The sequence below is a fragment of the Caenibacillus caldisaponilyticus genome (genome assembly GCF_002003465.1).
Classification (GTDB): domain Bacteria; phylum Bacillota; class Bacilli; order Bacillales; family Sporolactobacillaceae; genus Caenibacillus; species Caenibacillus caldisaponilyticus.
Window position 1 is genome coordinate 1 of the sequence record NZ_BDDQ01000016.1, and the last position, 57,671, is coordinate 57,671.

Here is a 57,671-nt window from a genome sequence, read left to right on the forward strand (position 1 = left end):
ATCCTCGACGTCCCAAATTCCAGTCCAACCATTCCGGCCAAAACGCCGGTGGAAGTCCGAAAAACGCTGGATGGCAGACTGTTTGTCTGGTACAAAGGTAAGCCCTACCCCTTGATGGAAGCAACCCGGAACAAAGCGGCAAAAACTCCTGAAAAGAAAAAGGAGAGCTCAGAAAAGAAATCGTACAAGCCAGGACCTGATCATCCTTGGCGCAAATATAGGCCCACGAATTCAAAGGAACTGAAACCGGCTTGAATGAACTGAGGTCAAAGTAAATATATCAGTGACATATTCACTGACGCGTTAGTATGACATTTTCACTGACGCTTGACACGGTTTTCGCGGTGAAAAAAATCGTACAAAATCCGCCACCGTGCCGCGACAATAAAAAGCCCCCTGCCTTCACAAGACGCACGCGCAGGCAGGGGGCGACGATCAACATTCACTTCGGGGAGCGGCTTACGCCCGGATCTCCCCGGTCCATTTTATCATGCCGCCTTCCATATTGATCACTTTAAATCCTTTTTCCGCCATGAATTGAGAAGCCAACAAACTGCGGCGGCCGCTTCGACAGACCATCACATATGTTTTCTCCGGGTCCAGTTCTTCATACCGTTCCGGGAGATCCCCCAGACGGATGTGTGTTGCCCCGGGTATCATGCCCGTGGCCACTTCTTCATCCTCACGAACGTCGATGACGACAAGCTCGGGATCGTTTTGTGCCAAACGCGCTTCCAACGCCTGCGGTTCAATCGACTGTATGTCTTCCTCCATGCTACACATCCTTCCGGTAACCTTGTCATCTTCATTTTGGACAGGGGAGCGAAAAAAGTCAATGGGAGAGGATGGCATGCACGATCCATAGCCGCGGGAAGCATTGAAAGCCGTCCCATCTATTTATATACAACTGAAAAAAGGCATCGCCCACGCCCTTCTCTTCCATTTCAACCCCATGAAAAAAAGGGGGGAAACCCCCCTTTTTTCGTTGACGTCAATTGGCGACGATGTTGACCAGTTTGCCCGGAACCGTGATCACCTTACGGACCGTCTTGCCCGCGAGCCACTCTTTGATGACTTCGTCGTCCAACGCGGCCTTTTCCATCGCCTCTTTCGACGCATCGGCGGGCAGCGTCACTTTTGAACGGACTTTGCCATTCACTTGGATGACGACTTCCACCTCATCTTCCACCAACTTGTCCGGATCATAGGTCGGCCAAGTCGCCAGGCTGACCGGCGGTTCATTGCCCATGATTTCCCACAATTCTTCGGCGATGTGCGGCGCGACCGGCGACAACAGTTTCACGAAACCTTCGGCGAACGATTTCGGGATTTCTTTTTGTTTATAGGCTTCGTTGATGAACACCATCATTTGCGAAATCGCCGTATTGAAACGGACGTTTTCGTAGTCTTCGGTCACCTTTTTCACGGTCTGATGGTACGTTTTTTCAAAGCCCGGATCGACCGCGGCTTCCGGTTTGATCTTCGCGTCGAGTTTTCCGTCCTCACCGACGTACAGGCGCCAAATCCGGTCGAGGAAGCGGCGGGCGCCGTCCAATCCGTCGGTCGACCAAGGAGCCGAGGCTTCCAGCGGGCCCATGAACATTTCGTAAACGCGGAGCGTGTCGGCGCCGTGCGATTCGACGATGTCGTCGGGATTGACGACGTTCCCCTTCGACTTGCTCATTTTTTCATTGTTTTCGCCGAGGATCATGCCGGGGTTATACAAGCGTTGGAACGGCTCATCCGTCGGCACCACGCCGAGATCATACAACACTTTATGCCAGAAGCGGGCATACAACAGATGCAGGACGGCGTGTTCGGCCCCGCCGATGTAAACGTCGACGGGCAGCCATTTTTTCAATTTTTCCGGATCGGCCAACCGCTCTTTGTTGTGCGGATCGATGTAGCGCAAGTAATACCAGCAACTGCCCGCCCATTGCGGCATCGTGTTCGTTTCGCGCCGCGCTTTCATGCCCGTCTCGGGATCGACGGTGTTCACCCATTCTTCATTGTTGGCGAGCGGCGACTCTCCGGTGCCGGACGGCTTGATTTCATCCATTTCCGGCAGTTCCAAGGGCAGTTGGTCTTCGGGAATCGGCTTGATCGTGCCGTCTTCCAGGTGCAGGATCGGAATCGGCTCGCCCCAGTAACGTTGGCGGCTGAACAGCCAATCGCGCAGGCGGTAGGTAACCTTGCGCCGGCCGACGCCGTTTTCTTCCAACCATTCAATCATCCGGTTGATCGCTTCTTCTTTGTTCAAGCCGTTCAGGAAATCCGAGTTGACGTGTTCGCCGTCGCCCGTATAGGCTTCACGGTCGACGTCTCCTCCCTTGACGACCACGCGGATCGGCAGGTCGAATTTCTTCGCGAATTCCCAGTCGCGCTCGTCATGCGCCGGAACCGCCATGATCGCACCCGATCCGTAAGTCGCCAAAACGTAATCGGCGATCCAGATCGGCAGCTTTTCGCCGTTGACCGGATTAATCGCATACGCCCCCGTAAACACGCCCGTTTTTTCTTTGGAGAGTTCCGTGCGTTCCAGATCGCTTTTGCTTTCGATCGAGCGGCGATAAGCTTCGACGGCTTCGCGGCGGTCCGGGGTCGTAATTTGATCGACGAGGGCATGTTCCGGAGCGAGGACGAGGTACGTCGCGCCGAAAAGCGTATCCGGCCGCGTCGAAAAGACCGTGATGGTTTCATCATGCCCGTCGATGCGGAACGTGATCTCCGCGCCTTCCGATTTGCCGATCCAATTGCGCTGCATTTCTTTAATGTTTTCCGGCCAATCGAGTTTGTCGAGATCTTTCAGCAAGCGTTCGGCGTATTCGGTGATTTTCAGCATCCATTGGCGCATCGGCTTGCGGATGACCGGATGCCCCCACTCGCTTTTCCCGTCAATGACTTCTTCATTGGCCAAAACGGTGCCCAAGTCAGGACACCAGTTGACCGGCACTTCCGCCATATAGGCGAGGCCTTTTTTAAACAACTGAATGAAAATCCATTGCGTCCATTTGTAGTATTCCGGATCGGTCGTATTGATCTCCCGGTCCCAATCATATGAAAAGCCGAGCGATTTTAACTGTCTGCGGAAATTGTCGATGTTTTTGTTCGTGAAAACGCGCGGGTCATTGCCCGTCTTCATCGCATATCTTTCCGCGGGCAAACCGAACGCGTCCCACCCCATCGGATGAAGGACTTCATATCCTTGCATGCGCTTCATGCGCGCTAAAATGTCGGTGGCCGTATAGCCTTCCGGATGGCCGACGTGCAGGCCCGCCCCCGACGGGTACGGGAACATGTCTAATACGTAGTATTTCGGTTTGTCGGATTCGGTGTCGGTTTTAAAGGTTTTGTTTTCTTCCCAGTAGCGCTGCCATTTTTTTTCGATCTCCCGGTGGTTGTACGTCATGCCAATCCCTCCTGTACTTCACGCGACATAATGGATGTTCACCAAATAGTAAAACCTCCCGCCCTTAACCCGATCGTTAGGGACGAGAGGTTGATTCATCTACACATTCCCGCGGTACCACCCTGATTGACGCCAGAAAGGCGCCCGCTCATTGCTACCGGTAACGCGGTACGCGTCGTTCGCTATTGAGACATCCGTCCGTTCACGAACGCAACTCGGAGGGGAGTTCGGGCCGTTCCTTTCGTTGACTCGCACCGACCGTCAACTCTCTTCAGAAATTCCCGGCCTTACTAATCCTCGTCATCGCTTTTGATGATTTTAATTTGTATTGTATGCAACGGAACCGGCGATGTCAAGGCTTCCTACGCGTTTTTTCAAGTCCCGCGGGCCTCATCCCCGCGGTCGGTCTTGCGCGCAGGCACGCTTTGAAAATAGAAATTATGTCGCCCGGTGTTCGCCGATTTCCTTCCCGGCTTTCGCCCGTCGCGGTCGAGCCGCCGGCCCGCCTGCAGCGGACGGTCGTAGAAGACCGCCGTAACAGCCGCGCCCACATAAACGAAGAGCAAAATGAGGATCAGCGCATGCATGTTCAGCACATCGACCAAGATGCCGCCGACGAGCGGCCCGATCATGCGCCCCGCCGCTCCCGCGCTGTTGACGACCCCTTGATAAAACCCGGCTTTGCCCTCCGGCGCCAACCGGCTGGCGATCGTCGGCACCGCCGGCCACACGAGCATCTCCCCGAAAGTGAGGACGACCATAGCCAGCGCAAAACCGGCAAACGTACGGGCGAAAAACAATATGAAAAACGACAGCGCAAAAATCGCGATGCCCGTGAGCATCTGCGCCTTCAAAGACGGCATTTTTTGCGTTACCCACGAAACGATCGGCTGGCCGAGGACGATCAAGAGGCCGTTGATCGTCCATAACAGGCTGTACCGAGCGATCGGGATGTGCAGCGTTTGCGTATAAGCGGCGATCGTTGAAGACCATTGGACGTAAGCGAGCCAACAAAGCACCAACCCGATGCATAAGATGCCGAGCGCGATCAGCGGTTCTTTTTGCCGCGCCGGTGCCGCCGCTTTCGCCGAACGGGGAGGCCAAAGAGCCCCCACCCGCTTTTTTGGTTCAATGTTCCGGTACGCCACGCCGGCGAACACGGTGTAACACAAAAACAATAAAGCGTTGGCCGCAAAGGTGTATGTATAGGAAACGCCGGCGACGAAACCGCCGAAAGACGTGCCGAGCGCGACGCCCAAGTTTTGCGCGACGTAAACCGCGTTAAAAGGCCTGCGCCCGCCTTCCGGCCACACGGAACCCGCCAGCGCGTAAATCGGCGGGAAGATCATCCCAGTGCCGAACCCGATGAAAACGAGAAGAATCGAATAGGAAAGGGTGCCATGAAAAAAGACGAGCAAGCCGCCCGCCGCGGTCGTGAAAAAAAGGCCGCCCAGCACCGAGCGATAGCCGCCGATTTTATCGTACAACATTCCGCCGACCATGTTTCCGGCCATACCCGCCGCGGAATTCAACATGAGGATCGAACCGGCAAAGGTTAACGAATGGCCGAGCACATCATGGATATAAATGGTATTCAACGGCCACAAAAAGGACGATCCCGTCGTATTGATGACCACTCCAATGAGCAAAAACCATAAGCTTTTCGGCATCGCCCGTTCCCCCTCACCGCTTCCATCCCGGGTGTGGACCGTTGCACCATTTTCCGCGGAATTCTGATTTGGACAACAAACAGTTTAACCCCTTTGATCGCGTTTGACAATACAGAAAAGAGGGGCGCGGGAGGCCGGGGCGAACGACGGAGAACAAAACGCAGCTCTCCGCGCTTTACGTCGCCGCCTCTTGCGCCCGGGACGGCGGGGAAGCCATGCGGTGGTACAACACGCCGTTCAATAGAAAGAACCAACCGGCCGCCCCCGAGCCGCGGATCAATTGGCGGGCGAGGCGGCGGACGCGGCGGTTGCCCAGCACTTTTTGGTCGCCGAGATAGAGTCCGATCAACCCTTGCGTGATCATGCGATGAAAACGGGCATTCGGAAGGCCGGCGATGCTCGCGTTCGCCTGTCTCACAAAATAACGGAAGCGATCGACGAATGCTTTTTCGTCCTCATAGTAGAAACAAAAATTGAGATCGCCGCCGCGCTTGTCCTCTTCTTGATCGATAAAATAGTCGAGAAGGATGTGCAAACCTTGCACCCACGGGAAATATCCGTCTTTTATCTTGCGGACGAGCCGAGACATATCGCGGTTCACCGCGGCGTAGGCTACAATGCAAAAGACGCCGAGCGTCGATCCGCAGCAAGCGGAAAATTCGTACCATGCCAATGCCGGAAGGCGATCCCGCCACTGCTCAAACCATTTCTTTAGGCGGGGAACGCGCTCTTCCGGGACGACATGCTTATGTATCTGCAACGCGGTATAATAGTCGGCCAGTTCGTAAAGGACGGGTTGGATGTCGCGAAGCGCGGGGAGCGTCGCGAGAAAGCGCTGGCAAGCGGCGACCAGCGTGGCGAGATAGCCGCCATCGTTCCGCTCTTTGCGAAAACGGTAATAATCGCCGACGGCGCCGGGCGTTAAAGCGTCCGTCATGGCTTCGTGCAAGGCGCGGAAGTCGTCGGGATCGAGCGACGTGCTCCGGTCGCATAAATTATCGAGATAATCGCTGATCGTCTGATACGCGACAATAAACGCGACGACTTCTTCCCGGCGCGGTCCGGAAAGCAGACTGTAAATCGCGCCGCCATAACAATGGAAAGCCTTGGTCGAGAGGCTGGCGAGCGCTTGTTTTTTCAATTCCGGATCGGGAATGGCCAGCGCTCTTTGTTCCCAGTACGACAATTGCCGTTTGACGGCCGGGAGCACGTCGCGGCGAATCCGCCGCATGAGCGTCCAAGGTTTCGTCGGAATGTCCATGCAATCCCACCTTCCTTTTCTTTCGCTCGCCCCATCGCCCCAGGGCGGCGCAATCCTTTCGCCTTTTGAAACCGCCATTCCTTCAGGGAAGCCTGTGTTTTGCCCCGGATATCCGCCCCTGCCCAGCTTCATCGGCCGCTCTGCGGATCATCAACCGCTCGTCAGCATTTTTCCCGAAACGCTGCCGATTCTTTCCTGGAAGCCACGGCTGCAAAACTTATGGAAGTTTCGGCCGCCGATTAAAAATATGGGGCGATCGCCGCGATCATGTATTGAAAAACCGCTTCGCGTTCCGGTTCGTTAAATACTTCGTGAAATAAGCCGGGCCATTCCTTGTAATGTTTTCGGCCGATGCCGAGCATCTGATACCAATGGTACACCGCGCGCTTATCGACAATCCGATCCCGGCCGGCCTGCAGGATGAAGAGCGGTACATCGGGAAAGCGATCCGCTTTGGCGAACGCGTCGCCCATCGCCCGCTCCAGCTCGAAATACCAACGGATCGAAACCTTTTTGACGATGTACGGATCTTTGGCATCCTTTTCCAAAATGGTCTTGTTGCGCGTCGCATGCCGATTGTCGGCCGATCTTTTGATGGGAATGCGAAGTTTCGGAGCCCACGTATTCAAGGGGCGGGCGGCGCTTTTCAACCATCCCGGCGGCGGAATATACAAGCCTAGGCACGGCGAGGAAAGCACGACGGCGCGCGGCGTGATCGCTTTCTCCTGAAGCGTGCGGATGACCGCCAAACCGCCGAGGCTATGGCCGATCAATAATAACGGACGGTCGAACGCGCCGGCGGCGGCGATCCAATTGGAAATTTCGTGAATATATTCCTCAAAATGATCGATGTGGCCGCGGCGGTGCGGATTTTTGCCGTGACCCGGCAAATCGCCGATCACCACGTGAAAACCGGCCGAAAGCAAACGGCGGCTCAGCCATTCGTAACGCCCGTGATGTTCACTGGCTCCGTGGACAACGACCGCGCATCCCAAGGGTTTTTTAACTTTGGTCCGGTACACCCGCATCGCGATATCCCCTTTATGCCTTTCTCTCATCATATGAAAAACGGCGCAAAATCTCCAACGGCGCAAAAAATTTTGCCTCGATCGCTCGTTTTTCAGCGAGAAGCGCGGCGTTTCCAAAGCCCGGCTCCGGGATTATAAAAAAAATGCCTGCCACCGGACGTGGCAGGCGAGTATCGGTTTATTTCAACGCCTCTTCGCGCAGTATGCTTGCTTTGTCGGTTTTTTCCCACGGCAAATCGATGTCCGTGCGGCCGAAATGCCCGTACGCAGCGGTCTGTTTGTAGATCGGGCGCCGCAAATCGAGCATTTTAATAATGCCCGCAGGACGCAAGTCGAAATGGCGGCGGACAAGCTCGACCAACACGTCTTCGGAAACACGGCCGGTGCCGAAAGTATCGATCGAGATCGACACGGGCCGGGCGACGCCGATCGCATAGGCCAATTGGACTTCGCATTTATCGGCCAGGCCGCTGGCGACGATGTTTTTCGCCACATAACGGGCGGCGTAGGCTGCCGAACGGTCGACTTTTGTCGGATCTTTGCCGGAGAAGGCGCCGCCTCCATGGCGCGCGTAACCGCCATAGGTATCGACGATGATCTTCCGGCCGGTCAAACCGGCATCGCCTTGCGGACCGCCGATGACAAAGCGGCCGGTCGGATTGATGAAATATTTCGTCCGGTCGTCGATGAGTTCTTCGGGAACGACGGGACGAATGACTTGTTCTTTCACGTCGCGCTCGATTTGCGCTTGTTCGATTTCAGGATGATGTTGCGTCGAAACGACAATCGTGTCGATGCGGACCGGTTTGCCGTTTTCATCGTATTCGACCGTCACTTGCGTCTTGCCGTCCGGGCGCAAATACGAAAGCGTCCCGTCTTTCCTCACTTCCGCAAGGCGGCGGGCCAACCGGTGGGCGAGCGAAATCGGCAGCGGCATGAGTTCCGGCGTTTCATTGACGGCAAACCCGAACATCAGTCCTTGGTCGCCCGCGCCGATCGCCTCGATTTCATCATCGGACATGGTGCCTTCTCGGGCTTCGAGCGCCCGATCGACCCCGCGCGCGATGTCCGGGGATTGCTCATCGATCGACGTTAAAACGGCGCACGTGTCGGCGTCAAAACCGTATTTCGCCCGGTCATAGCCGATCGCGCGTACGGTATCGCGAACGATCGTCGGGATGTCGACGTACGTGCTCGTCGTCAACTCGCCCGTAACCAATACCAATCCCGTGTTGACGGCCGTTTCGATCGCCACGCGTGCGTTGGGATCGTGCGCCAACACTTCATCCAGGATGGCATCGGAGATTTGATCGCATATTTTATCAGGATGCCCTTCCGTCACAGATTCCGACGTAAAAAGGCGTCTCGAAAATTTTTTCTCCATCTCAGTCCTCCTCACTGTCGAATGAATCGGCCGCGTCCGACGTCCATGATTTGCGTCTCCTGCAATAGCCGAATCCGCATAATATCTTTAACATTTAAGGTATATCACGGTTTGATAGAAAAAGCAAAAAAATTTTTATGGTAAAGCGCGGGGGTAAACGCCGCTTCCGGAACACCCTTTCTTTTTACTATATATAATGCCGTTGGCGACTAAAAGGTTTTTCATCTTTCTAACGGGCATGGTCCCCCATTCGCCGGGCAAACTATAATCGGCCTCCAATTTTTATACGTCGGAAAGGCGGCCCCTGTTCCCAATTTGGAACCGCGGGCCCAAAGCGCCTCCATATTTCAATGGTTGGCCTTAAAACACGCCTAATATGCGTGCCGTTTTCATATTTAGTATGGACTATTTATCAATATGTGTTATACTAATTAGTGGATACAACGCGAAGTTCCTTGGCGGCATGCCGGCCGCGCCGCCAACCGCCCGAAAAAATTTATTTATTAAAAAGGATGGATGGTTACGGAATGAATACGATCTCCATAGCTTCCGGCATTGATTTGCTGCAAATGGACGGCACTTGCGTCAATCCGTCCGCGACGTGGTTGATCGAGAAAGCGGTCATAAACGGAGAAGGGGTGTTGACCGAAACCGGCGCTTTAGCCGTCACAACGGGAAAATATACCGGACGATCGCCGAAAGACAAATTTATCGTGGAAGAACCCGACACGGCCGGGCGCATCGATTGGACGAACAATCAGCCGATTTCCGAGAAAACGTTTGACAAGTTGCTCGCCAAAGTCGTCCGCTATTTAAACGGGCTGAAAGAAAAATACATTTTTAAGGGCTTCGTCGGAGCGGATCCGAAGACGCGCCTCTCGGTTCAAGTCATTAACGAATTTGCATGGCACAATCTATTTGCCCGGCAACTGTTCATCCGTCCGACGGAAGAAGAGCTCGCCCGGTTCGTGCCCGAGTTCACCATTCTTTCCGCCCCCGGCTTTAAAGCCGATCCTTCTGTAGATGGCACGCGGTCGGAAGCTTTTATCATCATTTCGTTTAAGAAAAAAATCGTGCTCATCGGCGGAACGTCTTACGCCGGCGAGATTAAAAAATCGATGTTTACCGTGATGAACGGCCTGTTGCCGGAAAAAGGCGTCCTATCCATGCATTGTTCGGCCAACGTCGGGGAAGAAGGCGACGTCGCTCTGTTCTTCGGCTTGTCCGGAACCGGAAAGACGACCTTGTCCAATGATCCCTGCCGCCGGCTGATCGGCGACGACGAACACGGATGGTCCGATTCCGGGGTTTTCAACATCGAAGGCGGCTGCTATGCGAAGACGATCCGCCTTTCCCGTGAAAAAGAACCGCAAATCTGGAATGCCATTCGCTTCGGCGCCGTCTTAGAGAACGTCATCGTCGACCCGCAAACGCGCCGAGCCGACTATGACGACGCGTCCTTGACCGAAAACACCCGCGCGGCTTATCCGATTGATCACATCCCGAACATCATCCAAGGGGGAATCGCCGGCCACCCGAAAACGATCATCTTTCTTACGGCGGACGCGTTCGGCGTGCTGCCCCCGATCAGCAAACTCACGAGAGAACAGGCCATGTACCACTTTTTGTCGGGCTACACGAGCAAACTCGCCGGCACCGAACGGGGCGTAACGGCTCCGCAAGCCACGTTTTCCACGTGTTTCGGCGCGCCGTTTTTGCCGCTCTTTCCCACCGTGTACGCGAAAATGCTCGGGGAAAAAATCACCGCCCACGACGTTGACGTCTACCTCGTCAATACCGGCTGGACGGGCGGACCTTACGGAGAAGGCGAACGAATTCCGCTGCCCTACACGCGCGCCATGGTCCAAGCCGCGCTTCAAGGCGAGCTGCGCGATGCGTTTACCGTCACCGATCCCATCTTCGGTTTTCGGCTTCCGACGCACTGCCCCGGCGTGCCAGATCGCATTCTGCAGCCGAAAAGAACTTGGAAAGATCCGGAAGCCTACGAACAAAAAGCGATGGAACTCGCTAAAAAATTTAAGGAGAACTTCAAAAAATTCGCTGAAGTATCGGAGGAGATTAAAGCGGCTGGACCGCGGATCGATTGAGGGGATTACGGCCGTCATCGTTCGGCGGGGCGGCCGTTTTTTTATGCTTTAAAAAAGAAAATGCTTTTTAATATAAGCCATGCAGTTTGTGAGCACTTCGTCTTTCATCATAAAGGAAAAGCGCTGGTTTTCCTTGATGTCCTCAGGAATCTCATCTATAAAAACGGGACCGTTCGTTTCCATATAGTTTTCTTTCAACTGAACGGCATCGACTTTCGCAAAATACACGTTTTTAATGATGGTTCCGCTCTTGCCTTCCACTTTGTACTGCCCGATGTACTTGAGCTCGGCGACGCGCCCGCCCGTTTCTTCGAACACTTCCCGAACCGCCGCTTCTTCAGGCGTTTCCCCGCGCTCCACTTTACCGCCGGGAAATTCCCAGCCGCGATGCGGATGTTTGGTCAGGAGCCATTGTTCGTGGAAGCGGCAAATCACCCAGACATGCTTCGGACGGTGGGAAAACGGGTGGTATTGGAACGAAAAAGTGACTCGGTTCCGGTAATAATCCGAAAACGTCTCTTTATATTTCATTATGACTCAATCATCCCGTTTCTTCATATTCCGTTCAAACGTCAATTTTTACAAAAACATTTTATCCGAGCCGTCCCTTTTTTGTCCAATGAAGGAAACACACATCACCGCAGAAAATCATGCATCCGGACGTTTTCCCGTTTGTTTGCCTTCATTCCGCATATCAGTCGGCCGTTCTTCACCATCGGGCGTCAGCGGCGAAAAAGCGCAGCGTGCGTTCCAGCTGTCGGCCGAAGCGGTCGGGCACGCTGACAGCGGCCGCCGTCAGCGCACTCCGTCCATGCGGCTGACTTCGCCCTTCATTGCATTCAGATGTCTCTTCCATTCTTCTTCCAACTCGGTTAAGGTCAACGATTGTAGCTCACGTTCTTTGACGCGATCCCCCAGTACCGCAAGCAGCGTATGAATGATCTGCTTTTTTCGGGATTCGACGGCGTTTCTCAATAAATTCACATGGTTCAATCCTCTTTCACTCCAAACCTTTTTCCTCCAGTGTGCCCCTTTTACGCGCCGATTAATCGGCGATTTGGCAAAGGGCGGGCTTCCGTCATCCAGGTAAAAAGAGAACAACCCTTCATCCGGCATGTATATGTCGTGCCGAGCAAAAGGTGCGGGCAGAGCAAAAACGCTTCGGATAAAGACCGGGCAGACCGGACAATCTATGTTTAAGTCGCACACATTCTCACACTCGAGGGATGGAGCATGGAAAAGAAACGCTATTATATCACCGTGGGGTCCGGAGAGATTTTGCCGGAGAAAACGTTGTCCGAATGGGAGTTTGAAATCGACGCCACCGAAGCCGAAGTGCACGAATTGGAAAAGTTGTTCAGGGAAACGGATGAGGAATCATGGGAGAATTATTGGCGGGCGCACATCCCTTTTATGGAATACGACGAAAAAGTCAATGAAGGGGTCGACGATCAGTTAAGGCGCGTCTATGCGATGATTTACCGATTGGGCACCGAGGAAACGAAAGCCCATATCCGGTCCATGAACATTCTTTAAAAGCATCGTATCGCCCGTGGAACGCGTTGAACTTCAAGGCGGCCGATCCGCGGCGATCGGAAAAAGTCTTTTACGCCGAGGCGGAAAACGCCGGACGTGAACGGGCCGGTGAGCGTTCCGAGCGCATTATATCGATCGAAACGATGTATAAAATCGCCATCGGACGGTTAAACTGATCATACCCTAACCCCAACACTTTCATCCATTCCTGCCGTCGTCGGCAGGAACTTTTTTGTTCCCGCTTCCGAAAAGAAACATCCTCCCCGCCGCCGTCCCTTAAAGGCAAACCCGGCTGGCCATTGAAAGCCGTCCGATAAACACGACATTTCTCTTCTGACCGCGGCGAAACTTCGAAAACAGCGAGCAACACGCGCTTCCTCTACGTTTCTGTCACCGAGACGACATCGCTCCCTTCACCATGCCGCAGCGCACCATCCAAACGTTTGTTTTGGCAAACCGACGAAAACGGACGTACAATACGGGTGAAAGCCGTGGAAACCGCCTTTAAAGGAGAGAAAGGCATGAAGGCCATCGGAACCGTGATCAACAAATCGGGAAAGGCGATCGCCATCTTTCAAGTCAAGCCTGACGTGGTGGGCGATCCGAAGAAAGCGAAAACCTATCGGGAACGCTTGCGGCGAAACTTTCGCACCGTCCCCATCGTTTTGATCAGTTTAAAGGACGGCCGGCTTGTTTTTGAAGGCGACGAGAAAGACATTCAGCTCATTAAAGACGACGATATGGCGCGTTATTATTGGAGAGGGTATCAAATATAATCCGCGCCGGACGCGGCCGAGGAAAACGTTCCGTTTTTGCGCCCATCGAGTCGGACCATCGTCTCACACCTTTTCAACCTGGCCGTCCGCCCACCATTGTTCCGCCAACGCTTGCAGCCCTTCGCCGTTCAAATTACCGAGCATATCAATAAAATCGGGATCGTTTAAAAGGGTGCGGATGTCCTCGATGCCGTTGTGGTCGCCAATGATCGAGCCGAACCCTTGATTTTGTTTTTTATGGCTTTCAAACTGTGTCGGATAATTGTTGCCCATATTCAAACAAGACGCATCGCTGATCGATCCGATCCGGAGTTCGCCGATGAGAAACACCGGCGACAACAGGTTGGCCGGAAATCCGTTTTCTCTCGCCACAACCGTCCCCCCAATGTTTCCAAAAACGTCGATTCCCTCCACGCACAAGTCGAGCGGACGCAGCGCACCGCTTGATCGATGACCGGCCCGCGCGCGTGTTCCAGACGCGCCGGAAGGAACATTCAATCGAAGAAGAACAAAAAACACCGGTGCAGATTCCCCAAAAATGTTGCACTGCCCGGCAACGCGTGCATAATCTATCGCAAAGAGGAAATGACGCACATTAAAGTTCAAAGCCGTCGCATTGAACACATTTCCGCAGCGGCCGTCTAACCTGCGCGCGCCGCTTCACGTGCGGCAGCCGCCGGTTCCATGCGGTAAAACGGCCGATTAAAACATGTGTATGTCTCCTATGAAACGGTTATGACCCATCGGATAAAGGAGCACTTGGGATGAATCCGTTTATCGATCCCGATGAACTGAAAACTTATATGGAAAAATGGCGCCAACCCTTCTTGGAAAATTTTCCGTTTGGCGGGGACGCGATTCACAAACAAGTGATGGAAACGCTCCAATATTTTTTGCCCGGTTTTTTAACCGGCCAAACCGCTCAGCGACAAGCCCGATCGCGTCCCGAACCTCAAGTCTTTGAAACCCACGATTTCGTCATCGTCCGCATTCCCTTGGCGCAGGACGACGACGGCAAACCGCGTTTATCCGTAGACGCCTATCATTTATACGTCAGCCGACTGCCCGGGCAAAAAGATGCGCTGACGATCCAGCTGCCGTCGCCGGTCAAACCGAAATCGGCCAAAGCGGAATTCCGGAACGGGATTTTGGAAGTCCGTCTGGTCAAGCACGGCTACGACCCGACGGCCGAGATCAACATCGACGAAAAACGGTAGACGGGGGATCGCCCTCCGTGCCGCATGATGCTTGTTTATTTCAAATATCCGGCTCTCGTCAAGATCATTCGCCCCATCGGATTGAGATTTGCGATCGGATCATTGAGCGAAAAATACTTGAGTTCGAGCCCTTCGTCGTCATTGATCCTCGGCGTGCCGGCGATCCCCGCCGCTTCATACACGGCGACGACATTGTACACTTCATCCCCATGGGGATATTTATAATAAAACGCCTCGCCGGATAACACCGTCACAAATTGAAAGGAGCTCGCCGCGAGGCCCGCTTCCTCATACAATTCCCTCGCGGCGGCTTCCTCGAGCGACTCCCCTAATTCCAAAGCGCCGCCGATCGTCCCCCAATCGCCGCTATCCGTTCGTTTTTGCAGCAAGACTTGGTCTTTTTCGTTCTTAACGATGACGGCGACGCCGACCATGATGATCGGCCGCGTCCCGATGAGTTTTCGCAGTTCTTGTATGTATCCCATGGATCAGCTCTCCATTCGTGAATTGAATTGAGCGCGCGGCGTCCGGCAGGAAACGCCAAGCCGCCTTCCCGAACACTTGTAGCGGTCGAAGCGATCGGTCTATAATTGAAAAAGCAAAACTTTTTATCATTTGGGAGTTGTGATCATGGACATCCAAACTATGACGGCGGCGGAACTACTCGAGCGCTATCGGAACCGATCGCTTTCGCCGGTCGAAGTGACGGACGAGCTTTTTAAATACATCCGGGAATGGAACCCGATCCTGAATGCCTTCGTCACGTTGAACGAAGAAGAAGCGCGCGAGCAGGCCAAACGCGCCGAGGCCCGTTACCGACGCGGGGAAAACCCGTTGCCATTGGAAGGCGTGCCCGTCGCGATCAAAGATTTGACAAATACGAAAGGCTTGCGCACCACTTACGGGACGCCGCTTTATAAAGACCACATCCCGGACCGTGACGCCACGGTCGTCCAGCGTCTGAAGGCCGCCGGGGCCATCATTATGGGCAAAACGAATACGCCGGAATTCGGATACAAAGCGACGACGGATAACCCGTTGTTCGGCGCGACGCGCAATCCGTGGAATCCCGAGACGAACGCCGGAGGTTCCAGCGGCGGTTCGGCGGCGGCCGTCTCCGCCGGTTTCGTGCCGCTCGCCGAAGGCAGCGACGGCGGCGGTTCGATCCGCATACCGGCCGCCCTTTGCGGCGTGTTCGGCTTTAAGCCTTCATACGGACGCATCCCGTACGATAACCATCTCAACGGCATTTTCGGGACGCATGAACCGTTTTTGCATTACGGGACGCTGACGCGTTCCGTCCGCGACGCCGCGCTCATGTTTGACGTGATGAAAGGAGAGGCGGCGACCGACCCGTTTTCCCTTCCCGATTCCGGATGGTCGGCGTTTAAGGCCCTGGACGTCGAAATCGACCGATCGCTGAAAATCGGCTGGACGCTCGATTTCGGAATGTACGAAATCGACCACGAGGTCGCGCGCGTTTTTCAAGACGCCATCGACGCCTTGGCCGACGACGGTTGGGACATCCAAGTCGTCGAAGTGCGCTTCGGCAAAACACTCCGGGAATACATTGAGTTCTTCGAGCGTCTGTGGACGGTCGGCTTGGCGGCAGGCTGCAAAGAGGAAGCCGACGCGCACCCGGAAGCCTTTTCAAAAAGCTTTTTGGAAATGGTCGAACGCGGCACCCGGCTGACGGCGGTCGAATTCAAACGGCTTGAAGAAGACCGGGCCGCCCTTTGGCACATCATGCAAGGCATTTTTTCCGAATACGACATTTTCATTTCGCCGACCGTTGCGGTTCCCGCTTTCCATTGGTCATGGGAAGGCCCGCCGGCCATCAACGGCAAACCGATCAAAGCCGATTCGGATTGGGTCATGACGCAAATCTACAACCTGACGGGGCATCCCGCGATTTCGATTCCCATCGGGCTCACGAAAGACGGCCTGCCCGTCGGCCTTCAAGCCGCAAGCGGCAGGCTCCAGGATGAAAAACTGCTCCGCTTTGCCTACATGTATGAACAACGCTTTGCAACGCTCGCCGGCCGCGTGGCGAATCGGATGATGACTCCATAAGCGTGTCAACGCCCAGCCAAAGGCATCTTGGACAGTCTGCCGACGCGCTGCGCCAGACGCCAGTGGGCAATCTGAACCGTGAAATCCGCTCGAACGGATGGATTCCCGTCGCGAGGCGATTTAGAAAAAGCTTTCCAGCGGCCGACCGCTCTGGAAAGCTTTTTCTTATGCTGCCCAACCCAAAGACGGGAGGGTGCGTCTTGCCGCGAACTGTTCTTGCGCCAGCAAAAAGAAAGTGGACGGCTCGACGCGGCGTTTCCGAGGCCTGCCGGGAAAGGATCACCGCCCCATCCAGGCGAGAGCCGGAAAGGAATCGCACATCCGAGCCGCTTGCAGACTATAAAACCGTGACTTGCAAAGTGCCGATGCCTTCAATCGTGGCAGCGACATCATCCCCCGGATGGAGCGGGCCGACACCGGCAGGCGTTCCCGTCAGGATGACGTCCCCGGGTTCGAGCGTCATCACTTCGGTGACGGCGGCGATGATTTTTTCGACGGAGTGCACCATATCGCTTGTATGGCCGTCTTGCTTCGTCACGCCGTTCTGCGTCAGTTTGATGGAAAGGTTGCGGGGATTGACGTCCGTCGCGACGAACGGTCCGATCGGCTTGTAGGTCGGATAGGATTTCGCACGCGTGTACTGGCCGTCGCGGGCTTGCAAATCGCGATCGGACACATCGATGGCGACCGTGTAGCCGAAGACGACATCCAAGGCCTCGGCTTCCGTAACCCGATGGGCTTTTTTGCCGATGACAACCGCCAATTCCGCTTCATAGTCGATGCGGTGAGTCGGTTTGGCCAACCGTATCGATTCCCCCGGGCCGATGATGGCGCTGGGCGACACCATAAACATCATCGGTTCTTTCGGAAGCGGCTTGTTTTGTTCCTTCGCGTGATCGACGTAATTGAGCCCGATAGCGATGACTTGCTTCGGCTCAACGGGGGCAAGCCACTTGACGTCTTCAAGGCGATACACGCGATCCGTCGGCACCGCCGGTTCGTCGAGATAGGTGCCGAGAAGTTCGATGACGCGGTCGCCGTCAACCATGCCGTGCTTGATTTCACCGTTGTATAGAAACCGTCCATACTTCATCACGGGGTCCCCCTTTTGGAAAAGATAATATTCATATCGATTGAACGGCATGCCATCCAGGCTGTCCTGCTCAGAAGCTTCGATCCGGTTTTCGTGAGTGGTAAACGCCGCCGAATTGACTTTATTTTACCATATTTATCATAAATGAAAGAGAAAAGCCGGCGGCGGGCAACAAATGGGAGACGCAGCGGCGTGCCGTTGCGGTGCATGCTTTACCGCCATCTCCCCAAAGCGCAACCGCTTTCAATGGCTGCCGCACAGGGGGGGCGGGGTTATCGAAAATGAGCGTTTCTCAAATATTGTTCAATCACCGGCACCGTTTTGTCCCCGATGATCAGCATGGCGAGCGCCCACGGAAAGATTCCGATAAACGTCAAACATAAAAATCGCAGCGGACCGACCTTCGTCAAGCCGGCGACATAGGAAATGTAATTGCCGACGCCGAAAGGCCGCGCGAGCGCGATGCTCCAAACGCCATACTTGTGAAACCAATTTCGCGCTTTTTTTACCCCTCTTTTCAATTTAGACGGCAAGAGATTTTCCAACTTATAGGCGATGGCATAGGGAATTAAGCTCGCGATGCTGTAAAAAAAACTCATGCCCGCCGCAACGGCGGACGCTTCCAAAATATTGAGGGGCATCATGTAGCCGTAGGCGAGGACGACGACGATTCCGGGAAAAGGGATCGATGCGCCCTCAATGAACATGGTCAAAAACAAGCCGATGAGGCCGATGCCGTTCAGCCATTCCGAAAGACTATGAATCAAAAGGAAGCTTCCTTTCTTCACGCGCACAAACGGTGTTTTTATTTAAAGTATATCTTCACATGGTCGCATCCGTCAGCCTTTTTATGAAAAAACCCCGGCGAACGCATGGCGGCGCGGCCTTTTCGGTTGATATGAAACCTCCGTACCGGCCGGCGGTGACTTGCAGCATGGCTTGGCCCACCGCGTCTCCGACCAATGCGTGCCTCGATTCGCCCGCAGCTTACTCTTTTAACCTCCGCGGAAGGGCGGCCGCGCCTTCCGATCTTGCCGATTTTGGAAAGCGGAGATTTCGGGCTGTTTCCCGCCGCCCGCTTATGGTATAACTGATTCAAGTCAGAAAGAACCATTCTGGCGAGGAGGATGTCTATGCTTGCCGTCCTGGAAAGCGGAACGATGGGGACGGGAACGGTTCACCACATCGCCTGGCGCGCGACCGATCGCGCGGAACAGGAACAGTGGCGCGACTGGATTTTCGAAAAGGGATTGCACCCGACGTCCGTCATCGATCGCCGTTATTTTACGTCGATTTATTTCCGGGAATTCGGCGGCATTCTGTTTGAAATCGCGACGGATGGCCCCGGCTTTCTCATCGACGAACCGGCAGACCGCCTGGGCGAAACATTGAAGCTGCCGGAATGGCTGGAACCGCATCGGCAGGCGATTGAAGCGCGCTTAAAACCCGTCCGCTTAGATGGAGGCGATCAACCGTGATTCACATCTTTGAACCGGGTGACCATCCGGATCAACCCACCCTTTTGCTCCTGCACGGAACGGGGGGAACGGAACGCGATTTACTCGGGATCGGCCGCATGATATCGGCCGACGCGGCGCTGTTAAGCGTGCGCGGCAACGTCTTGGAAAACGGCATGCCGCGGTTTTTTCGCCGCCTTGCCGAAGGCGTCTTCGACGAGGCCGATCTAGTGTTTCGCACCCGCGAATTGAACGATTTTCTCGACGAAAGCGCAAAAACATACGGTTTCGACCGCAACCGTGTCGTCGCCGTCGGTTATTCCAACGGCGCCAACATTGCGGCCAGCCTCCTCTTTCATTATCCCAAAGCTTTAAGAGGAGCGGTGTTGTTCCATCCCATGGTGCCCCGGCGCGGCATTCCGCTGCCCGATCTCAGCGGCACGCCCGTCTTTATCGGGGCGGGAAAAAACGATCCCATGTGTCCCCCGGAGGAAACGGAGGAATTGAACCGCTTGCTCTCAGATGCAGGCGCCCGCGTCGACGTCGCATGGAGCAACCACGGGCATCAATTAACGCCCGGTGAAGTGAAAAACGCCGTGCGATGGTACCACACCCATTTTGCTTAATCTCTGTGGATGGGCAGGCGTACTTTGCTCGCCTTTTTACCCCTGGCGTGACGCTTTGGAGAGGGAGCGGTGCCGAAAGTATCCGCCTCGGTCGAAAGTCTGAAATCAGATTCCTTCTTTTTTCGAATGGACGACGTCTTCCGGTTTAGCTAAATTAGGCTTACCTGCACAAATTTGAAAGGGAGACGGACATGAGATTCAGAGACTTTCACATCAACATCAAGATCCGCGTGATCGAAACGTTTACGAGCCGCCTCGTCGGCGGCATGATCTTCCCATTTATGGCGATCTATCTCGCCGCCCACTTCAGCGCGAAACTGACCGGCATGATGCTCATCTTCAACGTATTGATCGGAATGATCGCCAAATTTATCGGCGGTTATTACGCGGACATCATCGGCAGAAAAAAGCTGATGGTGACCGCTGAAGTTTTGCGGCTAATCTCCTACATCATGATGGCGGTCGCCAATTCGCCGTGGTTCGAATGGCCGCTTCTCACTTTCTTTATGATGACGGTCAACAACATCTGTTGGGGGCTCGCCGGCCCGGCCAACGACGCGATGCTCATCGACGTGTCGACGCCGGAACAACGCAAATATATGTATTCCATCACTTATTGGGCGAACAATCTCTCCATCGCCATCGGGGGCATCCTCGGCGGTCTCTTTTTCCAATCCCACTTATTTGAACTTTTAGTCGCGATCGCCTGCGCCGAATCGATCACCGTCATCCTGGTCGTCTTCTTCATCCAAGAAAGTTTGGCGACCGCGCATCGCGATGGAACACCTTCCGTCAGTCCCATAGGCATGTTTAAAGTTTACAGAAACGTCTTAAGAGACCGCTTATTTGTTCTGTTTATCCTCGGCAACATGCTCATCTTTACAATGGAAGATCATTTGACGAATTATATCGGCATCCATTTAAGCGATGCCTTCCCGACACAGCATTTTTGGCACTGGGATATCGACGGCGTGAACATGCTCGGTTTCTTAAGAACCGAGAATACCGTCCTGGTCGTTTTGACCTCCTTGCTGGCGGTCCGGCTGATCGCCAAATTCAAGGACCGTTCCGTTCTGCTTATCGGTTCGTCCCTGTTTGTCGCGGGCTACACGGTGATCTCTTACACGACGAATATCTGGCTGCTTTTTCTTTTCATGATCGTCGCCACCTTAGGCGAAGTCATCCGCGTGCCGGTCCTCCAATCCTACATGGCGCTCATCCCGCCAGACGATGCGCGCAGCTCTTACATGGCGGTCAGCGGGCTCGATTGGAACGGCGCGGCGCTGATCACGTCCTTGTTCATTTCGCTCAGCGCCTATCTATCGCCCTTTTGGATGAGCGCCGCCATTTTTGCCCTCGGCTTCTTGGGCATCTTGTTCTATGTCCTCGCCCTGCCCATGTTGGAAGCCCGCCAAGCAAGCCAAGGCCGCCCCACGGCCCGCACGGCCCCATAACGCCGATGGAGCGACGCGCGGCGGCATCGACGGACAAAGTTGCATAGGATCGGCTTCAACGGTTCGCTCGAGCTGCCCGCCAAACGTCCAAAATAGCTTTTCTCGGTCAAACGCTTTTGGTTAAATTGAAAATTTAGGGTATACTAAAGTCAGCATCGTCTTAAGGGGGTTATTATGGCGTTTAACAAAAATAACCGGGAACCGATTCCGGAAGCCGAAACGGATGTCTGGGTCTGCACGAATGACGAATGTTCGGGTTGGATGAGAGACGCCTTTTCCTTTGAAAAGGAACCGAAGTGCCCCTTATGCCAATCGGACATGGAGAGAGAAACGCGCATGTTGCCGGTGATCGAATGATTCTTTTAAATGGAAAGCGCCCTTTCCGACAGCCCGTCGCGCCGTTCGGCGCGGCGGATTTTTTTCGAAAAGGGCGCATTGACGATCCGGTCAGGAGCGAGCGTTTTCGATCAATTTTTTGATGTCTTCCATCAGTGCTTCGTTATTCTTGCGGATGAGCTCGCTCAAGCCTTCCCGCAAGCGTTCGACATCCATCGTATCGCCTTGTTTGAGCACGTGTTGGTCCAGGATGCGGGCCAATTCCACCTCGGAAATCCCGTACGTTTTCGACATGGATCTACCTCTCCTTTTCCAGAAAAAATCCTCATCCATTTCGGAGAAATGTTCAAAAACGGGACAGAAGTTCCCCGACGGTTGATTCCCGTTTCCATTTTCAAGAATATACCAAATCGAATCGCAATGACAACCGTTTGAGTATAGCGGAATGGCGGATCCGTGCGGAAGACGTTCAATTCCGCTGACAAAGGGACCGCCCCTTCGACGGCTCGGCGTCATCGTTGAACAGGAAGCCGTCGCCGCCCGCGCCGCCTTAAAAAATTGGGAAAAAAACGATGGCGAACCCTTACTGAGCGCGGATATGATTCGGCAAATTTCCCAATACAGAGAATCTTGCAAGTATGTTAGAATGAAAGCGAAAATTTCAAGGAAATCGGTGGAAGGAGCTTCTAAAAAGGCTGATGCCTCTCATGAAAACTCCCTAATCCCATCCCCACCGATGATGTTTCCTTCCTTCGGTTGGGACAACCGTCTGTGAGGAAACCGGCATTCGCCGGCATCAAGTCCTTGAATGATGACCCCCTATTTAATCCCTTTTCACCCGGACGATTCCCCCCGTCCGGTCTTTTTTTATTCGGCGAAACGGACCAAAGGCCATCAACGTTGCTCTTCAATCGATTTAAGGGTTCCGCTGGATTTTGTTTGCCCTTTTTGCCATGCGAAAAGGAACCAGGAAAGTGCCGTGTCGTGCGGCGCCATGACGAACTCACAACATTCGAAGCTTGGATTTATTGCATACCGCCGATTTCCGCGCTATTTTTTACGCCTTCATTTAAAATTTTATCGTTTCCGTTCAACGGGGGGTTTTCGCTGCAAGGTCTGTGCTTTCATGGACGGAAAAACTCCGACTTAGGTCTTAGAAAAGATTCAACTCAAGTTGTGAAGACAGCGCCCGATATAGATGCTATCCTAGTAAAGGCCTTCCAAAATGATGGACAACGACAAGTTTTGAGAGGAGAATGCACGGAGTATGAGAGAATTAACCAAATGGTCGTTTAAAAACAGAGCGGCCATGGTCGTCCTCGTGGTATTTATATTGGGATTGGGCGTGATCAGCTATCTGCGTCTGCCGATGGAATTCCTTCCGGAAGCGGACAATCCGCAAGTGACGGTCGTCACCCTCGGACAAGGATATAACGCCGAGTCCATGACGCAGTCCGTCACGGAACCGATTGAAAACGCGGTCTCATCCGTCAAGGGAAAGACGGACATCCTGTCCACGACCGGTGACGGCTACTCCCAAGTCAACATTTTCTTTGATTCAGACACGGATATGAAAGAGGCTAAGCGGGAAGTCGCTGACGCCATCAGCTCCCTTAATTTGCCTCAAGGCGTTGAAAAGCCGACCGTCGTGCAATTGAACACGACGATGATCCCGATCGCCGAAGTCGGCATCACGTTTGCCGACGGTTTATCCAAGGCGAAGATGGAAGAAGCCGATAAAGACATCTTGCCGAAATTCCAGGATATCAAAGGTGTCGCCGATGTCGTCGAATACGGCAAGGTCAATCCCAACGTCACCGTCCAAATCGATGAGAAAAAGCTTGAGAAATACCATATTCCTCTTCAGACGGTGATGGGCCTCTTGCAAGGCCAAAACGTGACCGTCGCCGTCGGCGATAAATCCATCGACGGCAAGATGAGCAATCTGAAAGTGAGCGGGGATCTCACCTCCCTTGACGACTTGAAAAACTTGGTCGTTCCGATCGATGCACCGGGTGCGCCGGTCGTTCGCTTAAAGGACATCGCCACCGTCCACCTCGATGACGGAAAACAAGGCATCACCCGTATGAACGGGAAGGAAGTGCTGGCCATTTCCTTTACGAAAGAGGCGAAAGCCAGCGCGGTCGACGTCGGCAAGGAAATTGAAAAGACGGTCAAAGAACTGAATAAAGAGCGCACGGATCTTCACGCCGATGTCATCTTTTCGACGTCGAACATGGTTGTCGACTCGGTGAACAGCCTGTTGCGGGAAGTGCTGTTGGGCGCCTTGTTTGCGACCATCGTCATCGTCTTGTTCTTGCGCAATCTGCGTTCGACGCTCATCACCATTGTTTCGATCCCGCTCTCGCTTGGATTGACGCTGTTCCTTTTATGGCAATCCGGCATCACGCTGAACGTCCTGACCTTGGGCGGCGTGGCGGTGGCCATCGGCCGCTTGGTGGACGACAGCATCGTCGTCGTGGAAAACATTTTCCGGCGTTCGCAAAAGGGCGGTTTTAACAAAGACACCATCCTTGAAGCGACCGGCGAAGTCGCCAAAGCCATCACGGCCTCGACGTTAACAACGGTCGCCGTCTTTCTCCCGATCGGCCTCGTCAACGGCTCGCTCAGGGCCTTCATTCTGCCGTTTGCCTTAACGGTGACGTATTCGCTTCTGGCCTCTCTCATCGTCGCGCTGACGGTCGTCCCGCTCATGAGCGCCTGGTTGCTCAGGGGATCGAAACTGCCGAAACACCGCGAACCGAGGCTGTATATGAAGCTTTTGCGCTGGAACTTAAACCATAAATTCGTTCCCATCGTTGCGGCCATCGCCATGTTCGCCGGATCCATTGCCTTGTATGTGGCGTTGCCCAAAGGGGCCATCAGCGCCGACAACGCGGAAATGGTCAACGTGACGATGACGTATCCGAGCGATACGCCGATCGCCAAGGTTCAAAAAGAAGGAACAGCGCTGGAAAAAGATTTGCTGAAGCTTGACGGTTATAAGGTTATCCTCACTCAACAAGGCAATAGCGACGATATGGCGAAGTACGGCGAAGTCACCGATCCGACCCAAGTCAACTTTACCGTCATACTGAAAAAAGATGCGGATGCCGATAAATTCATGGATCAGGTGAAGGCCTTTAAAAAGGATTTCCCGGACGCCGAAATCGCCGTCGAACCCGGTTCATTGACGGGCAGCTCCAAATCGGAGATCACTTATGACCTGATCGGCAAAAATACGGCCGATCTCGAAAAAGCGTCCCGTGACATCCTGGCGGCGATCGACGGTGTAAAAGACATCAAAAAAGTGTCAACCAATCTGCAAGAGAAAAAGCCGGTTTACACCTTTACCGTCGATCCGTCTAAAGCCAAAACCCAAGATGTCGCCGCCCAGCTTAACGCTCTGTTAAATCCGACGCCGATCGGGACGATCACGCTCGACGGCAAAGAAACGAAAGTCTTATTGGAAACGAATCTCAACCCGGCCAGCAAAGACGATTTGAGCAAATTGCAATTGATGACGCCGAAAGGCCAAGTGCCCGTCACTGCGGTCGCCAAAATTGAGCGCAGCGAACAGACGAGCACGATTCTCCACAAAGACGGCGATCCGTTCATCCGGATCACGGCCGACGTGCAGCCGGAGAAACTTTCCTCCGTTGCGCAAAACATCGATCAGAAACTCAAAAACGTCCACTTGCCGAAGGGCGTAAAACTCGTTAAGGGCGGCGCCCTCGAGCAACAATCGGACGATTTTACCGATCTCGGTTTAACCGCGCTCGTTTCCATCGGCATCGTTTACTTGATCATGGTCATCACATTCCGGTCGATCCGCACGCCGCTCGCCATCTTGATGACCTTGCCGCTCGCCTCCATCGGCGCCGTGCTCGGGTTGCTCATCTTCCGGATTTCCGTTGACCCGACGGTGCTCTTGGGCGGGCTGATGTTGATCGGCATCGTCGTCACCAACGCCATCGTATTGATCGATCGCGTCAAACAAAACGAAGCGCGCTTGCCGATTCGCGAAGCGATCATCGAATCGGCCGCCACCCGTACGCGTCCGATCTTCATGACGGCGATCGCCACGATCTGTGCGATGCTGCCGCTCTTGTTCGCTCATCACGAGGAAATGAGCCTCGTATCCAAAGGGCTGGCCGTCGTCGTCATCGGCGGTTTGGCCGTCGCGACCGTCTTGACCTTGATCATCGTCCCGGTGTTCTACGAACTGTTCTACTTCAAAAAATCCAAGAAGCAACGCCGGCACGCCGGGCAGCAAAAAGAGATCGTCGGATGAATGTCCAGCAGCCCCCGCACCGCGGTTTCCCGGTGACGGGGGCTGTGCATTTGCCGAGATGTCTTGGCGGCCTCGTTCCGGCGGAACCCAGCGGCGAAAGAAGCGAACGCGTAGAGCGGCGTTCAAATCCCTTCATTGGAGAGGGCGGGCATCATCCGAACGGCAAAAAGAAATACTAGGAATGGAGGTGGCATCATGGCGAGAGAAAAAGAACTCCGCAGCCCGCGCGGCAAAACGGCTTCTTCCGTCAATCCCCAAGGCCTTTCGGAAGACGTCGCCGACCAAAGTCCGCGCTCAGAACTCGAACAAAGAGCCAAAAAGAAAAACACCAAAATTTGAGGGAACGGGCGGATCAATCCGCTCCATGGCTTTCGCCGCGGCGAAAGCCCTCTTCATTTCCATCGCCGCAAAAAAGCGGCGACATAAGGCCGCCGCCGACGATTGCCGTTGATCGTGAAACGGCCGGCCCCTCTCCCCTCTTTGACCCTTTCAAACCGCCCTCAAGTACGGAAGGGAAACTGGCTCAGGCACCGTCAATTTTCCAATTGTCCCCGCGTCCGCCGATCGGGTAAAATCGTAGAAGAAGCATCCGTCCCATACTGGCGGACAAATGGCTCGCTTTGCGGACGGCCCCCGGGGGATCCCGCCGTCGGATCCGACCATGATGGGGGCTGTTTTTGCCTTTGACCGCCGCATCCGAAAGCGGGCCGGCGGCATACGCCGGACGGACAATCAGATAAAAGTGGAGGATACCGCATGTTTGATCCGACCGTTTTTGATCATCTTAAAGTCGTCTTGGAAGGCGCCATATATGATCTCGACCTCGGCGAACATTTCGAAATCGTCGATCGCAGCGATCTCGTCGATCTCGCCAAACTGTCGCGCATTTACAGCATATGCCTGGCAAAAGGGGGCATTGAAGCCGTGATCGAACTCGCGACCGACGCCGAAGGTTGGTCCGGGGAAATCTTGGAGGACGGCGCCCCTTATCCGTGCGAACTGTTCGTGCAGTTTTATTTTAAAGTCAAAGACGCCGACCGCGATTTGCCGGGCATCCCCTTCCGTTTGAACCAAATTTGGAAACCCTACAAACCGAAGATCGAACAACACGTCGCTTTCCTGTACGGCAGCAAAGAAACCGAATTTTACAACCACATCAATTTAATTTTTCCGGACGGAGTCGACGAATCGTTCATTCCCGACATCCCCCGCTTCATCGGCCTCATTCTGGAAACTTTGACGGCCCTGGAAAGCTTTGCGGCTTAAACTGCCGTTACGCATTGTAGGGTTTGTAAGATTAGAGATAGCCTTGATGCGAGATTGGAATATCGCGTATACGAGGGGCAACCGCCTGAGACGATCGTCGAACAAATCCGCCGTCTTTATGAAATGATTTTTCAAATCTCGTCCGAGCGGATGGCGCAAAAAATGAAACAAGTGAATCATCTGCTCGCGATCGTCGCCTTTGATGAAGAAAAAGCCGTCGGTTTTAAAATCGGCTATGAGAGCGATTTCGAAGAATTTTACAGCTGGATCGGCGGGATTGATCCGGCCCCTATCGAAGAAGAGGCATCGGTTCAAAATTAATGACATGCAGCATGAATGGCTGAGGAAACACGGTGATAAAATCGTGACGACCCAAACCAAAAACAAATGGCGCGCAATGCTCCTATTAAACTTGCGCCACGGGTTCGATATCATCGGAACGTTTACGGACGAAAAAGGGGAACCGAAATTCATTTTGCAAAAGCGATTATAAATTTTAACCGGTCCGGGGAAAGGCAAGCGGAGCTTCCGGTTTTGACCATCGTCGCCGGTTGGACGGCGGCTTTTCTTTTTTAAAAGTCCATTCCTTTTTGAATGGGCCGAAGTCACATGAAGGGTTTCCATTTGCCCCCGCACGGGGATCCGGAGACCTCACCGCGTCACCTCGTGCCGAAACGTTGGGGCGAAAGGCGCTCTTGTCCGTTGGGCTCACAAAGGCGAGCGATCATGGCGCATCGATCGCGTACGCACCATAAGCCATTGTCGCCTTTTATGGCCCTTCTTTTCGGCTGGAATGAAGCTGAAACCATCGGTACCGCTGGTCAATCGAGAACCTTTCCGAGCCGCCACATGAGATGGCCGGCGATGACTTCTTCTTTTAATTTATAAAACCCGTGTTTTTTGTAAAACCGGATCGCCCGTTCGTTCGTCGCCGAGACGCGAAGGTGATATTCGTTGACGCCATGGTGGCGGAAAAATGCTTCCGCCCGGTCGAGTTGAACTTTCCCGTATCCTTTGCCGCGGTATTCGGGTACAAGATAAAACAAATCGACATAACCGATGCGGCGTCCTTGATATAAAATGATCTCGGCCTCGGTTTGCCCGATGACTTTCCCGTCGTGCTCCATCATAAGAAACCCGTCGGGATACAATGCGCTGTTCAAAGCCATCCAAGCGAGATACGCATTCTCATTCCCCATCCCCTCGGCAGACCCCATGCTGACGAGAAAAGAATCCCGGCGAAACTTTAATAACGTGGCATAATCACGATGGACATGGATCGGTCGGAAAGTGAAAGCGGGCGGGGCTATCGCCTTCCCGTCGCTCGATGGCGCCTCCCGTTCGCGTTCCCGTTCTTCTCCGCTCCCCGCAGGCTTCTCATGCGTCATTTCCCTTGCGCTCCTTTTATCCGAATGCCTTGCCACTTTATTTATATAGGAATCGCCGGGAATGCGTGCGCCAATTTTCACCGGGCAAAAGGCGGATCGTCCGCACTCTTTGCCCCCTAGGACGGCCGTTGCCCCATCAAGCCATAAAAGAACAGACGAACCAAATCGCGGAGCAGGGGACTATCCGGATCGTCGATGAACAGCTGCGCATGCTTGACCGTCTGATCGTAAAACATGTTTATGTAGAAGATCACCGATTCCATGGACAGCTCCGGATGGATTTCGCCGCTTTCCTGGCCGCTCCGCACCAATTCCATGATCAGCGGCAAGCTCTTTTCTTTATAAAGCGTCTCCCAGAACTTCCAGATCTCTTTATCGCTGCCCATTAACTTCTCCATAATTTCCCTGTTTTTGAAATGCTCTTGCGTCCGGAATTCCTCAAAGATGAGGCGCTCGATCTTTTCTCGGAATCCCATCGTTTCATCGCGGATGATGTCGCGAAATTCAATATACCTTTCCTCGATGTAGCGGATAAACACATCGCGAAATAACGCCTCTTTGCTCTTGAAATGGTTGTAGATCGTCACCGGGGAAACGCCGGCTTTTTCGGCGATGTCGTTGATTTTGACCCCCGATACGCCGCGTTCGCAAAACAGTTCGAAGGCCGCCCGGCGTATGGCCGTCTTTTTTCGCTCCTTCACTTTTTCGTAGCCGTTCATGCACACACACACCTCTTCATAAAAGTAACAAACTTCAAGGCAAAATACCAACCGACCGGCGCTTCGCCCCTGACGCCGGATGCCCGTTTAAATGGCCCGTAAGATCGGCTATTGACTTTTATCCAGCGCATGCTAAGATGATTTTGAAATATACACACGTTAAAATTTCAATTTCTGAAAATTAGGAGGAAACCTTGATCGAGCTGAATGGTTTGACCAAAACCTTTGCCAATGGGCGCGGGATTTTCGATCTGTCGTTCCGCATTCCGGAAGGTGAAGTCTTCGGCTATCTCGGCCCGAACGGTGCGGGGAAATCGACGACGATCCGCCATTTGATGGGCTTTTTAAAACCCGAAAAAGGGTCGGCGGCGGTGTGTGGCCACGACTGCTGGCGACAAGCCCCGTTGGTGCATCAACGGGTCGGCTATTTACCCGGGGAACTCGCCTTTCCGGAAGGGATAACCGGGCGCGCGTTTCTCCGCCTCATGGCGGGCATGCGGGGAACCCGCGATGAAAAACGGCGCGACGCGCTGCTGGAGCGCTTTCAATTGAACCCCGATATCCCGATACGGAAAATGTCCAAAGGGACGAAGCAGAAGCTCGCGATGGTCGCCGCGTTCATGCACGATCCGGCCGTCTATATTTTGGATGAACCGACTTCAGGGCTCGACCCCGTCATGCAAAAAGTGTTCGTCGACCTGATCCTTGAAGAAAAAAACCGGGGAAAAACCGTATTGATGAGTTCGCACAGCTTTCGGGAAATCGAAAAAACGTGCGACCGCATCGCCATCATCAAACAGGGCCGCTTGATCGCGATCGAGGATATTCACACTTTGCAGCGAAAACAGCGCAAAATTTTCGAAGTGACGTTCGGCGATGAAGAGGCGGCCAAAAGGGCGGCGGCGAACGAATCCTTTGATCCGACGCGGCGAGGGCGGACCGTCGATTTTGTTGTCCAAGGCGACTACAATGCTTTTCTCGATGCGATCCGCCGGGAGTCCGTCGTCAACGTCAGCGTGCATGAACAAGATTTGGAAGACATCTTCATGGATTACTACGCCGGAGAGGGGGATGGGCGATGAATGCCGCGCTGTTTGCAACGAATCTGAAGACCAACATGAAAAACTTTTTCAGTTACGGGATCGGTTCCGTGCTTTATCTCGCCATGATCATCTGGATTTTCCCGTCCGTTTCCAACACGGACATGGAAAAACTGATCCGCCAAATGCCGAAAAACTTGATCGAGGCTTTTAACTTTACATCGGGCATCAGCAGTGCCGACCACTTTGTCGCCAACGAATTTTACGGGTTGCTGTATCTGCTCATCATGGCCATATTCGCCATCACGACCGCCGTGAAATTGATCGCGCACCACGTCGACCGCGGCTCCATGGCCTTTATTCTCGCCGCGCCGCAATCGCGCGTGAAAGTGGCCTTGACCCAGGCGGCGACGCTCGTGTTCGGGCTGCTTCTGATCGCCGCGATCATGACCGTCGGTGGCTGGCTCGTCGCGCTCGCCATTCTCGGCGGAGACGGCATCCCGTTCGCGCCCTTTTTCCGGCTCAACGCGATCGGATTTCTATTGTTCTATGCGATCGCGGGCTACGCCTTTTTCTTTTCTTGCCTGTTCAATGATGAAAAGCGGGCGCTGAGCGCCGCGTCCCTCTTGACCCTCGTCTTTTACGTGCTTGATCTCGTCGGCCGGCTCAGCGACCGGCTCGATTGGTGCCGCCATCTCTCGGTCTTTGCGGCGTATAGGCCGCAAGATTTGCTCGACGGGACGGCGCACGTCGCCGTGACCGCGATCGGGCTGTTCGCCGCCGGCACCGCCCTTTATTTAATCGGCATCGCCCTATTCTCAAAGCGCGATTTGCCGCTGTAATAAACCGCACGGCATTCGTTTTTCAAATGGCGATCTCTTCTTGGGAAAGAGGCAAAAATGATAAAGGCCGCCCGCGGGCGGCCTTATTTAGTGAAGGCGTGAACGCGCCGGACTTAACCCTTGTCGGGGTGTACGGCATCGTCGATCGCTTGCTGGAGTTCGCTTTTATAAGCTTCCGTTTGTTCGTCCGACCAACCGAGGTGGTTTTGCATGACCCGAACGACCGGTTCCTGCCATTTCTTCACCCATTCCATGTCGAACAGGAGCGCCCCCGTGCGGCGGATGAAGAAATCGACCGGTTTCACCGTCATTTCCTCATCGATGCCGTAGACGATCTGGGCGTAAATGCTCTTAGGCAGACCGGCGTTTCCGGCTTCTTCCGCGGAGGATTTAATGATATCAAAGACACGGTCGACGTTCGAGCCGTACAAGCGGACGAGTTTTTCGGCTTCCGCCTCATCCAGTCCGAGCCCGACGCCTTCGCGCGTTTTTTCCTGAACGAAGCGCGGATATCCGTCGCCCCCGCCGACATCGCCGCCGGACAACTTCACCTTATCCGTCGAACACGCCGGATAGGTTTGGCCCGTTTCTTGTTCAAGCTGTTTGGCGACCAAATCGACGGTTTTCTTCGCCATTTGCCGATAGCCGGTCAATTTGCCGCCCGCGATGGAGATCAAATTCGATTCGGAGACGAAAATTTCGTCTTTCCGCGAGATCTCCGACGGGTCTTTGCCTTCTTCATGGATGAGCGGACGGACGCCGGCCCAACTCGATTCGATGTCGGCGGGCGTCAAGTTCAAGCTCGGGAACATGCCGTTGGCCGCTTCGAGGAGATAATCGCGGTCGGCTTCCGTCATTTTCAACCGGGTGATATCGCCGTCATAGTTCGTGTCGGTCGTGCCGATGTAGACCTTGCCGGCGCGCGGAATCGCAAAAACCATGCGGCCGTCGCCGTTCGGCGTATCGAAATAAACGGCGTTTTTCAACGGGAACCGCTTGCCGTCGATCACGATGTGGACGCCTTTCGTCAAATGGAGGTATTTTCCTTTTTTCGAATGGTCCATTTCCCGGATCGTATCGACCCACGGCCCCGTCGCGTTCACGACTTTTTTGGCATAAATGCGATACGATTCGCCGGTGATTTGATCAACGGCGCGCACCCCTTGAATCTTGCCGTTTTCATCGTACAACAGTTCGACGGCTTTCGCGTGGTTCACCGCCTTGACGCCGCGGCGCACCGCTTCTTTCATGACTTCCAGCGTCAAACGGGCATCGTCGGTGCGGTATTCGACGTAATACCCGCCGCCGAGGAGCCCTTCTTTTTTCAAGAGCGGCTCTTTCTCCAACGTTTGTTCGCGCGACAGCATCGTCCGCCGTTCCTCTTTTTTGACGCCGGCGAGAAAATCATAGATTTTCAAGCCGATCGACGTGGTGAACTTGCCGAACGTGCCTTGTTTGTAAATGGGCAGCAGCATCCAGACCGGCGTCGTCACATGGGGGGCGTTTTCATAAACGATCGCCCGTTCCCGGCCGACTTCGGCGACGAGCTTGACCTCAAACTGCTTCAAATATCTGAGACCGCCGTGCACGAGCTTCGTCGAACGGCTGGAGGTGCCTTCGGCAAAATCGCGCATTTCGAGCAAACCGGTTTGAATGCCGCGCACCTGCGCGTCCAACGCGATGCCGGCACCGGTGATCCCCCCGCCGATGACGAGCAAATCCAACGGTTTTTCGCTCATTTCTTTTAAAATCGCCGTTCGCTCCTTGGCTGAAAACGTAGAGGTCATGGAATGTCCCTCCTCTGTGGAAAAGTATGGTTTCTGAAAAGAAAAGACCACAACTCCTCCATACCACTGACCTTAGTGGATAGCGAGGCGTCATGGTCTTCTCCTGAATCATGACCTTAATTAACTTCTATATACATATTAACATGTTCTGGTTGGATTGTACATTATTTGAACGCCCGCGCGGCGGCCACCGCTTTCTTCCAGCCTTCATACAATTTGTTGCGTTCGTCTTCACCCATTTGCACGTCGAACGAGCGGTCGATTTGCCAATGTTCCGCGATTTCATGGCGATCTTTCCAATAGCCGACCGCGAGCCCCGCGAGATAGGCGGCACCGAGCGCGGTCGTTTCGTTGACCTTCGGACGTTCAACCGGCACGCCCAAAATATCGCTTTGGAACTGCATGAGGAAGTTGTTGGCGACCGCGCCGCCGTCGACGCGCAATTTCTTCAGTTGAATGCCGGAATCGGCTTCCATCGCCGCCAGAACGTCTTTCGTTTGATAAGCGAGCGACTCGAGCGTCGCGCGGACAAAGTGCTCTCTCGTCGTGCCGCGCGTCAGGCCGAAGACCGCCCCGCGCACGTCGCTGTCCCAGTAAGGCGTCCCGAGTCCGACGAAAGCGGGAACCACATAGACGCCGTCCGTCGACGAAACCTTCGTCGCATATTCTTCACTTTCGGCCGCATTCCTCAGCACCCGGAGGCCGTCGCGCAGCCATTGGATGGCGGAACCGGCAACGAATATGCTGCCTTCCAAGGCGTATTCGACTTTGCCGTCGATGCCCCAGGCAATCGTCGTCAGCAGGCCGTGTTCAGATTTGACCGGTTTTTCGCCCGTGTTCATGAGCATGAAGCATCCGGTGCCGTAGGTGTTCTTCGCCATGCCCGATTCGTAACAAGCTTGGCCGAACAAGGCCGATTGTTGGTCCCCGGCGATGCCGGCAATCGGCACTTCTTCGCCGAAGAAATGGTGGGGCACCGTTTTTCCGTAAATTTCAGAGGACGGGCGGACTTCCGGCAACATCGACTTCGGAACGCCGAGGATGTCGAGGAGCTCATCGTCCCATTTCAAGTCATATATGTTGTACATGAGTGTCCGGGAGGCGTTGGAATAATCGGTGACATGGGCTTTTCCACCGCTCAGCTTCCAGACGAGCCATGTGTCGATCGTTCCGAACAAGAGGTCGCCTTTTTCGGCTTTTTCGCGAGCGCCCTCGACGTTGTCCAAAATCCATTTGACTTTGGTGCCCGAGAAATACGCATCGATCAGCAAGCCGGTTTTATCGCGGAATAAATCATTGTAGCCTTTTTGTTTCAATTCTTCACAGATGTCGGCCGTCTGGCGCGATTGCCATACGATCGCATTGTATACGGGAAGCCCGGTGTTTTTATCCCAGACCACCGTCGTTTCGCGTTGGTTCGTAATGCCGATCGCCGCGATCTGCTTGGGCTCGATGTTGGCGCTCGAAAGCGCTTGAGCGATGACGGCCAACACGGAACCCCAAATTTCCGAAGCATCATGTTCCACCCAGCCCGGTTTCGGAAAATGCTGCGTGAATTCCTTTTGGGCGATTTGAACGACTTCCCCTTTTTGGTTAAAAATGATCGCCCGCGAACTCGTCGTGCCTTGATCGAGAGCCATGATGTATTTTTCCATCCGAAAATTTCCCCCTTATCGGATATTGACTTGATCGATTTTCAAGTGCGGCTCATGCGGGTCAGCGATTTATTTCGCGACATTCGCCTTGGAGGCCCCGCTCGCTTGAGGCAGGTTTTTCTCGCTGAAGTAAGCGGCGAGGATGACGACGACGAGAATCACCGCGATGATCCAGAACGCCGGATCAAATTTATCAAGAAACATCGCTTTATAGAACAATGAACCGAACATGCCGCCGAGAATCGGGCCGACGACCGGGATCCACGCGTAACCCCAATTTGAGCTGCCTTTTCCGGGAATCGGCAGGACCGCGTGCGCAATGCGCGGCCCCAAATCCCGTGCCGGGTTGATCGCATAACCGGTCGTGCCGCCGAGAGACAGGCCGATCGCCACGATCAGAAAGCCGACGATGAGCGGATTCAAGCCGTCGGTAAACTTATTGGCGCCGATCGCTTGAATGCCCATGACCAAGACGAACGTGCCGATGATTTCGCTCAACAGATTGGAGAACGTGTGCGGAATCGCCGGACCGGTGGAGAAAACTCCCAATTTTTTCCCGGGATCTTCCGTCGCCCGCCAATGCGGCAAATAGTGCAAATACACGATGCACGCGCCGAGGAAAGCGCCGATGAATTGGGCAAGGATGTAACTCGGCACTTTATCCCAGGGGAAGTCCCCCGCGATGGCCAGCCCCAGCGTGACCGCCGGGTTGAGATGGGCTCCGCTGATGTGACCGACCGCATAGACGCCGACTGCGACCGCCAATCCCCATCCCATGGTGATGACGATCCAGCCTGAGTTCTCGGCGTTGGATTTGCGCAGGTTCACCCCCGCGCAAACGCCGCCGCCAAAAATGATGAGAATCATGGTACCGATGAGTTCCCCTAAAAAGGCTGACATGACGTTTTTCCTCCTCCTATTAATCCCTTAAATTTTATTTTTTCGTAAGCGAAATGAAGAAGAGACCCACAAAAAGCGCGATTCATGCCACACAGCGCAGCATGCCGGATTTTTGTGAGCCTCAACTCTCATTCACTGGTTATGAACTTGCTTTCAGTATATCCGGTAAAGAAAGCGCTGTCAATATTTTTTTACGATTTTTTGACGATTTTTTTACGGTTTCCAAAGCTCCGGAAGCGAGGTGGAAATCGCCGTCGCTCCGGCGTTTAACGCCTGCTTTATTTCATCCTCCGACCGGATCAGCCCGCCGGCGATGATCGGCGTGCCGGTCGTCTGATGGACTTCTCTGATCATTTTCGGAACGATGCCCGGCAGGACTTCAATAAAATCCGGACGGATTTTTTCGAACTGCCGGTAACTTGTTTCCACCGCGATCGAATCGAGCAAAAACAAGCGCTGCACGGTGATGAGTCCGCGTTTTTTGGCGATCGAAAGCACATTGGATCGCGTCGATATGATCCCCTCCGGCCGGATGACTTGGCAGATGTATTCGGCGGCATGCTCGTCGTTTTTCAACCCCTGAACGAGATCGGCGTGCAACAAAATTTTCTTGCCGCTTCTCCGCGCCAGCCGCACCATGTCATGCAACCAAGCGAGATGGGTCTCCAACAAAACCAAATAGCCAAACGAATCGTATTGGAGCAATTTTTCGAAGTCCTTCATGCGGCGGATCGCGGGCAGAATCTTTTGACCGTCAAAATCCATTATGCTCCCGCCCTTTTTCAGCTTGTTTGGGCACGCCATCGGGCCGGGAGGGACGCGAACGCTCAGATGCGCTTCTGCAAAAAGTTTTCCACGCAAGCGAGCGCTTCGCTTTCATCGGCGCCTTCGGCAATGATTTCGATCACATCGTTTTCTCTGACCGACGTCGCCATGATCTGCAGAATGCTTTTCAAATTGACTTTATTCTGGCCGTTCAAAAAATAGACGTCGCTCTTGAAATCCTTCAAGCGCTTGACGAGTTCCCCCGCCGGCCTGGCATGCAAACCGTTCTCTATCTTAACCTCTACCGTCTTTTTAATCAACGTGTTTTCATCCCTTATCTCTCTTTATGAAAGTTTACTAAATGTCTTCGCTTGGCTCGCCGCATCGGCGACTTCGCCCAGCGAACCGCCGATGCCGGCCTGGACGACGGCGGCGTAAGCGCCTTCGACCAACGGAGCGTCGCAAATGGTCACGTTCGCGTTGCCATCCAACATTTCCACGGCCATTTCAGCGTTGAGCCGGGCGCTGCCGAGGTCGAACAAAAGGGCGACGCCGTCCTCCGAATAAACGCTTTCAATGGCGTCCTTGATTTTCAGGGCGCTCGTGCCGATGTCGTTTTCATCGGTGCCCCCGGCCACGGCGATGGCCACGTCCGGTTGGACTTGTTCCAGCAGTTTCTTCAAACCGTGCACGAGTTCGTGGCTATGGGAAACCAAGACAAGACTGACCGCCATTATGCCTTCACACCTTTTAATTCGTTAAATAGGGTGTCGAACAAGAGATAAGAAGAGTAGGCGCCGGGATCCAAGTGCCCGATCGAACGCTTGCCGAGATAAGCGGCCCGGCCTTTCGTCGCTTCCAAGTCTTTCGTTTTTTCCAATGAAGCTTCCGCGAGCGCCCGCAGTTCGTCGAAATCGACGGCACCATCGTAGGACAGCCATTTTTCAACGACCGGCTCCCAGACATCCACCATCGTTTTTTGGCCGAGTTCGGCCTTTCCGCGCTGTTTGATGCCGATTAAGCTTTCTTTAAAAGCTTCGCCCAACTCGCGAACCGTCACGTCGGCCTTGCCTTTCAAATACGCGGCCGCCTTGAGAAACGCGGTGCCGTACAGCGGACCGGAAGCCCCGCCGACTTTGGCAATGAGCGTCATCGCCACCGTTTGCATCAAGCCGGCGATGTCCGCCGGTTCGTTGTCCCGGATTTTTTGAACGGCTTCCGCAAATCCTCGCGACATGTTCACGCCGTGATCCCCGTCGCCGATGGCGCGGTCCAACTCCGAAAGAAAGTCTTTTTTCTCCTGAATGCGTTCATTGACGGTGAAGAGCCAATTTTTGATGACGTCTTTTTGCATGGTTCTCTCCCCTTCTCGTGTTGTCATTTCCATGCCGGCGCATCGGTTTCGGCATCCAACAATTCGGCGAGCTGATCGTCCAGTTTGAGAACGGAAACCGAACAGCCGGCCATTTCCAAAGACGTCATGTATTCGCCGACGAAGGTTTTGTGGACATGAACGTTTTGGCCCGCCAGAATCTCGGCTACTTTTCGATTCAAAATATAAAGTTCCATCAGCGGCGTGCCGCCGAGGCCGTTGATCATCACAGCGACTTTGTCGCCGGCCGCAAGACCGAGTTCAGGCAGAATTTTATCCATGAGCAGCTGTGCGATTTCGTCCGCCGTTTTGATCTTCGTCCGTTCAATGCCCGGCTCGCCGTGGATGCCCATGCCGATTTCCATTTCGTCATCACCGATCTCAAAGCCCGGTTTCCCGGCGGCGGGAATGGTGCACGGCGTCAGGGCGATGCCCATGCTTTTCACGTTTTCGATGACCTTGCGGGCGACGGCTTCGACATCTTCCAATGTCCCGCCTTTATCGGCCATCGCGCCGGCGATCTTATGGACAAATACGGTGCCGGCGATGCCCCTCCGGCCGGTCGTGTACGTGCTGTTTTCCACCGCGACGTCGTCGTTGACGATGACTTTGGCGACTTTGATGCCTTCGGCTTCCGCCATGTCCGCCGCCATTTCAAAGTTCATGACGTCGCCCGTATAGTTTTTGATGATCATCAGAACCCCTTTGCCGCCGTCGATCGCTTTAATGCCTTCGTACACTTGGTCGGGCGTCGGCGAGGTAAACACTTCCCCGGCGACGGCCGCGTCAAGCATGCCTTTGCCGACGTATCCCCCATGCGCGGGTTCGTGTCCGCTGCCGCCGCCGCTTATAAGGGCGACTTTGCCTTGAACGGGGGCGTCTTTGCGGACGATGACCGTGGTGCCTTCAATGTTTTTCAGCTTGTCCGGATGCGCCGCGATGACCCCCTCGATCATTTCTTGGACGACGCGATTCGGATCGTTGATGACCTTTTTCATCTTTTCATCCCCCTATTTTTTAATGAGCTTCTCGACATATTAATAAGCAAATTCCATGCCAAAAAACGGAGCCCGTTCTGACAAGTTTTTAAATGTATGCGCTTTCTTTGTCTGGTAAAAAGTATCAGCTTTCTTGATACTTTTTACCAAGAAGGTTTTCCAGCCCGTATTTCCGCACTTTGGCGGCCACTGTTTTGTGCGTGACGCCCAAGACTTTCGCCGCCTGATTAAAGCTCGGATAGCGTTGAATGATTTGTTTATAGATTTCTCTCTCATATTCTTCCATCGTCATCGGCGCCCGCTGTGCCAGAAACTCCGACAAGGAAGGGTCTTCCTCACGCATCTCGGAAACCGATGACGGTTCGGCGATGTAATTCGGCAGATCCTTCAAATAGAGCGTATCGCCCTCGGCTAATGTGATGAGCCGTTCCATGATGTTTTGCAATTCCCGGATGTTTCCCGGCCAGTTGTAGCGCATCAATGCCTCGATGAAACCATCTTCATAATACTTGATACTTTTTCCCAACTTTTTATTGTACTGAACGCGGAAGTAATCGACGAGCAGCGGGATGTCGGAACGCCTCTTCCTGAGCGGCGGGAGGTGAACCGGAATGACGTTCAAGCGGAAATAAAGGTCTTCACGGAACAATTTTTTTTGAACCATATCCGGCAAATTTTGATGGGTCGCGGCGATGATGCGCACGTCCAAACGGATCGTCTCGTAGCCGCCGACACGCTCGATCTCCCGCTCCTGCAACACGCGCAAAAGCTTGGCTTGAAGATCCAAGCTTAAATCGCCGATTTCGTCCAAAAAAATTGTGCCGTGGTTGGCGAGTTCAAATTTCCCTTTCCTCGTTTGCACGGCGCCGGTAAACGCTCCCTTTTCATGGCCGAACAGTTCGCTCTCTATAAGCGAGGGCGGAATCGCGGCGCAATTGACCCGGACAAACGGCTTATCTTTGCGCAAGCTCGCTTGATGAATCGCCTTGGCCACGAGTTCTTTGCCCGTGCCGCTCTCGCCCGTGATCAGAACAGTCGCTTCCGATTTGGACGCCTTGTTCGCCACCGATAATGCGTCGCGGATCGTTTCGCTCTCGCCGATGATCATATCAAATGCCTTGTCAAACTGGTGCTTGGACAGTTCCAATTCCAAATACTTTGTCCGCTCTTTTTCCATTTCCAATTGCTCGAGCAACACTTTCATGTCGTCGATGCGGCTGAGCGTCAGCACCGAGCCGTAAAATCTCCCATCGACGATCGTGGGATTGAGCCGGGCGATATACATGGGGTTCTTTTTGAACGCGACGATCTGCGCCGTCGGCTGCCGTTTCTCGGCCGCCGCTTTCCAGGCGCGTTCGCCGACGACGGAACGGACGTCGTTGTCCAGTTTTTCTTCCTCGATCAACCGCGAAAACGCGGGATTGAGAAACACGAATTTTCCGCTTGGATCGGATAACCCGATCAAGTCGTCAACGGTGCGGAGGACAAGGTTCAACTGTTCTTGAAGCCTTTTGACTTCGTTCAATTCTTGACTGAGCGCTTCCACATCGGAAATGTCTTGAAAAAGAAGGATGGCCCCGATGACCTCGTGGTTGTAGACGAGCGGCGCCCGGCTGGCGATGATCGTTCGGTCTTTTAACGTTTTGCGCCGGGAAAACGGTGCGCTTTCCGGTTTTAAAATTTTATTCAAACCGGAATCCGGTACCGCTTCTTCCGCCTTGCGGTTCAGCAAGTCGGACAAAGGCACCCCGAGCAACCGGACCGCTTCTTTATTGGCGTAGGTAATGACGTTTTCGCGGTTGACGATGACGACGCCGTTCGGGAGATTCGCGAGGACCTCCTCCATGGTCATCGAGTTTTCCATCAATAAACGGTCGGCGACTTCCTGGTCATAATCATCGTTGCTGTTTAAAATCTCCTTGATTTCGGCAAACGCTTCGGCCGACAACGGCTCTTCAAAAAGGATCGTGACTTGTTCGCCCTTCTTTATTTTCAGCGAAACGACGGCCAAAAGATTGATCACGGGCACTTGTTGACCGTTGTAAAGCAAAAACACCCGTTTTAATTTGTCGGGATCCGAAAACAATTTCTTCAATTTGGCGATCAACGTGGCGACCATTCTGACGTGCAGGCCGTTTTCTTTCATCACGGTAAAGGTATAGCGATGCAAGACGCTTCCGCCTCCTGGCCTCTCGTTTTCTCGTTTAAGGTAGAGCCGCTTTCGATCAGAAATTCATGTAGGACTGCCCGCCGTCGACGTTGATCGTCGCCCCGACGATCCAAGACGCCTTTTCTGAAGCGAGAAACACGACGACGTTGGCGACTTCTTCAACGGTGCCGAAACGCCCCGCCGGAATATGCGTGTCGATGAACCGGCGGATCCTTTCCGGATCAGCTTCTTGCCGCTTAATCCAGTTACCCGTGGGATGGAGAATGGCGCCGGGCGCGACCCCGTTGACGCGGATGCCGTAACGGATGACCTCATCGGCAAAGCCCTTTGTAAAACTGATCAATGCCGCTTTGGCATTGTTATAGGTGATCTTGCCGCCGCTTTCTCTCCCGTAAATCGAGGAAATGTTCACGATCGCGCCGGATCGCTTTTCTTTCATCACTTCGGCCGCCATTTTACTGAAATGAACAGCGGACAAATAATTTAACCGCAAAGCTTCTTCGAAAACCTCTATGTCGGTGTCCAACGCGCCGCCGCCCATACTGCCTCCGGCGTTGTTGATAAGGATGTCGATCGTACCGTGTTCCTGAATAAATTGTTCAAACACGCGGACGCGATCCGTGGATTTCAACACGTCGCCCGGATAGATCGAGACCCCGAGCGCTTGTCGGACCGTTTCGAGCGCCTCGCGTCCGCGGGCGGTGACGCCGACCGTCGCGCCTTCACGAACGAAAGCTTCGGCGATCGCGCGGCCGATCCCTTTGGATCCCCCGGTCACGAGCACTTTCTTTCCTTTAAGTTTCAGGTCCATGATCGTCCTCCTTCCGTTCGTCACAGCCCCCGTTTTTTGTTTTCCCTTGTTGGATCCATCCGTATTATACCCGATCTCATCCGCCAGCGGCTTTTTTTCCAAAGCCCCCGTATAAATTTTTCCAAGGCGGACATAATGAAAATAAATGATCTATCTTCTCCCCCTTTAAAAAGGTGTTCCGGAACGATCTCCGGAACACCTTTTTTTCTCCGCGGCGGGCGGTTTCTGTTTTCCTGGCGACACAGGGAGCCGCTCCCGTCAATCCGAGGGATGGCAAAGCAGCGGCGGCCGATCGTTGGCCGGGTCGGATAGAGCCCCAAAGCTTTTTGATCCCGCCCGTTCGCTTGGCGTTTGTGATCGGAACGAGCTTTGCGCTTTAACGGGGCGGCACCGCAATCGTCTGCCCGATGCCGAGCCGCTCCGGATCGGCATCGGGATTCATTTGCTGCAGCACGCCATGGCGCCAGCCGTTTTCTTCTTCCAAACGCCAAAAAGTATCCCCTTTTTTGATCACGTAAGCCGCCGCCGGAACGCGCAAGCTCTGCCCGATCCGGAGCGCTTCCGGGCGGATGCCGGGGTTCATTTTCAGCAGCGTGCCGTGCGCGAGCCCGAAGCGGTTTTCCAGCGCCCATAGCGTATCGCCTTTTTTCACTTTATACACCAGATAGGAGCCTTTATCGGAGGTTTTGGCGGTTTGATCCCGCTTGGCGTCCGCTTCCCGGCGTTTCGTCTCTTCCTCCGGGACGCGCACGTTGAGATCGACGCGTCCTTTGATGCCGGGAAGGCGGCCTTCATTGCTGTATTGGAAGACGCGCCATTCCTTCCAAATGCCGTTCTCACCCGGCCGCCGCACGCCGTAATGGGCAATCCACAGCGGCACGTTCCGCAAAGCCTCGGTCAAATGCCTTTTGGCGAAATTCGTGTTGGTGTAAATCATCACTTCCTCTCCCGTGCCCGCCGCCACCCGATCGAGATAAACGCGCGCACAGGCCGATAATCGGGCCTTGTCCAACCCTTGCGCTGTCTCCAGGTCGAGAACATGCGGCAGCACGGGCCGGAATCCGCAGATGGTTTGAAGGTAATGATCGGCTTCTTTGACAGCGTCCGCTTCACTTGCAAAGCGGGCGAAATGGTAAAAACCGACGTTTAATCCCGCCCGGGCGGCGTCCCGGGCGTTGCGCTCGAAATTCGGATCGACCACGGTCTTCCCTTCCGTCGCCTTGATAAAGACAAAATCGATCCCCGCCGCCCGCACTTTTTTCCAATCAATCATCCCCTGCCAATGACTGACGTCAATGCCTTTCAAATGTTTTTCGCTCATCGCTTGCATGCCTGACCCTCCCATTCGTTTTTCTTGATTTTCATCCGTCTGTCCGACAGCCGCAAAAGCCGAAAATGGAAAGAGAGGGGTCGGGCCGCAGGGATAGCGGGTTTTTCCACCGGCACATTCGCCTTTTTTAGGCCAAGGTAGGGCCGATAAAGCGAAGAAAACAAAAAACCGTTCTGTTGAAGAACGGTCGGTTCAAAATATCTATCTCATTCATAAAAAATGGCGTCCAACGGCCAAGCGGGCTGATCTTCAGCACGTGGGATGTGTGCCGCCTCCATCAAAAAAAGCGGCGACAACCGCTTCGACAAGCTGCGGATCGGGTTCGTTTCCGCGAAAGGCAAAAGGCATTTCTTTAATAAATCGGCCGTCTTTATACACATGAACGGCGCCTTTTTGCAGCATGACGCTGTACTCGACGTCAAACGTATAACCGTTTCTCTGTATCGCACCCATGTGCGCCTCACCTCCAAACATCGCCTCAGCCGAACCAAGTCCGGCTGCATCATAACTTTCATCGCTGGCAAACGCCACATAGCCGCATTCGGAACAATAATATTGGCAAGGGCCGAGCCAGTCCATCAAGCGGTCGAGGCATTGCGGACAGTCCAACTTTCCTACCTCCTCAACCGTAGTTTGCCCCGTGCGGTCGGATTTGTCTCCAGCATCTAAACGTTCGGCCTTCGGCGACAGATACGCGCAACATGGAGCGGCCAGCGCGATGCGGTACAGCTCTCGAAGATAAGCAAAATGTCCAATCAACCTTTTTCCAAAAAACAAACACGGGGTTTTCGTCGTTCCGGCGAAACCCCGATATGAGCTTTATTATGGTGGAGCATAGCGGGCTCGAACCGCTGACCTCTTGCATGCCATGCAAGCGCTCTCCCAGCTGAGCTAATGCCCCATGGTTCACCACTATTTCTTTATCTATTTTTATTCGTTTCGCTCTTTCGTCGTCCGATTTCGCATCGGACATGTTTAACTATAGCACGGGGATCGGAAAAGGTCAACGGTCTTTCCAAAGTTCTTCTAATCAGACGATTCCGTCTACGGCTAGCCATAATAACCCACTAATAATGTCCGGATAATCAAGGACTTATACAATTCCAGGCTTTTATATCGCGGTGCCGATTTAATTCGATGTTAAGCGAAAAAAACTTAGAAACGCTCCGCATCAATCCCATATATATTAGAAACATTTTTGGCGGCACCGTCATTTTGCATACAAACAGGAAACAAATGTTCTCTATGATGATCTCCTTAACTTGCTTTAATCATTTTCAGGCGATTTTAGCGCATAAGAACGCCATCCCTTTTATCCCTATCGCATCCCGTTTAAAGAAGACGATGCCGAATTCGTTATCATTGGCACACCATTAACAGATTTCCGTCGGGATCTTTAAAATTAAACCAGTGATTGTTCTCGATGCCGGTGGTTAATTGCACGTTCTTCGCCTTCATAAATTCGTAGGCTTGCTGGATGTTATTCGTTTTGAATTGAAATGCCGGGACTTTATAGACTTTATCTTCGGCAAAAATCTTACTGTCCAGGACAATGCTGGGCCCATTCATCGGAATGACGTACAAATGGCCGAATAAGATTTCACCGTCTGCGGGCAATCCTAAAATCTCACAATACCAATCGCGCGCCTGCTCGATATTGCGGACGGGAATAAAAACCCCGCCGATTTGATTGAAAATCGGGTGATTCATGACCGGCCTCCAATAAAAATTTTTTTTTACTACTAAATGAGTGGTTCAACATCCTTCAAACTTATCCTTCAAAGGCGGCATAATAAAGGGAGTGCCGTCTTTAATTTTCGTGTTCATGGGCCGCAGAAAAAGGTATCTTGTTTGAGCGGTTTTGTTTAACCGTTGACAACACCGATCACGAAGCCGTCATATCCTTTACCGCTCACCGTTTGAACGGCCGTCGCTTCAATTCTCGTTTCTTCGGATAATAAATCGATAAACCGGCGCACACCCTGTATTTCCAAGTCTGCACTGCTTTCATCAAGGATCCGCCCGCGGCGCACGACGTTATCCGCAACGATGACGGTGCCCGGCCTTGCAAGCTTTAGCGCCCACTTCAAATAGCTCGGATGGTTCTTCCGGTCCGCATCAATGAAGATCAAATCGAAAGACCGGAACCCTCTTTTTTCAAGAGTCGGCAAGGTTTCGAGGGCCGGCCCGACCACGATTTCAATTTTTTTATCCAAACCGGCCTTTTTCACGTTTGCCGCGGCAACTTCGGCATGCTTTTTATTGTATTCAAGCGTGATCAGCTTGCCGTCGTCCGGCAAGGCACGGGCGAGCCAAATGCTGCTGTAACCGCCGAGCGTCCCGATTTCTAAAATGGCTGTTGCCCCTATGATCTTAGCGAGCAAATAGAGGAGCTTTCCTTGGTTCGGCGTCACATCAATCGCCGGCAAACCGGCTTCCGCATTCGCTTTGAGCACCGCATCCAGGAGCGGATCCGCCGCGTGGAGCTTGGTCTTAAAATAAAGGTCGACATCCTTCCAGATTTCTTCAATCGCCATGGCTTATTGCCTCCGTGTGATGATTTAAATCCAAAATGGATCGATTGGCTTTGAAGGATCCACGCTCAAGGGACCGACGCGGATCCTTTTTCTCGGATCTGCAAACCCCAACCGGCGAAAACCGACCATTCTGACGGCACCCATCTTATTATTAAATATACTTTTTTAAATGGCAAATATTTTTGGAAAGGATATTCAACGTGGAATTCGGCGGATGTTTTGACGATCTATGTCGAAAAATTTCTTTTTGCAAGGAAAGGAAGAAACATAAATTTGTGGAATGGTTTTATCGAACAAAAAGCGCGAATGTCCGGAAAGGACATCGCTATGCGTGCGGCTTGGACCGTCATGAAAGAACAACTGGATCACTTTTATTTAATCCGAAGATTGTCCCTCTACGAATTGAAAAGCGAACATCGCCATCATTATCTGGGGATCCTTTGGGAACTGATTAATCCCGTGATGCTATCGCGCTGCTCGCCATCTTGGCTGCGTCTGTCATCCTTTTGGAACTGATTAATCCCATGATTCCGGCTTCATCTTGAACAGAGGAAACGTGGAAGGAGTCCATTATTTGCCTTGGCATAACCTCCCTTATTTCCACGACGCTTTTTTGCGGACGATGGATCGGACGAGACTGAAGGCCAACTGACCGAAACGTCCGGCATGAGAGCACCTTCATTCAACACCCGTTTGCTCCTAACGATAAAACCTTCATAATTAAAGGAATCCCTTCATGCATCTCGAATGATATATAAAAATTCACTTTAACTTCTTTGATTGGAGAATCGCATTTGAAAAGCGCCAAATCTTTATGGTTATTTATTGGATCCCTCATGGGAATCAGTCTTCTATGGTTTGCAATGATGCTGTTCCTGTCCGCACAAATGGGCTTTTTCATGTACATGGCCGTTCAGATTTTTCTCATCGGCATGCTTATCTTGAATGCCGTTCGGCTGTTTAAAAAGAAGGAACGGCGGAAACCTATCTTCTCCATCGTTTCCTCATTGCTTTTATCCATCCTGTTTTTCTCTATCGCTTTATTAAACGCGATGACTCCGTATTATAGGCAATACATTTATGGCGAGAACCTGGAGCTTTCTCCTTCAGGGAAACTTAAGATTTACGAGGATATGTATAAACGGATCTTTTTGATGTCCGATCATTTGAATTCGTTTAAACGCGTCAAAGTGAAACATATCTTGTTCTATCAAGAAGATCATGTCAATGCTCAGTGGGTGACGGCGGTTTTAAACGGAATCGCAAAAGAACAAAAAGATTATCGCCGCATGTTCGGTTCGCTCCCTCCCTCTAACGTATCCGTTGTGTTTTATTCATACAAAAAGCAGATGGGTTTTCATACCCCCATGATCGACCTAAACGGAGGCTATTTACCATCAAAAAATAGGATTTCCATTTACATCCCCCGTGCCAAAGCGAACGATCGGGAATATATCGAAAAAATCAGCGCCCATGAATATAGCCATTTTTTATTCCATCAATTCGCCAAAGAACATCATATTTCGTTATTTAAAATTCCCGTTTGGTTGAATGAAGGGATCGCGCGCTATATTGAAAATCGGAGTGCCGGCCTCCCACTGGATGAAAAGATCTTACAAGATCAGCCGTGGATCCCGTTGAATAAACTGGATACTTATGGGAATTGGCATGTCCATCTTGACGATCGCGGCACGCCCTATGATCAAAGCGCTTTATTTGTCAGCGACCTTCTCCATAAGAACGGCGAAAAGGCCTTCCAGCGTTTTTTGCTGAATTTAAAAACCGATTCCTGGGAAGACGCATTTGAGAAAGCCACGCATAAAAGATTTGAGGATGAAGAAGCCGATTTCGTTGATCGCTTGAACCGTGCGCGATCGCTTTGGAACCAGACGAACAGTGATTTATTAAAAGCGAAGCAAGCCGAAGCGTTAAAACACCTCAATCAATTGCATCATCTGTTTCCCGGCAACAGCAGTACACTGGATACCGTAGCCAAAATTTATATGAACCAAGGATTGTACCGGAAAGCGTTGGAGTATGGAACCGAAGCCGAAAAAATCAACCCGAACGATGATGATATCAAAGCCTTTTTGTCCTTGGTACTAATATATATAGAACCCGATAAAGCATGGGCAAAAATCCAAGAGATGCCATTGGATGTTCAATACGAAAAGGATTTGGCCGAACACATCCGGCAGTTGATTGACAAGATCCACAAAGGCGAACCGCTCCGTGGTTATTATGATTTTGTCCAATTAAATGATTTGAACAGCGACAAAAATAAATTGGACATAATCAACATGGTTCTTAATAAATATCCGGATGGGAGCCGAAAGTATCGTACGTTGCTTTTGGACTATAAAAGCCAATTGGAGAAGCGCAAAAATCAATGAAAAAGTGACCACTGTCGAACCCAGAATTCCGATCGATCGTTCAACAAAAATAAAATGGAGGCTTGACATAAAGCCTCCGAACACACTTCTCATGCCAACCGGCATCTCCATCTTTCCTGCCGCCCCGCACAAAGGCAGCGCGCTCTTCTTTTTATCCTCAAACTGTATAAAGCCCCTCGTTTTATGTCTCCCATTGATCAAGCTCAACGATGATTGCGCCTGTGGTATGAATGCTTTCCCGTTGAAACGCGGTCGTTTCAACGGGGTATGATTTTCCCCCAATTAATGAATAATGAATACAGATGGGAGGCCTTGAAATGAACCATATCCTGTTTTTGATCATTAAATTCTTCGGCTGCGTCGTGGCGTTTACCATCGGGTTGGATCTGTTTTTTCCCGCGACCGTCACCGATATCCTTTCGTTCAGCATCCTTGTCACCGTCGTGTCGTATGTGGTGGGCGAACGGATCATCCTGCCGCGCTTCGGCCCGGCCGCCGCAACGATCGCCGATTTCCTGCTCGCTTATATGTCCGTTTGGATTTTCGGCAACATCTTATTGAACAACTACTTGCAAATCGCCTGGGGCAGCATTTTGTCGGCCGCCGTCATCGCCATCGTCGAATCTTTCGTCCACCGCTATGCGCTGCTTTACGATGAGACGAATCGGGCAAAAGAAAGGGAGAAACGGCGCACAGGGTATATTCGCACCCCCGAGTATGGCACCGAGTTCTCGGAGGAGACGGATTTGCCCGATAAAAATCGCTTCGATGAATAAAGGCGTCCTCCGCGGGACGCTCTCTTTTTCGGTTCGTTCACCGCTCTTCGACGACCACTCGATCCCCGTGGCTCATCGGCTGCGACACGACGAGAAATTCCAAGTCTCCGGATGTTTCGTTCATCATTTGATGCGGAACATTCGGAGGGATTTCCACGCCTTCCCAAGGGTGCAACGTTTGGCGTTCACCGTCGATTTCAATGGTCGCTACGCCTTTAAGGACGAAAAAAAATTGCCTCGCCCGCCCGTGATAATGGCGAACTTCACGGGTCCCGGGAGGCATTCGCTCTTGGATGACGCTTAACGCGTTTTGCTTGACGAGATGCCAACCGTCACAACCAGCTCCCCACTTATAATGTTCCGCTTTGCTTTTGTCGATTTTCACGGCTCCTCACCTTCCTTTCCTGTCTGCATTGCCAATGCTCATTATAAAAGCGGGAACGTCCCGCGCCAATGCCGATCCTTCGCCGCGAACACTCCTGAACCTGTCGCCCAATCATCCCATCATTCGCCGCGACGGCAACGGCGGGTCGCCGTACTGCAAACCATCCGGCCTGTTACAATTTTACTCCCATCTTTAGTAACCCGCCCTGTTTGTCGGGCGAAGCAATCGCAAAACACTTCCTCGAACACGCGTTTTATTTGCCTCGCCGGGTCTCGCTCTCGCGGCTTTCGGTGATCCGTCCGAAAAACCGCGCCGGGTTGGCGGGCGCCGCGGCAAAGACGACGAGTTTTTGTCCGAAATAGTTCGTGATCGTATAAAGCACGCTGCCTAAAAGAATGGCGATGTCGGCCGCGTGGCCGCTCACCGCATCGACGCGGCTGAACGCCCAGTTCGTGAGGCGTTCACCGAGATGGTACGAGATGACATAACAGACCAACACGACGAGGATAAAGCGAACGAAGCCGGCAAGCAAGGGGGTATCGCTCTTAAACGTAAAACGGCGGTTCAGCAGATAGCTTACCACCGCGCCCACGGAATTGCCGATAAAAGTGGACGCCCAGTAAGACCAGCCTGCGGCGTGATAAAAGAAAAACATGAGAAACCAACCGACGGCCGTGTTGACCACGCCGACCAGCAAAAACCGAATGACAGTGGGCGACACGCGTCCATCACCTTCTCTCCGCGAGCTTCGTCGCTTGCACGCTTTTTCCTGCTCGGCCGGAATAGAGGTCCGTTTCAATTGAGTAGCGCGGACGCCGTTTCGTTTCCTGATAAATTTTTCCGATGTATTCGCCGATCAAGCCGACGCTCATCAACAACAATCCGCCGATAAACCAGATCGATATCATCATGGACGTCCAGCCGGAATCGGCATGTCCGGTCAGTTTGCTGATCATGATGTAAACACCGGCCAAACTGCTGATCATAAACGAGAGAAAGCCGATCAACGTGATCATCCGAATCGGCACGACGCTGAAGGACGTAATGCCGTCAAAAGCAAAGGCGATCATTTTTTTCAAAGGATATTTCGACGTCCCGGCAAAGCGCTCTTTCCGGTCATAATAAACGACGGCGGTCCGGAATCCGAGCTGCGCAACGACGCCGCGGAGAAACAGGTTGACTTCCTTATAACGCGACAGTTCTTCAAGCGCCCGCTTGCTCATCAGGCGAAAATCGGCGTGATTGTAAACGAGATCGACGCCCATCCACTTCATCAGGCGATAAAAGCCTTGGGCGGTCAGCCTTTTAAAAGCCGTATCGGTTTTCCGTTTGTTGCGGACGCCGTAAACAATGTCATAGCCTTCCAAATACTTCAAAACGAAGTCGCGAATCACGCCGACGTCGTCCTGCAAATCCGCATCGATGGAAATGACGCAATCCGATTTTTCCTTCGCGGTTTCCAGGCCGGCGATGAGCGCTTTTTGGTGGCCGAAATTGCGCGCGAGCTTAATCCCGGTCACATAGCGGTTCTGATCCATCAGCTTGTTGATAAGGATCCACGTCCGGTCTTGGCTGCCGTCATCGACAAAGAGAATTTTGCTTTCCGGCGCGATCAATTGTTCCTCGATGAGCGATTGCAAAACCGCCGTTAATTGCCGCGCGCTCTCCGGCAACACGTCTTCTTCGTTATAACAAGGAACGACGATGGTGAGCATCGGACGTTTCATCTTTTGATCACCTCTTCCGTAGGTTTTTTGACTTTGTAAAGATAAATCTTCCAAGCCGCATGCGGATCATCAAAGGTCCTCATGAACTCGAGGCCGTCGTCGGCGGCGTTCAAAATCGGAACCGAAGAAAAGATATAGCGTCCGCCCATGTCATAGAGGACACGGGTATTGAGTTCGAGATGATGGATCTTTTTCCGCGAATGCTTCTTGAATTGATAATGTTTTCCGAGTTCCGCCGAAAAGAGATAAACGCGGTTTCCCCATTGGTCGTAATACTCTTTAAGGGTCGGACTTTTGTCCAACTCCTTGGCGATGATTTTGCGGAATTGATGCTTATAGGATAAAGGATAAAAGTTGTTGTAAGTGTCCAGGGTATAAAAGCCGTTATACTGGGCGATCGCCGGATGCAACCCGATGCTGGCGACCCGATAGCTCGATAGCGGTTTGCCAATATATGATTTTATCTTGCGAAACTCGTCGACCGCATAAAATTGCCTGACCGACGGCTGATGCATATAACGGTAGCGGATTTCTTCGTTATAGCCGCACAGCAAAAGAATTTGCAACGCGAGGCTGATCAAGGCCACCCGTTTCCACCATCCGCCCATGCGCATCAATATGGCGAGCCCGAGAGCGAAATTTAAATAGATGACGAGCGGACGCAAAAAATGGTAACGGGCGAAATTGAAAGTCGTCAGCAAATGAATGCGCGTCTTCAGCGGCTGCCAACCTTTGTAAAACCAAAACGCATACCACACCGACAAGACAAAGGAGAGCACGAACAAAAACACAAACAACCGCGCGTCGCGCCCGCGCTCCTTCTTGGCCAAGATGATGCCCAAAACGAGAAAGAGCACGGGCAGTATGACGAACGTGTGCAACGTCATATCATGAGTATGGCCAAACAAATAGTTTTTGAACGCAAGGCGAATGGTATGGGCCAAGCCCAATTTGGATGAGACAAACTCATCGCGGCTTGTCGGCTCTCCGCCGATGATGAGCGAGGCCACAACCCGGTATTCCACGGCGAAATACATGGCGGTCATCAAGACGATGCCCCATAAAAATGCGAGGTTCCAGCGGCGTTTTACGATGCCGTCATAAAGCCATAACAGGCCCATCGCACTCAAAAAGAAGAAAAACCCGAGCTCAAAACTGGAATAGAACGGAAGAAGGACGAGCACCGCCCAATGCTTCCACGTCGAAGCCCGCTTGCGGATGTTTAAAAAAGCCCATAACGCGAGCGGCATGCCCAAGGTGCTCAACATGCCGGACGGCCAAAACGGCGTCAAGGCGAAAGCCAAGGCGACGCCGACGCGGATCCACGACTGTTCCGCCGCCTTAATAAAATGGTCTTTCAACAGCAAATACATGCCAATGAACGCAAAGACCCGGGTCAACGTTTGGCTTAAAGCGTATGCCACCATTGTGGGAAACAGCGCGTGCAGCCAAACAATGCCGCTGAATTCGGACCCCAGCGCATTGCGCGAAAGTTCCCCGTTGATGATTTGGGGAATGTGGCTGTCGAGGGGTCCGAACAATTCACCGCTGCGGACCAAAACTTTATACCAAGCGATGTTGGAATCCAAATTGTCGTGGACGCGAATGTGCGCGTCCTCACCCAAAATGTAGAGCGGGGACAAATAAATGCTCAGGATCGCCACCGCGATCACGATCGGCCAAAAATCACGGTGATGTGTCGCTCTTTTTAATCTCTCTTTCAAAGCCTAACCACCATCCTCAAGAACACCCATGCTTAAAATTTAACGCCGGGCCGGCGGACGCCGCCGGCTTTGTCAAAGAAACAGCCCGATTAAAGCTGGAATCCATGAACGGCTGACCGGCCGCACCGCTTGAATTCGCGATGCCGCCACCATAACAGTTCCATAGTTTCCATAAATACCGCAGAAAAAACCTTTTGCCTTCCTTTATTAAGCCAAGGTTGACCAAAAGCGGCGATTCGCCAAGGTAGAAGCCTGTTTAAGACATGCCGGGCATTCGCTCTTTTTTAAAGCCGCTCGGTTCACCACTTATTAAGACGGGACACAACGGAAAAAAGTTCATCATGATGCGGAAAACACGGATGGTCGACTCGGGCGGTGTCGCCTATGCCTCGGACAGACGGCCGTTTTAGACGTTGAAGCAACCAAAAAACCGTTCTGCCTCCCCACACCCGGTGGTTTGCGGAACGGTTTTCGGCCGGCCGCTTCAATCTTAAAAAGCAATAATAGCGACCGTCTAAATCATTAGCCACACGAAATTCAAGCCGATTTCTTGGGTTTGACTTTATCGTAGAAATAGACAACCATCCACCCCGTAGCCAACCACATCAGTCCCAACAGCAAAAATCCGCCCAGAAACGGAATATTTAAGAAACCGACCAAGATGATCGCGCCGCAGAGCACAGGATACAACGCCGCCCGTTGCTCATGCCCCGCCCACTTTTTCCCCACTTTTTCGGCCACAGTGGAGAACGTGACGAAGAAAAAGACGAGCCACAGGATGAACAACAGGACGGCAAAGACGAGACCGATGACGCTAACGGCCAAGAATAAAAACAAAATCAGCAAAAGCAGGCCGGTGACGAGGCCGATCGCCGCGAGCCGGAACGGCGAACGTCCAAAGCCGATCGGCTCCGGCGACCGTCTTTTCGACAACGCCAGACGGGTCAAAACCGCGAACACGATGAGCAGCAGGCTGACAGCCAGGCGCAGCGCCCAGCCGGCCACCAACAGAATCGCCGCGATCAAAAAACCGATGGTCGCCCCGTTGCCAAACTTAATATTCAACACTTCATCTGACACGTTCGCGCCGTCTTGCTGCTTGATGATGCCGCCGATGACCAAAACGACATCGCCGATGCGGGCGTTTTTTTCGATCGTCAAATCTCCGTCGATGACGATCACGCTGCCCCTCACCGTGCCCTTGACGACGGCGTCATTTCCGAAAACGATGAGATTGTCGATGCTTTGCCCACTGGTGACGGCCACATCGCGGTCCATAATGATTTCCTCACCCGCCGCCAGCGCCGGCCGGACCGCCGCCGCAAACAAGATGAGCATGATAAACAAGGCCGCCACGATCCAACGCTGTTTCATGACAACTCTCCCTTCTTAACCCCTGTTGCCGTTAGCAGGCGCCAGAGGAGCCAAAGCGCGACGATGATGAAGCAGACCGCTCCTGCGTAAAAAATGATGGGCAAATAGGGCAAGGCGCCGGCGACGACGGCCGCCGCCCGCAATAACGTCATGCCGATCATGACGAACAAGGACGCCAATTTCATCACGGTATATAAGACGGGATACGTTCCCGCTACAAAAACAGACAGCATCACCAAGGTGAGAAAGCCGGCCATTACCGCGAAGCGGCGGTTGATGAACGGGGGAATATCCGCTTCGTTGATCCGGGACATGACGGAAGCCGGGAAACCGGACGGAAGATCGAACGCGTTGTAAAGCGAAAACAGTCCGTTTTTGACCGCTTTTAATTCGTCAAAGGCTTCCCTGCATTCTTTGCACGACTCTAAATGCGCCGCGATCCGTTCGGCCTCCTCATCGCTCACTTCCTGATCCAAATAAGCCGACAAGAGAGATTGGACGTGCTCATCCATTTTTTTCACCACCTAAGAGAGCCTTTCTCATTTCCCAGCGCGCCGTTGAAATCCGGGATTTGACCGTTCCCAACGGAATATTCATAATCTCGGCGATTTCTTTATATGAAAATCCTTGGATATCGCATAAAATCAAAGCCTCACGGTGGGCGGGAGACAACGTTTGCAAGGCTTCCCTCAGCGCCAAATTCAATTGCACGTTTTCGATCGTCTCGCGCGGTTGGGGCAAATTTTCATTTTCCGGAACGGTTTTTCGTTTTTTCTTCTTTTTTAAATGGTCGTAACACAAATTGGACACCATCCTTGTCAGCCATGACGCAAAAGCGTACTCGTTTTCCAGCTTCGGCAGGGCGTAAAACGCTTTAACGAACGCCTCTTGGGCGATATCCTCGGCATCCATGCGATCATCGACCATGGCCAAGGCATGGCGAAAAACCGGTCCCTGGTATCTCTTTATAAGTTCGGCGAACGCTTCTTGATCCCCATTTTTCGCCTTATGTACAAGCCGATAAAGTTCTCGGTCCACACCTCTATGCCTCCGCCCAATAATCGTTCTAATTAGAAGGACTGCCGTTCCCCATGAAAGGTTCATTCCGCCTCATTTTTTCCGAACGGGCGCCAAAATAAAAACACGGCGAAAGGGGGGCCATCGCCGGCCAGAGGTGCGGCCGCCCGACCCCATGCGCCGCCGAATGGGGTCCCGTCAAAAGATGGAAAATGGCACATCGGCGATGAAATCCATTGGAGTTGCGGATGGAGCGGCCGAGCAACGACGGCGTACTCGCGATCCAAACAGAGAGGCGCTTGCCGAGGCCCCCTCCCTATTAAACGCATCCGCCGATCCGCCCATGGGTACCTTCGCGATCCGTGGCCAGTCAGTCCAAAGGCTCTCCATCGATGCGCGCGGGTTAAGCATGATCTGACAGACTTCGTGAACCATTTTCCTATAATGACCGTCTTTTCAGGTAAAACGAGTTTGCCAGAAGAAGGTGCAATCATGTCAACAGGCGACCATAAAGATACCGTTTTGATCTTCACGAATCGATTCGGCGAAGGACACCGGCAAGCCGCCATCGCCATCCAAGCGGCCATTCGGCAGCGCCTTCCGGAAGCTCTACCTATCATTATAGAATTGGAAAAAGCGTCGCACCCGTTTTTCGGATATGTCGCCCATCAACTTTTTATCGGAGGCATGCGTAAATTTCCGAAGGTCTATGATTATTTTTACGAGAAAACGCGGAGGAAAAACACGTTTTCCGCCTTGCTGAAAGAATTCAACCGGATGGGGCTCAGCACGTTGCTCGACACCATCGAAGCGATGCATCCGTCCATCATCGTCGCGACGGACCCCGTCTCGGCAGGCATGGTTTCCGTTCTTAAGAAAAGAAACATCCTGGACATCCCGTTGACGACCGTCGTCACCGATCACGCCGTTCACAGCTATTGGATCAATCCGTGCACCGACCGCTATCTCGTCAGGTGCGGAAGGGATTGGCGGCGCTCGGCGTCCGGGAAGATCGCATCGACGTGACCGGCATCCCGATCCATCCCAAATTTTTGAAAACTTACAACCGCGCGGCTTTGATGGAAAAATACGGATTACAACCGGGCGTTCCGACGTTGATTTTCACGGGCGGAGGGTACGGCCTGATGGATGGCAACCATTCGCTCGTGCATTTGGTGGATCAACTGCCCCTCTCATTACAAACCGTCATCGTTTGCGGCCATAACAAGCCTCTCTTCCGCCGGCTGTCGGAACAGGCGAAGCGGGCCCAACATCGGTTTTTGATCATCGGCTACACGGAACACATGGAAGAACTCATGGCGGTCGCCGACGTCATGGTGACCAAGGCGGGCGGTTTGACCACGGCAGAAGCGCTCGCCGTCACGCTTCCGATGATCGTCTACCCTCTCCTTCGGAGGGCACGAGCAAGAAAACCTGCAATATCTGCTCAAGAGCCGATCCGCCCTTTTGGCCGACAATCCCAACCAATTGTTGGAGCACATCGTGCAATTGTTGACCGATGCCCGCTTGCGCCAGGAATTGATCCATAACATGAAAGCGATCCGGCGCCACTTATCGGCGTTTGCGGCCGCCGAAGCGATCCGGTCGGAGCTGGCGAGGCACGCCAAGCACCGCAGCGAACCGCTGCTTCAATACTCATGATTGCGCCGAGCCTTGACAGCGGATGTGGCCGGACCCATCCAAAAACCCCCGATGCCAACAGCCATCGGGGGTTCTTTTTCGTTTTCTGGATGAAAGCGATGCGTTGTCTCCGGCAATTATTCTTTCGGCGCGATCATGTCCTCGGGACGAACGAGCCGGTCGAATTCTTCCGCCGTCAAAATGCCCGTTTTAACAGCGGCTTCTTTTAAGGTGATCCCTTCTTTATGAGCGGTTTTCGCGATGGTCGCCGCCTTTTCGTACCCGATGTGCGGGTTGAGCGCGGTGACGAGCATCAGCGAGTTGTGCAAGTATTCATCGATTTTTTCCCGATTCGGTTCAATGCCGACCGCGCAATGATCGTTGAACGAAATCATCGCGTCGGCCAGAAGCTTCGCCGATTGCAAGAAATTGTAGGCGATGACGGGCTTGAACACGTTCAATTCGAAATTGCCTTGGCTGGCGGCAAAACCGATTGCCGCATCATTGCCCATGACTTGCACGGCGACCATGGTGACCGCTTCCGATTGCGTCGGATTGACTTTGCCCGGCATGATCGAACTGCCCGGTTCGTTCGCCGGAATCGTCAATTCTCCGATGCCGCAGCGCGGACCGCTCGCCAGCCAGCGGACGTCGTTGGCGATCTTCATCAGATCGGCGGCCAACGCCCGCAATACGCCGTGGACGACTGCGATTTGGTCGTGGCTGGTCAGAGCGTGGAATTTATTGTCGGAGGTTTTGAAGGATTTGCCGGTCATTTTCGAAATTTCTTCCGCCACCATCCGGCCGAATTCGGGATGGGCGTTCAACCCGGTGCCGACCGCCGTGCCGCCGATCGCCAGTTCGCGAATATAATCCGTCGCTTCGACGAGCATCGCTTCCGATTTTTCCAACATCGCGTACCAGCCGCTGATTTCCTGTCCGAGTGTGAGCGGCGTCGCGTCTTGCAAATGCGTGCGCCCGATCTTGATGATATCTTTATAGGCTTCCGATTTTTCTTTCAACGTCGCTTTCAGTTTCCGTAACGCCGGCAGCACCGTGTCTTCCACCGCGGTGACGGCGGCGATGTGGAGCGCGGTCGGGAACGTGTCGTTTGAGCTTTGCGATTTGTTGACGTCATCGTTCGGATGGACGCGCTTGTCAATGCCTTTGTCTTTTAAAATTTGATTCGCACGGTTGGCGATCACTTCGTTGACGTTCATGTTGGACTGCGTCCCGCTGCCGGTTTGCCAAACGACGAGGGGGAAGTGCTCGTCCCACCGTCCTTCTATGACTTCCTCGGCGGCTTGGATGATCGCATCGGCTTTGTCTTCG

The 57,671-nt window shown here is 53.1% G+C and carries 59 protein-coding genes, 1 tRNA gene, 1 pseudogene and 1 other annotated feature (1 of these 62 running past the window's edge); of the genes and pseudogenes, 23 read left to right on the top strand and 38 right to left on the bottom strand.

The features are described 5' to 3' along the window. A pseudogene (locus CCB157_RS17560) lies at positions 1–255 on the top strand (ISNCY family transposase); the annotation flags it as partial. A 204-nt stretch (positions 256–459) separates the two neighbouring features. On the opposite strand, the gene CCB157_RS05500 reads toward CCB157_RS17560, so the two are convergent. From CCB157_RS05500 to metK, 6 genes are all read right to left on the bottom strand, one after another. Then, a complete protein-coding gene (locus tag CCB157_RS05500) occupies positions 460–774 on the bottom strand; it encodes a rhodanese-like domain-containing protein (protein WP_238594606.1) in 315 nt (104 codons plus the stop codon). A 217-nt stretch (positions 775–991) separates the two neighbouring features. Beyond that, positions 992–3,409, bottom strand: coding sequence for a leucine--tRNA ligase (gene leuS, locus CCB157_RS05505; RefSeq protein ID WP_077614915.1), 2,418 nt, complete (start codon positions 3,407–3,409; stop codon positions 992–994). 75 nt (positions 3,410–3,484) lie between these two features. Next, positions 3,485–3,722 (bottom strand) — a binding site (T-box leader). A 61-nt stretch (positions 3,723–3,783) separates the two neighbouring features. Then, positions 3,784–5,079 carry an MDR family MFS transporter gene (locus tag CCB157_RS05510; RefSeq protein WP_077614916.1) on the bottom strand — a complete coding sequence of 432 codons (1,296 nt, stop codon included), beginning with the start codon at positions 5,077–5,079 and terminating at the stop codon, positions 3,784–3,786. 175 nt (positions 5,080–5,254) lie between these two features. After that, a complete protein-coding gene (locus CCB157_RS05515; protein WP_077614917.1) occupies positions 5,255–6,340 on the bottom strand; it encodes a tetraprenyl-beta-curcumene synthase family protein in 1,086 nt (361 codons plus the stop codon). A gap of 239 nt (positions 6,341–6,579) precedes the next feature. Then, on the bottom strand, positions 6,580–7,368 hold the full coding sequence (locus CCB157_RS05520) for an alpha/beta fold hydrolase (protein WP_077614986.1): 789 nt from the start codon (positions 7,366–7,368) through the stop codon (positions 6,580–6,582). A gap of 178 nt (positions 7,369–7,546) precedes the next feature. Then, a complete protein-coding gene (gene metK, locus CCB157_RS05525; protein ID WP_077614918.1) occupies positions 7,547–8,752 on the bottom strand; it encodes a methionine adenosyltransferase in 1,206 nt (401 codons plus the stop codon). A gap of 527 nt (positions 8,753–9,279) precedes the next feature. On the opposite strand from metK, the gene pckA reads away from it, so the two are divergent. Further along, positions 9,280–10,860: a phosphoenolpyruvate carboxykinase (ATP) gene (pckA, locus tag CCB157_RS05530; RefSeq protein ID WP_077614987.1), complete on the top strand. Its 1,581-nt coding sequence runs from the start codon at positions 9,280–9,282 to the stop codon at positions 10,858–10,860. Between the two features lie 48 nt (positions 10,861–10,908). On the opposite strand, the gene ytkD is transcribed toward pckA, so the two are convergent. Both ytkD and CCB157_RS17990 read right to left on the bottom strand, forming a co-directional pair. After that, on the bottom strand, positions 10,909–11,391 hold the full coding sequence (ytkD, locus tag CCB157_RS05535) for an RNA deprotection pyrophosphohydrolase (protein WP_077614919.1): 483 nt from the start codon (positions 11,389–11,391) through the stop codon (positions 10,909–10,911). A gap of 264 nt (positions 11,392–11,655) precedes the next feature. Then, positions 11,656–11,976, bottom strand: coding sequence for a hypothetical protein (locus CCB157_RS17990; RefSeq protein ID WP_238594607.1), 321 nt, complete (start codon positions 11,974–11,976; stop codon positions 11,656–11,658). Between the two features lie 117 nt (positions 11,977–12,093). Here CCB157_RS17990 and CCB157_RS05545 point away from each other — a divergent pair, with 117 nt between their 5' ends. The 3 genes from CCB157_RS05545 to CCB157_RS05550 all read left to right on the top strand — a co-directional run bounded on the left by CCB157_RS05545 (position 12,094) and on the right by CCB157_RS05550 (position 13,172). Further along, positions 12,094–12,396 (top strand): hypothetical protein, encoded by a 303-nt coding sequence (locus tag CCB157_RS05545; RefSeq protein ID WP_077614921.1) that lies wholly within the window; start codon positions 12,094–12,096, stop codon positions 12,394–12,396. A 26-nt stretch (positions 12,397–12,422) separates the two neighbouring features. After that, complete coding sequence (locus CCB157_RS17565; protein ID WP_158077221.1) at positions 12,423–12,572, top strand: hypothetical protein; 150 nt, start codon at positions 12,423–12,425, stop codon at positions 12,570–12,572. A gap of 345 nt (positions 12,573–12,917) precedes the next feature. Then, a complete protein-coding gene (locus tag CCB157_RS05550; protein WP_143286937.1) occupies positions 12,918–13,172 on the top strand; it encodes a hypothetical protein in 255 nt (84 codons plus the stop codon). Between the two features lie 63 nt (positions 13,173–13,235). Here CCB157_RS05550 and CCB157_RS05555 read toward each other — a convergent pair whose 3' ends face one another. Continuing rightward, positions 13,236–13,544: a hypothetical protein gene (locus tag CCB157_RS05555; protein ID WP_077614923.1), complete on the bottom strand. Its 309-nt coding sequence runs from the start codon at positions 13,542–13,544 to the stop codon at positions 13,236–13,238. 392 nt (positions 13,545–13,936) lie between these two features. Here CCB157_RS05555 and CCB157_RS05565 point away from each other — a divergent pair, with 392 nt between their 5' ends. Beyond that, positions 13,937–14,389, top strand: a complete 453-nt coding sequence (locus CCB157_RS05565) for an Hsp20/alpha crystallin family protein (RefSeq protein ID WP_077614925.1) — start codon at positions 13,937–13,939, stop codon at positions 14,387–14,389. A 35-nt stretch (positions 14,390–14,424) separates the two neighbouring features. On the opposite strand, the gene CCB157_RS05570 is transcribed toward CCB157_RS05565, so the two are convergent. Next, positions 14,425–14,874 carry an NUDIX hydrolase gene (locus CCB157_RS05570; protein WP_077614926.1) on the bottom strand — a complete coding sequence of 150 codons (450 nt, stop codon included), beginning with the start codon at positions 14,872–14,874 and terminating at the stop codon, positions 14,425–14,427. A 145-nt stretch (positions 14,875–15,019) separates the two neighbouring features. Here CCB157_RS05570 and CCB157_RS05575 point away from each other — a divergent pair, with 145 nt between their 5' ends. Further along, positions 15,020–16,462, top strand: a complete 1,443-nt coding sequence (locus CCB157_RS05575; protein WP_238594608.1) for an amidase — start codon at positions 15,020–15,022, stop codon at positions 16,460–16,462. A 337-nt stretch (positions 16,463–16,799) separates the two neighbouring features. Here the strand turns inward: CCB157_RS05575 and CCB157_RS05580 are convergent, their stop codons facing one another. Beyond that, positions 16,800–17,555, bottom strand: a complete 756-nt coding sequence (locus CCB157_RS05580; RefSeq protein WP_077614927.1) for a fumarylacetoacetate hydrolase family protein — start codon at positions 17,553–17,555, stop codon at positions 16,800–16,802. A 272-nt stretch (positions 17,556–17,827) separates the two neighbouring features. Continuing rightward, positions 17,828–18,322: a DedA family protein gene (locus CCB157_RS05585; protein WP_077614928.1), complete on the bottom strand. Its 495-nt coding sequence runs from the start codon at positions 18,320–18,322 to the stop codon at positions 17,828–17,830. A 366-nt stretch (positions 18,323–18,688) separates the two neighbouring features. Between CCB157_RS05585 and CCB157_RS05590 the strand changes: the two genes are divergently transcribed. The 4 genes from CCB157_RS05590 to CCB157_RS05605 all read left to right on the top strand — a co-directional run bounded on the left by CCB157_RS05590 (position 18,689) and on the right by CCB157_RS05605 (position 21,449). Then, entirely contained in the window at positions 18,689–19,033 is a 345-nt protein-coding gene (locus tag CCB157_RS05590; RefSeq protein WP_439951306.1) for a VOC family protein, read from the top strand. Then, entirely contained in the window at positions 19,030–19,638 is a 609-nt protein-coding gene (locus CCB157_RS05595; RefSeq protein WP_077614930.1) for an alpha/beta hydrolase, read from the top strand. The genes CCB157_RS05590 and CCB157_RS05595 overlap by 4 nt, the downstream gene beginning before the upstream one ends. Positions 19,639–19,829: 191 nt before the next feature. Next, the gene (locus CCB157_RS05600; RefSeq protein WP_077614931.1) at positions 19,830–21,092 is read left to right on the top strand and encodes an MDR family MFS transporter; all 1,263 of its coding nucleotides are present in this window, start codon (positions 19,830–19,832) and stop codon (positions 21,090–21,092) included. Positions 21,093–21,266: 174 nt separating this feature from the next. Next, a complete protein-coding gene (locus tag CCB157_RS05605) occupies positions 21,267–21,449 on the top strand; it encodes a cold-shock protein (protein WP_077614932.1) in 183 nt (60 codons plus the stop codon). Positions 21,450–21,539: 90 nt separating this feature from the next. On the opposite strand, the gene CCB157_RS05610 is transcribed toward CCB157_RS05605, so the two are convergent. Beyond that, the gene (locus CCB157_RS05610) at positions 21,540–21,722 is read right to left on the bottom strand and encodes a hypothetical protein (protein ID WP_077614933.1); all 183 of its coding nucleotides are present in this window, start codon (positions 21,720–21,722) and stop codon (positions 21,540–21,542) included. Positions 21,723–22,695: 973 nt separating this feature from the next. Between CCB157_RS05610 and CCB157_RS05625 the strand changes: the two genes are divergently transcribed. The 5 genes from CCB157_RS05625 (at position 22,696) to CCB157_RS18210 (ending at position 27,481) form a co-directional block, all read left to right on the top strand. After that, complete coding sequence (locus CCB157_RS05625; protein WP_077614936.1) at positions 22,696–25,722, top strand: efflux RND transporter permease subunit; 3,027 nt, start codon at positions 22,696–22,698, stop codon at positions 25,720–25,722. 195 nt (positions 25,723–25,917) lie between these two features. Further along, positions 25,918–26,061, top strand: a complete 144-nt coding sequence (sspL, locus tag CCB157_RS05635) for a small, acid-soluble spore protein L (protein WP_077614938.1) — start codon at positions 25,918–25,920, stop codon at positions 26,059–26,061. Between the two features lie 417 nt (positions 26,062–26,478). After that, positions 26,479–26,988 (top strand): hypothetical protein, encoded by a 510-nt coding sequence (locus CCB157_RS05640; RefSeq protein ID WP_077614939.1) that lies wholly within the window; start codon positions 26,479–26,481, stop codon positions 26,986–26,988. 54 nt (positions 26,989–27,042) lie between these two features. After that, a complete protein-coding gene (locus CCB157_RS17995; RefSeq protein ID WP_238594609.1) occupies positions 27,043–27,309 on the top strand; it encodes a hypothetical protein in 267 nt (88 codons plus the stop codon). A 43-nt stretch (positions 27,310–27,352) separates the two neighbouring features. Continuing rightward, the gene (locus CCB157_RS18210; RefSeq protein ID WP_274519618.1) at positions 27,353–27,481 is read left to right on the top strand and encodes a hypothetical protein; all 129 of its coding nucleotides are present in this window, start codon (positions 27,353–27,355) and stop codon (positions 27,479–27,481) included. Between the two features lie 328 nt (positions 27,482–27,809). Here the strand turns inward: CCB157_RS18210 and CCB157_RS05650 are convergent, their stop codons facing one another. Both CCB157_RS05650 and CCB157_RS05655 read right to left on the bottom strand, forming a co-directional pair. Then, positions 27,810–28,376 carry a GNAT family N-acetyltransferase gene (locus tag CCB157_RS05650; protein ID WP_077614940.1) on the bottom strand — a complete coding sequence of 189 codons (567 nt, stop codon included), beginning with the start codon at positions 28,374–28,376 and terminating at the stop codon, positions 27,810–27,812. A 116-nt stretch (positions 28,377–28,492) separates the two neighbouring features. Next, a complete protein-coding gene (locus tag CCB157_RS05655; protein ID WP_077614941.1) occupies positions 28,493–29,095 on the bottom strand; it encodes a TetR/AcrR family transcriptional regulator in 603 nt (200 codons plus the stop codon). A 194-nt stretch (positions 29,096–29,289) separates the two neighbouring features. On the opposite strand from CCB157_RS05655, the gene CCB157_RS05660 reads away from it, so the two are divergent. Next, positions 29,290–30,177: an ABC transporter ATP-binding protein gene (locus tag CCB157_RS05660; protein WP_077614942.1), complete on the top strand. Its 888-nt coding sequence runs from the start codon at positions 29,290–29,292 to the stop codon at positions 30,175–30,177. Then, positions 30,174–30,977, top strand: a complete 804-nt coding sequence (locus CCB157_RS05665; protein WP_077614943.1) for an efflux permease Rv1217c-related protein — start codon at positions 30,174–30,176, stop codon at positions 30,975–30,977. The genes CCB157_RS05660 and CCB157_RS05665 overlap by 4 nt, the downstream gene beginning before the upstream one ends. 113 nt (positions 30,978–31,090) lie before the next feature. Here the strand turns inward: CCB157_RS05665 and CCB157_RS05670 are convergent, their stop codons facing one another. The 15 genes from CCB157_RS05670 to CCB157_RS05740 form a co-directional block, all read right to left on the bottom strand. Further along, positions 31,091–32,764, bottom strand: a complete 1,674-nt coding sequence (locus tag CCB157_RS05670) for a glycerol-3-phosphate dehydrogenase/oxidase (protein WP_077614944.1) — start codon at positions 32,762–32,764, stop codon at positions 31,091–31,093. 164 nt (positions 32,765–32,928) lie between these two features. Beyond that, a complete protein-coding gene (glpK, locus tag CCB157_RS05675; RefSeq protein ID WP_077614945.1) occupies positions 32,929–34,419 on the bottom strand; it encodes a glycerol kinase GlpK in 1,491 nt (496 codons plus the stop codon). Between the two features lie 69 nt (positions 34,420–34,488). After that, complete coding sequence (locus CCB157_RS05680; RefSeq protein ID WP_077614946.1) at positions 34,489–35,319, bottom strand: MIP/aquaporin family protein; 831 nt, start codon at positions 35,317–35,319, stop codon at positions 34,489–34,491. Between the two features lie 213 nt (positions 35,320–35,532). Continuing rightward, a complete protein-coding gene (locus CCB157_RS05685) occupies positions 35,533–36,084 on the bottom strand; it encodes a glycerol-3-phosphate responsive antiterminator (protein WP_077614947.1) in 552 nt (183 codons plus the stop codon). A gap of 62 nt (positions 36,085–36,146) precedes the next feature. After that, complete coding sequence (locus CCB157_RS05690; protein ID WP_143286938.1) at positions 36,147–36,404, bottom strand: HPr family phosphocarrier protein; 258 nt, start codon at positions 36,402–36,404, stop codon at positions 36,147–36,149. Between the two features lie 24 nt (positions 36,405–36,428). Next, positions 36,429–36,821, bottom strand: a complete 393-nt coding sequence (gene dhaM, locus CCB157_RS05695) for a dihydroxyacetone kinase phosphoryl donor subunit DhaM (RefSeq protein WP_143286940.1) — start codon at positions 36,819–36,821, stop codon at positions 36,429–36,431. Beyond that, positions 36,818–37,438: a dihydroxyacetone kinase subunit DhaL gene (dhaL, locus tag CCB157_RS05700; RefSeq protein ID WP_077614950.1), complete on the bottom strand. Its 621-nt coding sequence runs from the start codon at positions 37,436–37,438 to the stop codon at positions 36,818–36,820. Before dhaL ends, dhaM begins: the two co-directional genes overlap by 4 nt. Before the next feature lie 23 nt (positions 37,439–37,461). Further along, the gene (dhaK, locus tag CCB157_RS05705; protein WP_077614951.1) at positions 37,462–38,454 is read right to left on the bottom strand and encodes a dihydroxyacetone kinase subunit DhaK; all 993 of its coding nucleotides are present in this window, start codon (positions 38,452–38,454) and stop codon (positions 37,462–37,464) included. 124 nt (positions 38,455–38,578) lie between these two features. Continuing rightward, positions 38,579–40,624, bottom strand: a complete 2,046-nt coding sequence (locus CCB157_RS05710; RefSeq protein WP_077614952.1) for a sigma 54-interacting transcriptional regulator — start codon at positions 40,622–40,624, stop codon at positions 38,579–38,581. Between the two features lie 55 nt (positions 40,625–40,679). Further along, a complete protein-coding gene (locus CCB157_RS05715; protein WP_077614989.1) occupies positions 40,680–41,435 on the bottom strand; it encodes an SDR family NAD(P)-dependent oxidoreductase in 756 nt (251 codons plus the stop codon). 376 nt (positions 41,436–41,811) lie between these two features. After that, a complete protein-coding gene (locus tag CCB157_RS05720) occupies positions 41,812–42,765 on the bottom strand; it encodes a GH25 family lysozyme (protein ID WP_158077222.1) in 954 nt (317 codons plus the stop codon). Positions 42,766–43,014: 249 nt separating this feature from the next. Then, positions 43,015–43,374, bottom strand: a complete 360-nt coding sequence (locus CCB157_RS18440) for a DUF5370 family protein (protein WP_439951307.1) — start codon at positions 43,372–43,374, stop codon at positions 43,015–43,017. Positions 43,375–43,590: 216 nt separating this feature from the next. Then, positions 43,591–43,666 (bottom strand) — tRNA-Ala (locus tag CCB157_RS05730). Between the two features lie 458 nt (positions 43,667–44,124). Continuing rightward, on the bottom strand, positions 44,125–44,475 hold the full coding sequence (locus tag CCB157_RS05735) for a VOC family protein (protein WP_077614954.1): 351 nt from the start codon (positions 44,473–44,475) through the stop codon (positions 44,125–44,127). Between the two features lie 155 nt (positions 44,476–44,630). Then, the gene (locus tag CCB157_RS05740; RefSeq protein WP_077614955.1) at positions 44,631–45,302 is read right to left on the bottom strand and encodes an O-methyltransferase; all 672 of its coding nucleotides are present in this window, start codon (positions 45,300–45,302) and stop codon (positions 44,631–44,633) included. 794 nt (positions 45,303–46,096) lie between these two features. Between CCB157_RS05740 and CCB157_RS05750 the strand changes: the two genes are divergently transcribed. Further along, entirely contained in the window at positions 46,097–47,695 is a 1,599-nt protein-coding gene (locus CCB157_RS05750; RefSeq protein ID WP_077614957.1) for a hypothetical protein, read from the top strand. Positions 47,696–48,012: 317 nt separating this feature from the next. Continuing rightward, the gene (locus CCB157_RS05755; RefSeq protein ID WP_077614958.1) at positions 48,013–48,471 is read left to right on the top strand and encodes a YndM family protein; all 459 of its coding nucleotides are present in this window, start codon (positions 48,013–48,015) and stop codon (positions 48,469–48,471) included. 37 nt (positions 48,472–48,508) lie between these two features. Here CCB157_RS05755 and CCB157_RS05760 read toward each other — a convergent pair whose 3' ends face one another. The 7 genes from CCB157_RS05760 to CCB157_RS05790 all read right to left on the bottom strand — a co-directional run bounded on the left by CCB157_RS05760 (position 48,509) and on the right by CCB157_RS05790 (position 54,719). Continuing rightward, positions 48,509–48,856, bottom strand: coding sequence for a cupin domain-containing protein (locus tag CCB157_RS05760; RefSeq protein ID WP_077614959.1), 348 nt, complete (start codon positions 48,854–48,856; stop codon positions 48,509–48,511). Positions 48,857–49,109: 253 nt separating this feature from the next. Next, positions 49,110–49,577, bottom strand: a complete 468-nt coding sequence (locus tag CCB157_RS05765) for a GtrA family protein (RefSeq protein WP_077614960.1) — start codon at positions 49,575–49,577, stop codon at positions 49,110–49,112. Positions 49,578–49,584: 7 nt separating this feature from the next. After that, positions 49,585–50,583: a glycosyltransferase family 2 protein gene (locus CCB157_RS05770; RefSeq protein WP_077614961.1), complete on the bottom strand. Its 999-nt coding sequence runs from the start codon at positions 50,581–50,583 to the stop codon at positions 49,585–49,587. Beyond that, positions 50,580–52,307: a DUF6044 family protein gene (locus tag CCB157_RS05775; RefSeq protein WP_077614962.1), complete on the bottom strand. Its 1,728-nt coding sequence runs from the start codon at positions 52,305–52,307 to the stop codon at positions 50,580–50,582. The genes CCB157_RS05770 and CCB157_RS05775 overlap by 4 nt, the downstream gene beginning before the upstream one ends. A 537-nt stretch (positions 52,308–52,844) precedes the next feature. Further along, positions 52,845–53,681, bottom strand: a complete 837-nt coding sequence (locus tag CCB157_RS05780; protein ID WP_077614963.1) for a hypothetical protein — start codon at positions 53,679–53,681, stop codon at positions 52,845–52,847. Beyond that, positions 53,678–54,193, bottom strand: a complete 516-nt coding sequence (locus CCB157_RS05785) for an anti-sigma factor family protein (protein WP_077614964.1) — start codon at positions 54,191–54,193, stop codon at positions 53,678–53,680. Before CCB157_RS05785 ends, CCB157_RS05780 begins: the two co-directional genes overlap by 4 nt. Beyond that, complete coding sequence (locus tag CCB157_RS05790) at positions 54,186–54,719, bottom strand: RNA polymerase sigma factor (RefSeq protein ID WP_238594610.1); 534 nt, start codon at positions 54,717–54,719, stop codon at positions 54,186–54,188. The genes CCB157_RS05785 and CCB157_RS05790 overlap by 8 nt, the downstream gene beginning before the upstream one ends. Before the next feature lie 471 nt (positions 54,720–55,190). Here CCB157_RS05790 and CCB157_RS05800 point away from each other — a divergent pair, with 471 nt between their 5' ends. From CCB157_RS05800 to CCB157_RS17570, 3 genes are read left to right on the top strand one after another with little or no spacing between them, the layout of a single operon-like run. Then, complete coding sequence (locus tag CCB157_RS05800; protein WP_158077223.1) at positions 55,191–55,724, top strand: MGDG synthase family glycosyltransferase; 534 nt, start codon at positions 55,191–55,193, stop codon at positions 55,722–55,724. Further along, positions 55,685–56,248 (top strand): glycosyltransferase, encoded by a 564-nt coding sequence (locus tag CCB157_RS05805; protein WP_077614968.1) that lies wholly within the window; start codon positions 55,685–55,687, stop codon positions 56,246–56,248. Before CCB157_RS05800 ends, CCB157_RS05805 begins: the two co-directional genes overlap by 40 nt. Then, on the top strand, positions 56,202–56,360 hold the full coding sequence (locus tag CCB157_RS17570) for a hypothetical protein (RefSeq protein ID WP_158077224.1): 159 nt from the start codon (positions 56,202–56,204) through the stop codon (positions 56,358–56,360). Before CCB157_RS05805 ends, CCB157_RS17570 begins: the two co-directional genes overlap by 47 nt. A gap of 116 nt (positions 56,361–56,476) precedes the next feature. On the opposite strand, the gene fumC is transcribed toward CCB157_RS17570, so the two are convergent. Continuing rightward, positions 56,477–57,671, bottom strand: the 3' portion of a protein-coding gene (gene fumC / locus CCB157_RS05810) for a class II fumarate hydratase (protein WP_077614969.1). It continues 194 nt past the right edge of the window; the window shows 1,195 of its 1,389 coding nt (coding positions 195–1,389); the start codon falls outside the window, past its right edge — the gene reads right to left on this strand; the stop codon is at positions 56,477–56,479.

Bases quoted from the DNA above. Each gene is read 5' to 3' on its own strand.
- CCB157_RS05740 (WP_077614955.1), bottom strand. From the start codon at position 45,302: ATGGCGATTGAAGAAATCTGGAAGGATGTCGACCTTTATTTTAAGACC.
- CCB157_RS05665 (WP_077614943.1), top strand. From the start codon at position 30,174: ATGAATGCCGCGCTGTTTGCAACGAATCTGAAGACCAACATGAAAAAC.
- CCB157_RS05565 (WP_077614925.1), top strand. From the start codon at position 13,937: ATGAATCCGTTTATCGATCCCGATGAACTGAAAACTTATATGGAAAAA.
- metK (WP_077614918.1), bottom strand. From the start codon at position 8,752: ATGGAGAAAAAATTTTCGAGACGCCTTTTTACGTCGGAATCTGTGACG.
- leuS (WP_077614915.1), bottom strand. From the start codon at position 3,409: ATGACGTACAACCACCGGGAGATCGAAAAAAAATGGCAGCGCTACTGG.
- CCB157_RS05755 (WP_077614958.1), top strand. From the start codon at position 48,013: ATGAACCATATCCTGTTTTTGATCATTAAATTCTTCGGCTGCGTCGTG.
- sspL (WP_077614938.1), top strand. From the start codon at position 25,918: ATGGCGAGAGAAAAAGAACTCCGCAGCCCGCGCGGCAAAACGGCTTCT.
- dhaK (WP_077614951.1), bottom strand. From the start codon at position 38,454: ATGAAAAAGGTCATCAACGATCCGAATCGCGTCGTCCAAGAAATGATC.
- CCB157_RS05590 (WP_439951306.1), top strand. From the start codon at position 18,689: ATGCTTGCCGTCCTGGAAAGCGGAACGATGGGGACGGGAACGGTTCAC.
- ytkD (WP_077614919.1), bottom strand. From the start codon at position 11,391: ATGAAATATAAAGAGACGTTTTCGGATTATTACCGGAACCGAGTCACT.
- CCB157_RS05800 (WP_158077223.1), top strand. From the start codon at position 55,191: ATGTCAACAGGCGACCATAAAGATACCGTTTTGATCTTCACGAATCGA.
- CCB157_RS05600 (WP_077614931.1), top strand. From the start codon at position 19,830: ATGAGATTCAGAGACTTTCACATCAACATCAAGATCCGCGTGATCGAA.
- dhaL (WP_077614950.1), bottom strand. From the start codon at position 37,438: ATGCAAAAAGACGTCATCAAAAATTGGCTCTTCACCGTCAATGAACGC.
- CCB157_RS05785 (WP_077614964.1), bottom strand. From the start codon at position 54,193: ATGGATGAGCACGTCCAATCTCTCTTGTCGGCTTATTTGGATCAGGAA.
- CCB157_RS05605 (WP_077614932.1), top strand. From the start codon at position 21,267: ATGGCGTTTAACAAAAATAACCGGGAACCGATTCCGGAAGCCGAAACG.
- CCB157_RS05770 (WP_077614961.1), bottom strand. From the start codon at position 50,583: ATGAAACGTCCGATGCTCACCATCGTCGTTCCTTGTTATAACGAAGAA.
- CCB157_RS05545 (WP_077614921.1), top strand. From the start codon at position 12,094: ATGGAAAAGAAACGCTATTATATCACCGTGGGGTCCGGAGAGATTTTG.
- CCB157_RS05735 (WP_077614954.1), bottom strand. From the start codon at position 44,475: ATGAATCACCCGATTTTCAATCAAATCGGCGGGGTTTTTATTCCCGTC.
- CCB157_RS05510 (WP_077614916.1), bottom strand. From the start codon at position 5,079: ATGCCGAAAAGCTTATGGTTTTTGCTCATTGGAGTGGTCATCAATACG.
- CCB157_RS05570 (WP_077614926.1), bottom strand. From the start codon at position 14,874: ATGGGATACATACAAGAACTGCGAAAACTCATCGGGACGCGGCCGATC.
- CCB157_RS05520 (WP_077614986.1), bottom strand. From the start codon at position 7,368: ATGCGGGTGTACCGGACCAAAGTTAAAAAACCCTTGGGATGCGCGGTC.
- CCB157_RS17990 (WP_238594607.1), bottom strand. From the start codon at position 11,976: ATGCCGGATGAAGGGTTGTTCTCTTTTTACCTGGATGACGGAAGCCCG.
- glpK (WP_077614945.1), bottom strand. From the start codon at position 34,419: ATGGAAAAATACATCATGGCTCTCGATCAAGGCACGACGAGTTCGCGG.
- CCB157_RS05515 (WP_077614917.1), bottom strand. From the start codon at position 6,340: ATGGACATTCCGACGAAACCTTGGACGCTCATGCGGCGGATTCGCCGC.
- CCB157_RS05625 (WP_077614936.1), top strand. From the start codon at position 22,696: ATGAGAGAATTAACCAAATGGTCGTTTAAAAACAGAGCGGCCATGGTC.
- CCB157_RS05550 (WP_143286937.1), top strand. From the start codon at position 12,918: ATGAAGGCCATCGGAACCGTGATCAACAAATCGGGAAAGGCGATCGCC.
- CCB157_RS05720 (WP_158077222.1), bottom strand. From the start codon at position 42,765: ATGCAAGCGATGAGCGAAAAACATTTGAAAGGCATTGACGTCAGTCAT.
- CCB157_RS05580 (WP_077614927.1), bottom strand. From the start codon at position 17,555: ATGAAGTATGGACGGTTTCTATACAACGGTGAAATCAAGCACGGCATG.
- CCB157_RS05500 (WP_238594606.1), bottom strand. From the start codon at position 774: ATGGAGGAAGACATACAGTCGATTGAACCGCAGGCGTTGGAAGCGCGT.
- CCB157_RS05650 (WP_077614940.1), bottom strand. From the start codon at position 28,376: ATGACGCATGAGAAGCCTGCGGGGAGCGGAGAAGAACGGGAACGCGAA.
- CCB157_RS05575 (WP_238594608.1), top strand. From the start codon at position 15,020: ATGGACATCCAAACTATGACGGCGGCGGAACTACTCGAGCGCTATCGG.
- CCB157_RS05640 (WP_077614939.1), top strand. From the start codon at position 26,479: ATGTTTGATCCGACCGTTTTTGATCATCTTAAAGTCGTCTTGGAAGGC.
- CCB157_RS05780 (WP_077614963.1), bottom strand. From the start codon at position 53,681: ATGAAACAGCGTTGGATCGTGGCGGCCTTGTTTATCATGCTCATCTTG.
- CCB157_RS05685 (WP_077614947.1), bottom strand. From the start codon at position 36,084: ATGGATTTTGACGGTCAAAAGATTCTGCCCGCGATCCGCCGCATGAAG.
- CCB157_RS05610 (WP_077614933.1), bottom strand. From the start codon at position 21,722: ATGTCGAAAACGTACGGGATTTCCGAGGTGGAATTGGCCCGCATCCTG.
- CCB157_RS05670 (WP_077614944.1), bottom strand. From the start codon at position 32,764: ATGACCTCTACGTTTTCAGCCAAGGAGCGAACGGCGATTTTAAAAGAA.
- pckA (WP_077614987.1), top strand. From the start codon at position 9,280: ATGAATACGATCTCCATAGCTTCCGGCATTGATTTGCTGCAAATGGAC.
- CCB157_RS05655 (WP_077614941.1), bottom strand. From the start codon at position 29,095: ATGAACGGCTACGAAAAAGTGAAGGAGCGAAAAAAGACGGCCATACGC.
- CCB157_RS05680 (WP_077614946.1), bottom strand. From the start codon at position 35,319: ATGTCAGCCTTTTTAGGGGAACTCATCGGTACCATGATTCTCATCATT.
- CCB157_RS05715 (WP_077614989.1), bottom strand. From the start codon at position 41,435: ATGGACCTGAAACTTAAAGGAAAGAAAGTGCTCGTGACCGGGGGATCC.